Genomic DNA, 44,172 nt, shown 5'->3' with positions numbered 1-44,172 from the left:
CGTCAGGGTTTATTTGATATGCCCGCTTTTATAAAATCTACAAAAGATAATAAAAAACTATATGGAAAGACCGCATTTTGTTTAAAAATATACCTTAAGTTGATGGATGTGTGGTGCTACCCCATGACCATCAACTTAATAATTTTATAAAACCCCCAGGATGAAAATTTTGTGTATTTCTGATAGAGGGCAACTTATTTTTTCGTTTTGGGGAAGAATGTATTTCTTAACCTGATAGCGATGGGGTATAGCCGAGATACGTATAAAAACAGGCCATAGACTTACGTTTATTTCCAATTTCGTTTGAAATCAGCTATTATATTTTCATAAAATTACAGCTTAGATGATATTTAGCTAATTGTCTAAAGAAAATGTATGCATAGCTTTGCTGTGTGTTTTATCAATGTAGTTTTTGAATTTTAGAAACAAGAAAAGGAATCCTTAATAGCTTAAGGATTCTGCAACAGGAAAGAACAAATATATAATAATAAAAAGAATTACTTATATTATAATTTTTAAAAAAGACAAATATGTTGAGAAAACTCGGAATGGATTGAATATTTATATGTGCTTATTTATAATTAATTAAGAGTTGGAGTAGTAATCTGTCATCTGTTCCTTTTTTAAAGAAGATTGATCTCAATCTTCTATTTTTTTGTGTTTTTTCCTCTTCTCTCGAAAAAAGGAAAAAGAATTACTTAAGAATTTTGGAAATTACTTGCTTGTAGACTAGTTGTTGCTTACCATGAACCATTATTAGGACGGTAATTTTATCTGTTGCAAGGATCTGCCCACGTACTGGAACACCATTCCCTAAAAATACAGTTACTTCCCCTTTTTTCTCTTTCAATTGTTCATACATATCTTCTTGTAAGTTATACATGAAATACGCACCCTATTTGTATCTACTTTTCTTTTAATACTTGCTGCCGCTCATTGTTATCTATTTGTATTTCCCATTCACCTTCTATTTTTCTAAACCATTTTCCTATTTTGCTTACATAATATTTTTTCACTTCACCATTTGGAATCCATATTTCTTGTTCCTGTATTTGACTCATCACTTCATGAAGAATCTCATCATGCTCGTTTTTTCTAGGTTTTCGATGATGCGTTCTTACAAACTGTATGTATTCCCTACGTAACCAATTAGAAATATGATCTTTTTGTTTTTGCCGGAGATGTGACCACTTTTTATTAGTCTGAAGGAGTTTTCCGTTTACCATTGTATGGTTTTTCATCAACACTCATCCCCTTTTACCTTCTAAATGCATATATACAATTATCGTATCACATTTAAATTAATATACGGCTCTAGATACATATTTCGAAAGAAATCTATCCTAAATAAAAATAATATCTCCATTTCACATAAAGTAGTATCCAAAATAGACGAGACCGAATCCATTAAGCGAATTAATTAGAGAGTCCCACCAATAAAACGCGAGTTTCGTACGCTAAGGATTTATTTCTTTAAAGAACTTGGTTTTTTCATACGTTAAGAAGGTTCCTTAAATGGTCGTTTTTAGAATTTGATAATCGAGTATATTTTATTGAAAATTTAGGGTTGACCATAAAACCAATATCCGATATATTGGTTTTATGAAAAAAGATATTATTAAACCCATTAAACGTATGTCATTTAGAGATGAAGTATATCTAACTTTGAAAAAAGCAATCGTTACATTAGAGCTGCAACCGGAGCAACGCTTAAATGACAAAGAATTAGCAGAAGAATTTGGAATTAGCCGTACTCCAGTTAGAGAGGCGTTGAAACGTCTTGAGGATGAAGGACTTGTTGAATCTATTCCTGGTTCAGTTACTCGTGTTGCACCATTAAATATTGAGGAGGCGAAACACGCATTTACTGTGGTAGCAGTTTTACATTCGTTAGCTGCTCGTTTAGCAGTACCATTATTAAAAGAATCGGATATTCAAGAATTAGAGTTCAGTAATAAGGCTTTACTATTATCTATTGAGAAAAAAGATATTATAAAATCAATTGAAGCTGACGAGTTATTCCATAATGTTTTTTTAGATGTGGCAGGAAATCCTGAAATCATTCGTGCGTTAGAACGAAGTATATCTAAGATTCAACGTCTCGAAATTTCTCAGTTCACTTCGATAAATGGTCTAAAGTCAGTAGAACAACATCAGCAAATTATAGAGGCGTGTAAAAATAAAGATAAAGAAACAACAGCGCATCTTGTAGAACAAAACTGGTTAAGCCTTGAGAAATTAATGACTTATGAGGTAGATTAAAGTGAGAAATTTGCGTCCTCTTTTTTTAGGTATATGTGCTGCTTTCTTTTTTGCTTTCACATTTATATTAAATCGAGCAATGGAATTATCAGGTGGTAGCTGGATATGGAGTGCTTCATTAAGGTTTATTTTCATGCTGCCATTCCTTTTACTTCTTGTTATGAGTCGAAAAAAATTAAAAATATTATTACAAGTTATGAGAGAGGATTTAAGTGCATGGTTTTTATGGAGTTTTGTAGGTTTTGGTCTATTTTATGCTCCATTATGTTTTGCCGCTGCACATGCACCAGGATGGATTATTGCGGGGACATGGCAAGTTACTATTATATCAGGATCTTTGTTAGCTCCTCTTTTTATCCAAACTTATCATACCCTTCATTGGAATTATTAAGAAAAGAGGAAAAATTCCAATGAAGGGTATGAGTATGTCATTAATTATTCTTCTTGGTATTTTCCTTATGCAAATGGAACAAGCAAAATCGCTTGCTGTAAAAGATATTATGTTAGGTATTATCCCTGTTATTGTAGCTTCTTTTGCTTACCCACTCGGGAATCGTAAGATGATGGAGGTTTGTGGAGATCGTCTAGATGCTTATCAACGTGTCCTTGGAATGACATTAGCTAGCTTACCATTTTGGTTTTTATTATCCTTGTACGGTCTTTTTACAGCAGGAATACCTAGTAAGGAGCAAACTATGCAATCTATTTTAGTTGCTATTTGCTCTGGTGTAATTGCAACTATCTTATTTTTTAAAGCTACTGATATGGTTAAAGGAGATATGCAGAAACTTGCAACTGTTGAAGCAACACAATCTATGGAGGTCCTTTTTGCTGTTATTGGAGAACTAATCTTATTACATTCTTCATTCCCCTCTATTTTATCTTGGTATGGCATGTTTGTAATAATGCTAGGAATGATAGCACACAGTTATGTTTCCCATAAAGGTGAAACAGTGCATAACCAAAATATTAGTGCTTAATTGATATTTTAAAATGTACAGTATCAACCCTTTTCTAGCTAGTAAAAGTAATGTTATTATTATAAGTTTTATGTCAGAAATTAATTAAGTAAAAGAATATGAATAAAAGCCGATACCCTTAATATATAGGGAAATCGGCTTTTTCTTTATAAAATTTTTTCTTAGCTTCCTTTACATTAAAGGATTAGTTTGTATACTTGAGGAGATGTGCGGGACAGGTGTACATTTAGGATGATCTAATATTTTCCATTCGAATATGATAGAATAGAAGTATATCCAAAATGGAGGAATAGCAAATGAACTCAAACACAAAACAGTTTATTTATGATATCCAGCAAAGAAAGAACAATTATATAGAAAATGCTTTAATAGCAATACAGCACCCTAAAAAAGAGCAATCTGAACAGGTCATTCAAAATATAGTAGAAAAGATGGATATGATGATTAGTCTAGTTACTACGTACATGAAGATTGAATCAGGATCTACGGAAGAATTAAAAGAACTTCAGAAAGAAATTATCCATGCTCAAGCATATATCCAAAAAAGAAAATTTGAAGAAATACAGAGATAAACCCCTGTGTTTTTCTTTGGACGTCTATTAAACCAATTTTTTATAAATCAAATTACATGTAATTTGATCATTGTTTTGGCATAATCCATACAATTTGTTGAATTCGTACAATATACGGTACCGTATATTCAATGAGCAAATGATCTGGTTTCACATCCTTTAACTTTCCTCTTACATTACCTCTTACAGTTTCAATAACCACATGTTTACCCATTACTGATTGTAATGTCTGATATACGTAGGGATTAGGCACACTTACCATATTTTATTCACTAACGTCATTTCCCTCCAAATAACTCACTCTATAAGACTCCCTTCTAACTTTCATTCTTTCTCCTAATATATGATATAAATCTTATATATATGCTAGAAGGATAATTCATTATAGGAACGGGAATAACATTTTAATAAGGTACGGTTTCTATTCCTAAATTGCTAAAAAACTATTTATATAAAGTTACTTTTACTAGTTAACAGATGATGATATAGGGATATTTTGAATGTACATCTAGTTTATTCCTTTCAGGATATGTATCATTTTAAATACGCCCTTTATTTGAATATTGCTCATGCTTTTTTGAGGTTCTTTAGTAATACGAGCGTTAAGTAAAATTACTAACAATAAAAACACTACATATTTTCCTCCTGTAGCTCCTATGATAACTACACTACTACAAACAAATAAAATTAATAGGAGAAACGAAATAAATACGGTTATAGTTCTTTGACATCTTCTCGTATTTTCTGCGTTCTTTCCTTGCATCCATTTAAATTCCTCCTTTAAATTATCTATTTCACTTTAAATAATGCCTTAAAATCCTCTTTTTTCACCCTCTATTCCTATCATGTGGTATCAGCCTTCCTTTTTAGTAATACTTTAGTAAACTAGACAACAAAAATGATATAGTCTAACATCTGTAAACGGTTTGCAGGATTCCGATTAGTTTTCATAAAAAATCTGTTGTTTTCGTTGAAATGGATAAGTTGTAATCTCATCTGCATCTAAATTTTCATGAAACAAATTGACAGCTGTAATCTGCCGACACTCATAGGTATGGTAATAATAAGTGCCTGATTCCATGCACATTGCGCTGGTATAGATGGTATTATCTAATACTCCTTCTTCCGTTATCACTCCACCTTTAGGAAGCTCGCAAGTTGATAAGATATGAAAAACTGCCGATACCCCCTCCTCTTCGTTATCTATACCTTGGATATTTTGTTTGCCATATGCTGCCCGAACAAATCTTGATGGTGGGGTAAAATCACCCGGAAGCCCTATTGAACCTGAACCTTGTCCAAAAGCACTTAATGATAAATCCCCCCATTGTGTAGACTCATAGGGCTGCGATCTAAGACCAATATATTGTCTTAAATTTTGAAGATGCCAGTTAAACTCTGGACTATTGGTCATTACCCCTAACGGATTGTCATACACTTTTAGCCCCTCAGTTGTCGGCTCTAGTACAATACATTCTCCCCATTTATCCGCTATAATCCAATGTAGTGGCGGAGTAAGTCCTAAAATAGGTAATGGTACATCCAAAAAAGAAATACTATCAACAGACTTTCTTAACTCTTCAATAGAATTGAACTGCGTGAGACTCCAAGCCACAAAATCAAATGGAGCCAGATTCGTTTTATTGTCATCTATACTTTCATTATAAGTGGCGAAACCTGGGAAATAGAGTGTTGCACAAGTCATACCTGCTTCATTTACTCCATCTGCCAGAATGACCCTTCCTTGATAGTTAATCCCCATCCCGACAACTGCTTGTTTCGTTTCGATGGTTTCACCTGTTATATTGTTCCATCGATAACTTCGAGGAACTATTATTACTTCTTGATTGAAATCTAATGTAAAATCCATCGTTCTTGCAAAAAGATGTTGACCGTTTTTTGTCTGTAATGTCAAACTAGTACACATAAAGAACACCCCTTTGTTTAGTTTATTTAAACAAAAACCCATTTAATTGCTATCCTTAAGTTGATAGGCACGTATCTTTTTTCTTACTCATATTTATTGATACTCCTTTCAAAATTTGAATTTTCTAATACAATAAGTCCATTACTATAAGGAAAATAAAAATGATCAAAGAGATTACTAATCTCCTTTATGATTCCCCCTAACAAGTTAAAAAGCTATTATAAACAAACTTCAATAAAAGATACTTTCTCCCTCCTTTTTTATTACTGGATTTTTAAGTGGTTGGATGTTATCTAAAACAGAATTATTTATTGCATATGCTTCTTTCTAATTAACTAAATCCCCTGGTGAATAAAAATAAATGTTTGATGTGAATGTGTTAGATTTATTAAATGGAATGCAAGCAGTACTTACTTCTATTATTGAGTGCCAAATAAATAATTAATAAAAAATTAGGGGTTATCTGGAATATGTTTAGAATCACTTATTTTGCATTTTTCTTATTCTCCTATTTAAAAGGTATTTACTATGTAATTGTGCATATTAACCAAATACTTAACAAACTCAATATTACATGTGGTAAAATATATGAGAAAGGTACTTTCTATAAAGTAGGTTCTTAGACCAGAAGCCATAACGCATCTTATATTCATGATGTAGCGTTACTGTTATCACCCATACATATGTAAACTATTTTTCAAATGAAGTCTATTGGTGTCTAGGATCCTGTTTTATAGGAAGTGTTTTTATGGGATGGGGAACATATATAGGAACATGGTTCAAGTTAAAGAAAAGGCACTCCTAGGAGTGCCTTTTCTTTAACTATTTAAATGTGCGAACGCTTTCAAAACTATTGGATATAAATTGATGTACGCATTGTATTAAATAGTGCATTTATAGATGTCTTTTGGTACTCAAACGTTCCTTGTGTGAAAAGCATAGTAATAAAACTGAAGTGGTTCTGTAGATTTTTAGTACGGATGGCTCCAACTAAATCTTAGTAAACATTATTCGATTGAGGATATATCAAAAATTCAATTAATGTTAAAAGCTAGTTAACTCAATGTTAGGTGATTTTCTTTAAAAAGATTTCTACATTTCTTTGGTAACGTACCTCTCCTTTCATACAAAAAACTGAACATTATTACATCAAAAAGGTTCTTTATCAAAGCATGTGGAATTAGCACATATGCAGGTTTTTATAAATGAAGAGGTGATTGTGTTGAAGTATTTAACAAAAGCAAAAAACTCATCAACAATTCTGAGAGGGTATTTGGAATCCTATCCGTTAACTTCATTTTTTGTAATGGCATATTTATTTTCATGGGTTGTATTAATTCCATTTATCTTCTCACAATGGGGTATTTTCCCTAAAACAAAAGTATTTGATATTTTCTTTTTTGCCAATGCATTTGCAGGCCCTATGTTAGCAGCGTGTATCATGTTTCGAACTCTTGAAGGCAAAGAGGCATGGAAAAAAGTTAGAAAAAGCATTCTCACTACTAAGGTCGGTTTAAAGTGGTACTTGTTTACTCTCATCGTTATCCCCGCTGCAATGTTTCTAGGTATGGTGATATTAAATGGAGAGGTACCTACTTTCCGTGACCTTAATTTTGAATTTTTTATAACCTATCTTTTCTCTTTTGTAGCAATTTTCTTTCTCGGTGGACCTTTACCGGAGGAAATCGGATGGCGTGGTTTCGCTCTGCCCCGATTACAATCGAAATTTGGACCGTTAAAAGCTACATTACTACTTAGTGTTTTGTGGACTTTTTGGCATCTTCCACATTTCTTAACAGCTGCACAAAGGGGTGGCCCAGGTTCTGACCTTTCTCTCCTATATATTCACTTGCCAATTTTTATTTTACTATGTTTGCCGATCTCAATCATTCTTACTTGGGTCTATAACTGCAATCACGGTAACTTATTTATTGTCATGCTAATTCATGCGAGTGTAAATACGTTTAGTTTGGCACAAACTCATTCCACCAACCCTATTTTAAAGAATACAGATATATTTGTAGTGATAGGATTGGGATTTGTCGCTTTACTTATTCTTATTTTCACACGAGGCAATCTGGGATATAAACAAACTTTTAATGAAGTAGAGTACAGTAAAAATGAAAATATAAGTAAATAGAAAAAAATCATAGAATAATAGGTTAATGACAATAGTGTACCGCACTACTATCAAGTTATAAATCATATTCTTCTTCAAAAAAACGTGCTTCTTTATTCAAGCTAAAATACAATTGTTTGCAAAGAGATTCTCAGATATTTGGTATCATATACCCTGGAGAAATAGGATTTTTTCAACAGGAAAATAATTTATAGTGGAAAGAGTATAATCATATTGATTATACTAATGTGTTTTGAATTGTACCTTTAAGGAGGCGCTGTCGATGAGAAAATATTTATATTTAATTTTGAAAAAAAACAAGAGGATAACGTACCACTAACCCCTAAAATACGTGCTTCCTCTTCAATATTGGAAGGAGAGTATCAGATTGAAGAAACTTTATTTAAAGGCTATTGACAAAAATAATTGGGAAGAAGCAATTAGGCTGTCAGTTAAAGAAGAACAACAAACATTTATTGCATCCAACCTTTATTCTATCGCAGAAGTTCAATTTCTAGATAATTTCTATGCAAAAGGGATTTATTTTGATGAGAAAATGATAGGATTTACTACGTTTGGGATAGATCCTGATGATAATAATTATTGGATTTATAGACTTATGATTGATGAAAAATTTCAAGGGAAAGGTATAGGTAAACAAGCTATATATCTGGTAATTGATGAGATAAGAAGAAATAATAATGCAAACATTTCTATAATAATGATTGGATATGCTCCTGAAAACCTTACAGCTAAATTTGTATATAAAAAAGCAGGATTTATTGAAACGGAATTATCATCTTGGGGTGAACAGTTAGCTAAGTATTCCTTGTAAGCACTTGAATCTTTTAGACTTATTAAAGAAAAGAGTCTGATAGTATAGTAATGCAGATAGGAAATAATTAAACTTTTTTCAAACACGAATTTTTTCTATTCTTAATGGTTCTAATATACAAATAAAAAGTAGGAGGAGCCTATCGTGATAGACTCCTCCTAAAATACAACTCCCGTATACATATCGGAAATGAATTTATTTTACTAATAATGAATATTCACCGTTTTTATCATCGAATTTATATACATTTAAATAATATTTCCCTGGTTTCGCTACGACTTTTCCCTTTATAGTATTTCCTTCATCTTCACCACAAGCTACATAATTTTGCATGTCTGATTCATGATAAAGTACCCATGTCATCCCAATATTTTGTTCATTTACCACAGAAATCTGTTTCAATAAATGATTGATGTAGATGGAAAGGAATACATGAATGAACTATAAAGTAATTTATGTATATTAATTAATAATTACTTATTAATATTTATTTTCAGAAAAGAGGAACTTATTTTGTGGATCTTTACATAAAGTAATACTATAAAAAATAAGTTCCAAATAACACTAGGGATCCATGGTGGAATCCATTTTATACTGTTTTTATATGAAAAATTCTCTTCAAAACGCAAATAAAAAAGGGCAATTTCAGCCCTTTTTTATTTATAAATCCTCTATATCATATTCAGTATATCCCTCATAATAATAACTAATATCAATGCCTTTCATGAATACTTCACGACTATTAATTTTATCTACTAGTGCATTTTTGAGTAAATGCTTAATTTCAATATCTTTAATCGGGCTGCGTTCCATTGCCAGTAAATAATCTTCTTTATCAATCCTATTCCAGTCAACCACCTGTTGAATTTCATTCTTAAAGATTAAATCTAACCATATTCTAGTCGCTCTACCGTTTCCTTCTCTAAAAGGATGAGCAATGTTCATTTCAACATACTTTTCAACGATTTCATCAAAGGTTGTTTGTGGCATAGTATTTATATGTTCTAGTGAATGGCTTAGATACATAACAGGAGCAAATCGAAAGTTCCCCTTCGCTATGTTAACCTTTCGAATCTTCCCAGCAAAGAAATAAATATCTTCAAATAGATAATTATGAATGTCAGAAAGACCCTTAAATGTGCCAACTTCTATGTGGTTTATTTCTCCTGAATCATATAAATCTTTGGCTTTCATTTTTGATAGTCGTTCTTCCACTCGATTCAATTCCAACTGATTTTTGATACCTAATTTATTTTCTAGCACGGTCATTCTCCTCTTTTTCTGCCATTAATTCTTTTAGCATATCCAAATCTTCTTGTGTGGCTAAATTCTTGATGAAACTTCTAGCCATAGTTTTATAATTGAGATATTTCGTTTGTTCTGGATTACGTTTTTTATAGTTTTTTGTGGCTTCATTTTGCGCCTTGCTATATGCCATTCTCTCCCTCACTTTCAAGTATATAAGCATATTATATATGACTTAGTAATATATTCAAGCGAAAGAAAAGCTAGTGCCGAAGCCCTAGTCTAACACTATACCAAATATATAATTTTAAATTTTATCATTTCACAATATTTATCTTTTTAGAATAATCTCTCATATGTAATCAAGATTTTTCACTCTCTGTAAAAAGTGATTTATGTTCTACTGGAGAAGAAAGCACTATTAAGGTTGTAGGCTTTCCATACTCTAAGCACAAATTAATATAGTCTTCAAGTGTATGTACTGATTCTGTCACTACCTTTGTTAGATAACTGTATAAACCGGCAATACGATGGCATTCGACTACATCTGGATGTTCCATTGCAAATTTTTTATATTTGTTGCAATCTCTTGGTTCCATTAAAACAAACGCGGTAATATGTTTTTTTAATTCTTTCGGATTAACAATCGTACGATAACTTATAATGACACCCTGTTCCTCTAGTCTTCTGACTCGCTCTGTAACAGAGGGGGAACTCAAACCTACCAGCTTTCCTATTTCAACCATACTTAAACGTGCATTTTCCTGAAGATGTGAAAGAATTTTTAAATCTGTTTGATCCATTAATGTATCTCCCCTTGATTAATTAAGAATACAATTAATAATTCTTAAATTTTTTAAGAAAATTATAATTAATACATAAATTATAGCATGTTATCTTTTTTTAAAACTTTATATAATTGATATCAATTAACGAAAGAGAGGCTGAGTATCTTGACACAACAATCATTGAAACGTTCAATTACTTGGGTACAAGGGACTGCATTAACCATAGGGGCTGTGTTGGGTTGTGGAATTCTTATATTGCCCTCAATTACTGCAAATAGCGCTGGACCAGCTTCGCTTTTATCTTGGGTTATCATGTCTATATTAGCTTTTCCCATTGTCGCAACTCTGGCGCATCTTGCTAAAATGATTCCTAGTGCAGGAGGAATTACAGCTTATGTTCAAATGGCATTTAATGCAAATACGAGTGCAATCCTAGGATGGATTATGTTAGGATCTATTCCTATTGGATTACCTATTATCGCTTTAACAGGTGCCCATTATATTGGTTATGTTTTTCCAATAAGTAATGCAGGAGTTATAGGCATCGCGGCAGTAATTTTGATTACTTCTTTACTCTTACATATTAAAGGAATTGAGTTATCATCAAAAATAAGTGTGTTTGTCATTTGTATAATTTCACTTCTAATAATTGTGGCTGTTGTCGTTTCTATCCCCTATGTAAAATTAAGTTCTTTTACACCTTTTGTACCAAACGGATGGTCTTCTGTTGGAGCTTCTTCTGTAATTATCTTTTTCTCATTTGTAGGATGGGAGATGATAACCCCATTAGCTGAAGAGTTTAAAAGACCTGCTAAAGATATTTCCATTAGTCTATTTTTAGGGGCAATTTGCATCTCAATTATGTACATTGCAATATCTTTTGTAACAATAGGGACTCACTCATATGGTGATAAGAACCAGATAGCTTCCCTTAGCATTCTAATATCAAAAGGATTAGGATCAATAGGTACATATATAACCACTATTTTAGCAATTTTCATTTCGTTTAGTGCTGTACATGCTAACATTGCAGGTTTTTCAAGAATGATTTACGCCCAAGCTAGAGAAGGACATTTCCCTTCCTTCTTTGCTAAATTACATTCTAAATTCCAAACTCCAACTAGGGTTTTACTAGTTTTAGGCGGAATTTTTAGTTGTATTTTAATTTTTTATGGTATAGCACGACCAAATTTAGAGATGCTTCTAAAAGGCCCTAGTGTAATTTTTATTACCTCGTATATTTTTACAATGCTAGCTGCTCTTAAGTTATTAAAAGTTCAAGATATAGGTTGGTGGATGGCCTTCCTATCTTTAGTTATATGTATTTTTGTATACTCATTTAGTGGTTGGGCGATTTTCTATCCAGTAATCTTATCATTCATAGGTGGGATCTATATACTTATGAATAAAAGGTCCAGCACAGTAATCAATCATCAATTAGATACACCTAATGAAAAATAGTTTCATAATCTCTATAAACTAATTCTACAAATTATATAATGTTATTAACACTATCAGATTGGAATAGATATAAATTCTGCTAACTTATAATTAACTCAAATTAATTTTATGAAATATGAATAATTATGTGTATTCAAGAAAAAACCAGGATAACTTTTTAAAATCATCCTGGTTTTTTCTGTATAAAATGAATTTCGTTATTTTATTTATTTCCCCAATTATATATTTCTTCAAAATGAATAAACAAACATATACATTATTTAATTATGTAAAAAATATATAATTAAATACCCCTATAAACTATATAAAGTTTAAATCAGCATATCAGCGAAAGTAGATCCAACGTTGTTTTTACGCTTCATATGCTTTTCTAAATATATTTTAGTCGTTTGAATATTTTCATGGCCAAGTGTTTGCATTAAATGATATAAATCTGCATTACCTTGTTCTACTGCCATAATTGCGAAAGCATGACGGAATGTATGCGCCGTTACTGGATTTTCACGATACAGTAGAAACTCTAAGTTTGTCTTTTTTATCATATCTGTTACTTGATTCGATAGTGTTTTAGAGTTATAAGTATTTCCTCTTTGATTTATAAATAACGGACTCTCATCCCCTTTTTCCAATACCGTTTGGCATCTCCTTCTCCGCCTCATTTCACAAATACACTGGTATAAGTGTTCCGAAATGAAAAGTTCACGCACTTTATCTCCTTTTCCAGTGACTTTTAACCAGTACTTTCCGTCATAATGTAAATCTTTCACTCTCGCGGTGCACAATTCTTGAATTCTTGCACCAGTACTTGCCAGAGCAAGTAAAATTGTATAGTTTACTAAATGTCCTCTTTCTTTATAAAACCCTAAAATTTTCATAACCTCATCATAGGATAAGTCCCGATTTGGCCGATCCTGCTCATTTACATTTGCCCGCTGCAGTTCTTCATGAAGAGGCTTTTCAATATAAGAAAATACATGAAGATGTTTTAGAAAAGAACGAATGAGTACTGTTTTCTTTGCAAGTGTTGCGACTGCATATGTGTCACCATTCCTACCGTTCTCTACCCGTTTCAGCCAAGAATTGTATTTACGAATATTCCAAGGTTGCAATGTTTTCAATAAAGAGTCATTTTTCTGTACCTCTTCCCCATTCAATTCAAATTCTTCTGCATGCTGCACCATGCACTGACAAAATGACAAGATTTCAGAAACATAACTCTTTTTCGTATCCTCTTTTCTATTCTTCTTCTCATCCATATCTTTTTGTAAATGTACGAAATGATAAATAACTTCCAGGTCACTTAAATACGTATATTTACTCTTTCCCTCTTTTTCTGCAACCTCCATTTTCTCTTCCAATTTATCCACATAACTATCGTTATACAGAAATGGAACTACATCTCTTAAATTCTCTACATATGTATCTATATATTCACTTTGTTTATTTATAATAAATAAATTTTCTTTTTCATTTTTATTATCCATATTTCAAATTCACCTCTCCTATTGAAGATTATAATAATAATTCTCTTTATTACCTATAATTATTATTTTATTTTACTTCTATTAATTATACAAATGATAATTCATTTTCTTTCTGTAAGAACGCTACATTCTTCTCTATTTACTTATAATTATATTTTTTTATAATTTATTATTAAATAGATATCTTTTAACAATTAAATAATTAAAATACATAGTGATTTTATAATAAAAATAACTATAATAATTCATTAACATATAGATTGAATGAAAAATATTTCTAAACGATAACAATGCATACTATATTTAATAAAATCTATTTCTTATTTTAAATATAAATCAGATTCTGATATGATATATACATACCTAAAATATTAACAAACGATAGTTATGGAGGTGTCCTTTTATGACACAAGATTTATTGTTCATTACAAAACCTACTGTAACGACCAAAGAGGCAGCTGACTTATTAGGAGTAACGGTACAAACAATTTTAAAAAAAGAAAAAGATGGATTAATAGAATGTGTATATAAAGATAACTGGAAGCAATTCGGTAGTAAGATTTTCTATTTAGAGGATATTGAACGTTTACAAAATGAAAATAAGGTTAAAGGCCTTAGCACAAAAGAAGTAGCTGAAATTCTTAATGTTGCACCATCTACTATCTTTACATACATCAAATCTGGAAAATTACCCGCCACAATGGTAGAAAAAAGAGGAAAACAAGTATATCTTATCGATGAGGAAGAACTAGAGATTTTTATGCTTGATTATGAAAAAACCAAAACAAAAGAGCGAAAAACATTCATTACGAAAATTCAAAATGAAGATATATACTTATATCAATTATTAACACATCAACATAACGGAAAAACAGCTAGGGTAATAGAGATCAATGGAGCAGACGGTAAGATTCTTACAGAAGACGAGGATATTTTCCCTCTATCCACTTATAAACAACATGATTACACCTTTGAACCATTCATTAAAAAAGCGGTAATTACAAAACGAGGGTATTTATCTTTTTCCTTTAAAAAACCTCAATTATTTAATTCCATTACTTATAATCTAATAAACTTATTTTATAAGGAGCTAGGTATCACAAATATGAGATTGAGTATTTCAGCAGATACTATCAAATTAGAAATTAAACCTTTCGTATTACAAGTAGATCCATTGCAGTTTCAAGAAGAGATTAAGTACTTACATTCTCATATGAAATCTGGCACGATTCTTCCACATGTAGAAGGTATTTACTTTAAAAGTAATGTAGAGCCATTAACTTTTCATGCAGATCATGAATTTAAGCAAAAAGTAGTTCAAATGGCAGCGGAAGCTGGTATGAGACAGGAAGAATTCTTATTGCAAGCTGTAAAATCTTATATAACAAATTTAAAAAAACACTAAATCTACTACTTATTAAAAGAAGCGTAGAAATAAGATCTTTCTACGCTTTTAAAATATTTGTCACTCGCAATGAATACAACAAAGGGAAAATATCATAAAATTAAAATGTACATTTCCTATTTTTGCAAATTAAAGGGATCTATACCCAAAAATGTATAATTTATTTGTATATAATTATATAAAAGCGATTAATTCTTTATAGATTACTCAAAATAGTCACTTAACTTAAACTAGCTATGAATTATAAACCTAAAAATCAAATAAGCTACCGCTATAATAGGAATAGAATTTCAGTATCCAAGAGTTCGTTATATCAGAATTTAACGAACTCTTGGATGATGGTCAGTTCATCTCCCCTTCTATTATTGTACTGTACAAAGATATGAAACTCTAAACTATTTAGACAAGAAAGTCTAAACTTTTGTTTTTGGAACTTGATTGGGACAAGAAAATCTAAACTAAAGCTTTTTTAGATTTACATGCTAAACCAAAAAAAATTTCATTTTGCGGATTAAATGTACTATACGTATAAACGTTTCAAAACTTGTTTCATTTCTGAATTAATATTAATAATTGAACTAATCTCTTTTGCTGATTGTTCGAGATATTTTAATTTATACTTAAAAAACTACACCCTATATAGAATGTAGTTTTTTATCGAGGTTATTACTTCTTATTTAATTTCTTTAATATATTTTCTGGAATCTCTTCTTTTTTAATAACTGAAATATCATGCATTCTTGTATCACTTCCCCTTTTCGCAGCTTTAATATATGTGCCAATAGGGAATTTGTTATCTGACCCAAAACCTAAGTCTATTTTATTTAAACTCTCATCATATCCAATTAAATCATATGAATAATGAATTACATCTTTAGGGGCCTTAGTGTCTCTTTTAGCTTCTTCTTTCACTACACCATATACATCTATCGCACTTACAAACGGACTATAACGATTCCATTGCTCGCAGCCAGCCAATCCAATACTAAATAGCATAGATAACATTATTATAAAAAATCTATTTCTCATTCTTATTCAATCCCACTGTAATTTATAGTTCTATAAAAATAGCGTACAGACGTACATATATGGATTGTTCTCCTAAGATTGCTTCTTAGTTTGTATATCCCTTACAGGCATTAATCCACTTTAAATATTTTGAGTATCGTTCTAGTTCTTCTATTGTTAATTCAATAGCACTATTTCCACTTCCACAAGCAGGAAAAACAGTTATAAATCTTTGTAGTGATACATCCAAATACACTTCTACATCTTTATTTACAGCAAACGGGCAAACACCACCTATTGCATGTCCAATTAACTCTTCCACTTTGTTTGCATCGACCATCTTAGCTTTAACACCAAACTGTTCCTTGTATTTACGATTATCAATTTTAGCATCACCTGCAGTTACTATTACTAAAACACGATCTTCTATTTGAAAAGATAAAGTCATTGCGATTCTTTGAGGTTCACATTGTAACGCTTTTGCTGCTAATTCAACTGTTGCACTAGATTCTGTTACCTCTATAATTCTATCTTCCATACCATATTGTTTAAAATAGGAAATAACTTTTTCTAATGACATTTTACGGACCTTCCTTTCCCTTTTGGGGTATCATGTTAATGTGAGCTTTATAAATATATTAAGATTTATTTATATATCCTCTAAATAAATGTTTTACATATCTGTTTGGATATAAATCATTAATCATTGCATACGGACTATTTTCATATTTATGTTTCAATACGCCACGTAAACGATACTTTGCAATTAATGCGTTATTCCAATTCTGTTTGATTTCTTCTTCGTTCCAATTTAAAATGTTTGTTACTAAATATCTTGTTACTCTTTAGCCATTTCATTATTTTCATCTAATTTCCAAGTGTTTGGCGGGAATCTATTTCTTTTTCCATCTAATATCTCCTGATAAATTTCCTCTATAGTAATTGCTTTAATCTGCATTTCACAAGTTGCATTCCTTTCCTGGAGTTTGAATTAAGAAAATTCCGACTTTATGATGTGAGTTAATACTATTACTTTGCTCTTCTAGTGAAAAATTTCAATAAAGCTTTACATGAAAATACAGGTTGGTATCTATAAAATGATTCATATTGCCACTGATCATTATTGGAAAGTTTAAGAGCTTTACATTTGGTTTGATTATCATTGAAATCGTTCTTTTTATTCATATATTCTTCTCCATGTAATGCAAGTATTATAATTGAAAGTTAAATTTTAATACTTGCTGAATATGTCTAACACTAGCATGTGATTTTAGTATTAATTATTATTTTTAAGGGGAAATTTCATTTATAATTAGCTTATTGGCCCTGAATTTCGAAGATAGAATCAATTTCCACTGTGATATTCATGGGTAGCTGATTCACTCCAATTGCCGCTCGGGCATGTTGACCTTCCACTCCAAAGATATCATGTAATAATTTTGAAGCAGCATTAATAACAATATGTTGTTGATTGAATTCAATTTCACAATTCACAAAGGCTTGTAGTTTCACTACATTTACAATACGGTCTAAATCACCAATATACTCTTTGACTGCTGCCAGTGTATTAATAATACAAATTCTTGCTGCTTCTTGTGCTTCTTCTAAGGTTCTTTCTCCACCGACTTTTCCTGTATAAGCGGGTGTACCATCTATAAATGGAGCTTGTCCTGAAACAAAAAGGGAATTCCCTAATTGTTTGACAGGTACGTATAATGCTTTAGCAGGCGAAGTATTAGTTAATATAATACCTAGTTCTTCCATTCTTTGTTCTATTTTCATGTTCTAGCCTCCTTTTTATTAAATTTGAATCTCACCAATGGCATATACAACTGCTGTTCCCGCAATCTTTACTCTGTCTCCCTCATGTTTACAATATAATGTTCCGCCTCGGTCAGACAGCTGCCTTGCTACCATTTCATCTTTACCAAGACGTTGTGCCCAAAATGGGATGAAACTACAATGCGCTGAACCGCAAACTGGATCTTCATTTACATTTAGTTTTGGAAAAAAAACTCTGGAAACAAAATCATATTTAGCACTTCTGGCAGTAACTGATACGGCTAATCCTTCTGTTAGCTCCTTCATTTTCGCAAAATCAGGAGTTAGATTTTGAACATCCTCTTCATTTTCTAATATGAAGATCAAATCTCTACCTAAGTAGCTTTCAATAGGGTTTATTCCAATGGCTTTAACCATCTCATCTGTTAATGTAATCTTTTCAGGCATTCTGCTTGGGAAATCCATCTCATAAAGATTACCGTTCTTGGATACAACAAGTTTTCCGCTCTTTGTTAGAAATATAATTTCCTCAATACCTTTTTCATAATAATTTGCAATAACGTATGCTGCTGCTAAAGTTGCATGGCCACATAGATCAATTTCTCCTCCAGGAGTAAACCATCTTAGTTGATAGCACTCCACTTCTTTTACAGTATAAGCTGTTTCAGACAGATTATTTTCTATCGCAATTTTTTGCATCATCTCATCTGAAATCCAATCTTCCATGATACAAATTGCTGCAGGGTTTCCTTCAAATATGTTTTCTGCAAATGCGTCTACTACATAATATTTCATTACATATACCTCCATAGTGTCCCATTGTGTATTAAGATCAAATGATTATGATGTTTTTATCTCAACATCGGAACACCTTTAGGTGCCTCAGTATGTTCCGAAAGTACGTTCCTTATTTCTTGAGATAAAGGAATTGATTTTTGTGATTGAAAATTAAAATGAACTAAAATAACTTTTCCTCTTGCAATCCAATTTTGATTTTCATCTTGTATAACATGTTCAACTTGAAAACTTGCATTACCAATTTTGCTAATCCATGTAGAAACAACTAATTTTTGACCATAAACCACCTCACGAATAAAGTCACATTGAGTTGAAGCAACAATTAAATTCCAAGATTCTATTTTTAGACTCGGGTTAAAAATTTTAAAGAGGTCATTTCTTGCTTCTTCAAAATACGTAAAATAATTTGAGTTGTTTACATGTCCTAAAGAATCACATTCACTAAAACGTACAATAGTATCGTGTTTAAACATAATATCTCCCCTTTTAAGCGTGATAATATTGCAATCTCTGACTACCTAAAAAATTATTTGATCAAAATTAAATATTTGCATGAATCTTAAAAATCACGTATATTGCCTCTATACTATAAGTCTCGTTTAATTCACATTACTTAATGGGTTATAAATATAAATCGCTTTTGTGCGAGATAATTAAATTATCATCACATATGGGTATCATTTTAAGTAAAGACGTTTAACCTAATACTTATTAATAGAGCTATTACCTCCTTTCGCATTTTAAATTTTATTTTAAAAATCCCTTGAACTACTTGTATGTTATATCGAAACCCTATATAACACGCAACCGCCTTCTATAACACTGAAAGGAGATTTAATATGCATTTTGAAATTCAACGCAATAGTGAAATTTCACTTTCCAGCCAAATATATCTATCTATTGTGGATCATATACGTTCTGGTTTTCTACAAGAAGGAACACAATTACCTTCTATACGCACACTTACAAAACAATTGAAGGTGAGTCTAGTAACAGTAGCAAAAGCATATAAGAAACTCGAGGAAGATGGCTTCGTTACTTCTATTCAAGGGAAAGGGTCTTTTGTTAATCCCGAAAGAAAAGAAGTTGTTAATCGACAACCAAAAGTTTCACCTTATAATTGGCAGCACTCAATTCAGGATTACTTACCTAGATCTCAATTTTCTCGTTTTCATCAAGTTCCAGAAATGATTCAATTATCATCTTCAATGATTGATCCCAGGTTATTTCCTAACCGCTTTTTAGAACAAGAAGTTCAAAAAATATTTGTTCATAATCCAAGGATCTTATCCCAGTATGCAGAAGTTCAAGGAGATCTTGAACTAAGACATGCAATGGCTGCATATTTAAAAAGAACTGATATTACTACGGATCCAGATAATATATTAGTTACAAATGGCTCTCAGCAAGGAATCGGTCTAATTGCTCGAACATTTATCGGGCCTGATGATGTGGTTATTATGGAGGCTCCTACTTATCCAGGAGCAATCGATGTTTTTCGTGGGAGAGGTGCTACAGTCCTTACCGTTCCAATTGATAAAGATGGCATGAGGATAGATATTCTTCAGAGTTTATGCGATAAATATAAACCAAAGGTTATATATACAGTCCCTACTTTTCATAATCCAACAGGTGTTATCACAACTGCCAAAAGGCGTAGACAGATTCTTGATATAGCCCAAAGTAGCAATAGCATAATTATAGAAGATGATCCATGGAATGAAATTTACTATAGTAAAAAACCACCGATTCCTATAAAAAGCTTAGATGATTCCGGGCATGTTATTTATTTAAAAGGTTTAAGTAAAACATTTGCACCTGGTTGCAGAATTGGGGTTTTAGTTGCTTCTGGTTCCATATTTAATCGATTGTTAGCAGCAAAAGCTAACGCAGATTTGGGTAGTCCTTTACTCACTCAGAAGATGATTTTACCGTTTATTAAATCAGAGAAATCAATGGAGCATATAAAAAAGTTACGAACTGCTTTGAAATTACGAAGAGATCTAGTTTTAGATTTATTATCAAAGTATGCTCCTTCTGAAGTTTCATGGTACACTCCTGAAGGAGGATTAAATCTTTGGATTAGTCTTCCTGAGTGGGTAGATACAAATTCTATTCTTTTAGAAGCACAAAAGAAAAAAGTGACATTTTTGCCTGGTTCAGCTTGTTATCCTGTAGAATTAGAAACTCATCATATGAGATTAAGTTTTTCTTATATGAGTGAACAAGAATTAAAAGAGGGTGTTAAAGTTTTATGTCATATATTCCATTCGGTTATTTCATCGAAGACAACTCATGACAATTCACCATTCTTTTAATTACAGTATGGTGCCAAATGATTAGTAGTTCAAAAAATCTATTCAATCTTATAAATATAACAATAGGACTGCCTCATTTAAAAACATATAACCTTATCAAAAAACAACTTGTAGCTAGACTACAAGTTATTTTTTGATAGTAATAAGATTAAGGGTTAGATGTTAAATAATTTAAACTGAAAAATCAAGATTTTATACATATGTTGGTTGGTATAACTAATAGAAAAGTTTAGCGATAATTAAATAGACAGTGTTGTATTAAGACAAAATCCATTTAGATACTTGTATGTTACATTGGAACCATATATAACACTCCCCCCCATTTATAACACTGAAAGGAAATTCAAAATGTATATAATGATGCTACTCATAAGACCCATACATTACGGATAATTACATCTATAAATTCAGATTTTCAAATTCCGAACTCTCTCTTTTTATTTACTTTTCCTCCGTATATTACAGAATTTTTATGATATTAAAAGCCAGGTGTTATAATCAAATATTGACTGTTATATATACATACCTATTATCATATTCCTTGTAACTGGAGGATTGTTCATTAATCTGTATATAGCACTTTCATCAGACCGAACTGTTCGGTCTGAAATAATTATAGGATGTGTATAAAATATGAAATTTCAAGTTGTTTTATTTGATGGGTTTGATTTAATGGATGCACTTGCTCCTTAAGATGTCTTTCACGTTGCAGCAGCTCTTTCTCCAGAAGAAGTAATAGTGGAGTTAGTAACTGTCGAAGGGAAAAGATTAGTTAAAAGTGGAGTAAATGGCGTAAGAATCGAAGCCACAGGCATACTCGATCCAACCGCTGAAGGTGTAATTTTAATTCCAGGTAGTGCTTGCGAATCCTACGATGATGGACCAAATTCAGTTGTAAATAGGTTAAAAAAGCTTCTGAGACAGAGTTGAAAACTATACTACACCAAGCAGCACACAACCCTAATATTACTTTATATACAGTATGCGTAGGTGCTAACCTTTTAGGCATGATTGGACTACTAAATGGTCGATATGCTAGTACACATTTTATGGGGATGGGTGCTTTACCTAAAATGGGAGCTACACCAGTGCATGCTCGTATCGTAGATGATGGAGATTTAGTATCTAATAGTAGTTAGCCACACGGAACAATCTGAATTTATTCTGAAATCTCGATACAATGTAGCAGCTGCAGCTTGTAGCATCACTTTGCCCACCGTCAGCAGTAAAGAACATTTCGTATCAATCACCCAAAACAACATGTTGGATGTTTTTATCCATATCAAACATGCTGTAGATAACACCTTGAGGCATTACTCGTTTACCATACCAATCTCGTTCCAATAGATACGGATTCTTAGGGAAAACCTCATGTATTTCCTGCTTACGTTGTTCTGATAATATCGGATTATCATTAGGAGTCCAATGAGTCCAACGTGTGTTTTGAACGTCGAATACTTCCGATATAACAGGATGGTTAGGAGCAGGAGGGTTTAGTCTGCTAAATGATAACGGTCCTGAGCAGCGAATGTACGACGGAAGCACTCTTGGATCATACCCATGTTTAATAAGTTGATTTCACAAAAGACTACACTACCCAGTGACATACCCGTTATAGCGCCGACACTGTTACTTTTGCCGCTGTCTTTATAAAAAAGTCTCTTTATGCCTCGCGGCGTGTGTATCTCTAAATGAGATCCGAGCTCGTTATGTTTTATAACCGCTAAATCTCCGAATATATGAGCTAATCCAGTTCCGTCTCCATCAATAAAAAGTCGTTGCGCCTGTTCTTGATTGTACGCAACGACTAAATGGTTTTCATCTCTTGAATTAGTTAAATAACGAGCATATCTGAAGTGCCCGGCAGTTGTCTTACCGGAACGTGGCGTTATGTGCCTTCATTAACTTCTAGCGTGTAATTGAAAGGGGCTCTAATTACTTGTAATTGTTTATCACTGAAGTTGATTTTAGGCATAGCACCACCTCCTTTTATACTAATTCGTCTTTATAACCTTTTATCGAATTGTAATATCTCTTGCTAACTTGTTCAAATCTCCATTATGAAGTGCAAGACTCATTTCTTCTCCTCCTTATCTTTCCTTAACAACAAACAATGACGCCACCCAGATCACGGCAGCGCCTACGATAATTGCTATACACATGTTAGTTCTATCTACATGGTAAAATAAAACACCCATAATTGACACATCATAAGATTAGTAACCATATTTTCTGTTCGTTAATTATTATGTTTATAGGCCTAGATTGTGCACATCTATATTCAGTGAGCGCATACCCTATTACATGAATACTACTTTAGGAGTGATTATATTATGAATCCTTTAACGATGAGGATTGTTGTAGCCCCAGCTTCATCTTGGCAACATTTACCTCAATACCCTTCATATGGTCAATATGGTATGCAACCTGGGCACATTCCCTTTACTCCTACAATTCCGCCTTCTCCCGTAATATACCAGTATCATTATCATTTCCCGACATTGTATTTCCAAGAGTTTCACGGTACATTTAACATCTAATCTAAATAGAAAAATATCCGTTATCTAATTTGTTGAATTCATGTTATACCTAAAACAGTATTTAAATACGTTTAATGTGTAATTTCTATATAACAAAGAAAAAAGCACCCGTTATGGATGCTTTTTTAGATAGCTTTGTATAAGTCGATAATGGACTTTGAATATTTTGATACCCAATGCTTATTAGAATCTTTTGTACTGCTTAAGAAGAACTCTTTCCCATTATCAAACTTTACTTTTAATTGATGTTCATTATATTCATACAGTTTCTTAGTTAGAGACTTAGACAATACTTTTCGGTAGATAACATCGTCATTGACGACATACATATTTCTTATGTATTAATAATCTAGACCCGTATATTCGCAAGTTTGCCAGTCCGTTATTTTGGACATTCTCACCATAGATATTTTGTAGCATCCCGACCTATCCATTACCATATGATTTCTCACTTAGGTTTTGTTCAGCCGACTTCACCTAGCTTCATACAATTTGCGACTACTATCACGCTTTGCATGTAGGAGTATCAGATAAGTAGTTTCAGCTCAACTTGACGGCTTTCATTCCTACTTTCAGTCAATCAGTTATTGTTATCAAATTGATAACCCTCCTATTTCGTGTTTACACACTTATAAGGAAACGTGTCGCGCAAAGGATTATTTTGTTCAAATTTTTGATAGATGTTAATATTTTCTATAAAGGGGGTCTACTAATGAAAAATTCCTGGAAGAAAGTTTCTTTAATTGCTTTCATAGTAATCGTCCTTTTAATAATTTTATATTTTGGCGGTATATCACTTTTTTGGAACCAGCCCTGAATAAAACTCAATATTCCGTCAATACTGTAGACACATGGTTATCTTTCTCCTTGTTCCCCCTTGGAGTACCGAGCAGTTGGCCATTGCTAGCTGCTCTTTGTTTTTCTTCCTGTCTCTTTAAAAACACTTTCGCTTTCGTAATTGCCTCTGCCCTTGTTTGACCTTCAGCTATACCTTTTAATCCAGTGTCGTCCTTAATGCACAACATCTTCTTCTTGCCATTATCCATAACAACTTCAACATGCGAATAATAAGCACTGTGTAATGTATCGTCTTCAAGAAGAAAACTCATAAATTCCGCACCGACTTTACCTGTAAACTCTTTAACCTTCCTCATATCCATTCCTCCTTGAATAAATCCCTAAACCTTGTCCATACTATAAATGCACTTGAGTTCTGAACTTCCTTCTTAATGCTTTTCTGGAGAGCAGTTAGCTTTTGCTAGCTGCTCTTTATTTGTACAAGGTACTCAATTAACTGACGCACATATAATATCCTGAGTTCCTTTCTTTATAAAATAGTCGTTATAAAATGAGGCTCGTCACGAGAGCGCTTTACTAAGTGCTCTTTTTATATTCCAACTTAATACAAAATGAAATTTTTGTTTAGTTTTCTTTCATGCATATTATTTTGATATTTGTTTATAATATAGTTGTAACTTTTTGTTACAACATATATCTGTATCTAGTTGTACTTCTAAAATTGTACGACAAAGCAGTTAGCTACTTCAGCTAGCTGCTTTGTTGTGCCAAATAGCGTTTTTGTTTAAAATAATGCCCTATCCATTTGGATATATTTCCCTGTTTTTTTACCAAAAAATTTCATGCTATTGTTAATTAGTTGAGTACGTCATTCCTTGACAATTACCCTTAGAAGCCCCGTGAATAAACGTGTCACTTTACTCATAAGTTTACCGTAATTGGAAGCATAAACTTGCCGGAAATCATTTATTTTAGTAGAGATTTATCTAATTGTCCAAAGAAAATGTAAGCATAAATTTGCCGGAAGTTAATTATTAACCCATAAACTTGCCTTAAATTTTAATAAGAAGCATAAAGTTAACAAGAATTAAGGTATTTTGATGCTAAAAAACCTTTCAATAAAGACTTAACTGGAAGATGAAGCTAACAATACCCGAATTCCGTACGTTCAAGCTAATTTTATAAATAAAAAGTCGATTTCCTATACGTTAAGAAATCGACTTTTTAATGCGTAATTTAATGTCTTTATTAGAAACGAGCTTGATTAAATTAAATCCAAAATATCTTTTGGGGTATTTAATACATAATCAGCTTTTTCAAAACCTTCTTTTGTCTTTGAGCCCCATAAAGCGAGTGCGAATTTAACACCAGCACTTTTCGCACATTGCATATCGTATATAGAGTCTCCAATATATATTGCCTCATTATTAGGAACATCTAATTGCTTCAAACAAGCTAATAATGGTTCAGGGTGTGGTTTGTGTTTATCCGTATCACACGCACAAATCGTATGTTCAAAATGACCACTTAGACCGAATGGCTCGAACTCATCTATTAATTCTTGCTTAGTTTTTGATGTAACAATACCAAGCTTTAATTTACTAAGAGATAACTCTTTAATAATATCTTCTAATTCTTCAAAAACAGAAACTTCATGAGAAAAATCTAGTACAGATTCGGACCATTTGGGATGCACAACATCTATATTTGATACATTTAATTTTTTTAAGGTTTCTTTTCCAGGAATCCCTAATGCAAATCTTAAATCCTGTAACGCATAATCTTCCTTTAGTTCTTCTTTTAAAACTTTTTGTAAGGATTTTAGTATTGCCTTTTCTGTGTCTAAAATTGTGCCGTCTACGTCAAAAACAAGAGATGTAATCAAAATAAAACCTCCCAATTTTTTAATCTTCACTTGTAATTACTACTTCAACACCGTTTTCTTTTAAAGTGTTATATAAATCATTAGACATAATTTGATTTGTAATGAATGTGTCTATAGATTCAAGCGTTAAGCCCTTATAATTTCGTCGTTGATTCCATTTAGTGTGATCTGCCACTAAAATAACTTGATCAGCATGTTTTATTAATTCGCGCTTGAAATAAATATCTTCTTCAAAACCATAGTATATCCCGTCTTCTGTAATACCTGCAGTCCCAATAAACACCTTATCAAAGTGATAATCTCTAAGTTTTTCAGTGGTAGAAGTCCCCGTAGTATGTCGAGAAACCTTATTTAAAGTTCCTCCTAAAAAATGAATAGTCGTATTTTCAGATTTAGCTAACATATAAGCGGTATCAATTGAATTCGTCACAATCGTTACGTTTTTTGATTGTAAATATTGAGCTACAAAGTTGACTGTTGTTGAAACGTCTAAATAAATCATGTCATTGTTTGCTATCATATTTGCAGCTTTCATTCCAATCGATTTTTTCGTTTCTAATTCAGTCTGTGAACGCTCTTGATAAGTATCTATTTTCTTATGAAAAGTAGCTAAAGCCACTCCACCATAGGTTCTAACTATTGCTTTATTTTGTGAAATTTTTACTATATCTCTTCTTGCAGTATCTCGTGAGATATGAAACATTTCACACATTTGCTTTATATTCATGGTTTTATGTGTCTCTAAATAATTAAGGACTCGTATCAATCGTTCTTCTTGATTCATAAGCAACCTCCTTAAGGTTATTTTAAGTTAAAATAAGTCTTTTAACAAGTAAGTTTAAGTAATAATGCGTATTAACACTCGTAAATTTAAGTTATTTTAAGTTATTTTGGTAAAGCCTTATTTTTAATACCTTTATAATTTTAAGCAATGTTTTGAGGGATTTAAAATTTTATCGTTGGAAGCATAAATTTGCCACGAAGAAAAAGAACCATAACTTTGCCAAAGTGGCAATCTTATGGTTCATATCACAAAACGGGGTTTCTTTTTTTAACATTCGAGTTTCAATATATATCTGTAAAAATAATCAGTTAAATGTTAAAATTCCATAGATACTCTTTAGGGAGTTTTCATGTAATTAAACAAGAGTTTAAAAATTCTCGAATCTTAGCCCCCTGGAGCGCTCTCAATTTGCGCTCTTTAATTTTAAAATCTTTTCACATTTAAACTGGACAAGCATATATTATTGTATCTCCTCTTTTCTTTCATAGAATGTTACATTTGTTGAGAGAACATTCCCCTTCGGGTGTTGTCTTTTTTTATGCATCCAAATAAGAAGTTTGTTTAACAATTTATTGAACTACCCCCACTTTCACTTCGCTTAGAAGTGAGGGATTCCTAAGTAAAGAGTTCTATCGAACTCTAATTGATTAGGCTAACCCCGCAGTCCTTGCGGTTAGAAGCCTTATCGCTTCATTCTTTAGATTGATACTTGCGTTAATATCCCTATCATGGTTTGTACGACAAGAAGGACAGTCCCATTCACGTAGGTTTAGATTTTTAACGTCTTTATTTTGATATCCACAACAAGAACATAATTGGCTGGAAGCAAATGTTTTCGATACGACAATGACTTGTTTGCCATACCATTGTGCTTTGTATTCTAACATTGATCGAAATTGCGACCAAGATACCTCACTAATTGCTTTTGCTAACTTATAATTCTTTAACATATTCGATACTTGCAAATCCTCTATACCGATAACATCGTGGTTTTTGATGATTTCAGTTGAAATTTTGTCCAAGTAATCTTTTCTAGCATTTGATATGTATTCATGAATTCTAGCTACCTTTACTCGTTGTTTATTCCAGCGAGAAGATCCTTTCATTCTTCTAGAAAGAACACGCTGTGCTTTCGCCAATTTATCTTCTAATAATCGGAAAAACTTCGGATTTTCATAGTGTGTTCCATCTGACAAAATAGCGAAATCTTTTAGTCCTACATCTATTCCAATGTAAGAATGTGTTTTCGGAAGTTCTTGTATTTCTGTTTCAACTAATAGTGAAACAAAATATCTACCAGAAGTGTTCCGTCTAACTGTAGCATTTACAATACGCCCCTCTACTTCGCGACTTTTGGCAAATCGAACAAGGCCTAGTTTCGGCAACTTTATTTTGTTCCCTACAACGGCAATGTTTTCATTTGTTTGTTTTGTGGTATAAGATTGTACGTTGTTCTTCTTAGATTTAAAGCGCGGTGCGCTGTTTTGTTTTTTGAAAAAGCGCGTATAAGCATCCGCAAGGTTGCGAACAGACGACTGAATCGCAATACTATCCACTTCTTTGAGCCAAACAAGCTCTTTCTTCATGGCAGGTAGTTTGGCAGAGCATGTACTATAGGTCAAGCCTTTTCCTATCTCTTTGTATGCGTGATCCCATAAGGATAGGAAATGATTGAATACAAAACGAGAACACCCAATCGTTTTGTTGATTAGAATTGCTTGTGCTTGATTTGGATAGATACGAAACTTATAGGCTTTATTAATCATTATTTAATTCACCTCCATTTTGGTATATGACTATTATACACCAAACGTACATTCGATAGATAATGGAGTAACACTTTCTGTATGTTGAACAATTAAGATGGCTGCCATCCATCCCTTGTTCAAAGCCAATTCATCTCCCACCTACTCACTGGGCTGTGGCCCTTCACGCTCCTTGAGGAAGGAGTCTTCTTGGCTAAAATGATAAAATTCAATATTCCGCCAATAGTAATCACAATAAAATCTGTTTCTTACCCAGGTTGTAATTCACAACAGAGAGCAGTTTTTCTATGGCTAAATTTACAGCTGATGAAAAAATACAAATCGTTCTACGTTATTTGAATGGAAATGAAAGTTATCGAGAAATGGGTAGATCGCTCGGTATAAGTGACACAATCATTTTGAATTGGGTAAACCAATATAAACAGAATGGTCTGGAAGCTTTTCTAAAACGATGTACAAATTATACACAACAATTTAAACTAGACGTACTAAACTTTATGATTGAAAACGGTATGTCCTTATTTGAGACGGCAGCTATCTTTAATATTCCTGCCCCTTCAACGATTTCTGTTTGGAAAAAACAGCTCGAAACACAAGGAATTGATGCCCTTCAATCTAAGAAAAAGGGGCGTCCATCCATGAAAAAAGATTCAAATAAACAATTAAAACAACCTTTAGCTGAAGGGTCAGTCGAAGCACTTGAAGCACGCATTAAACAGCTTGAGATGGAAAATGAGTACTTAAAAAAGTTAAATGCCTTAGTTCAAAACAAGGAAAAATCACAAAACAAGACAAAGCGCAGGTAGTCTATGAGTTAAGGCATAAATATTCGGTGAAGGCACTTGTGGAGCTAGCTACTATTCCTCGAAGCACGTATTATGATTTAGTAAAGAAAATGAATCGTCCAGATGTAGATGCCGATTTGAAAGGTGAGATTAAAGCGATTTATGAGGAAAATGAAGGTCGTTATGGTTACCGTCGCATTCGTGATGAATTAACGAATCGTGGCCAGAAAGTGAACCACAAGAAGGTTCAGCGCATTATGAAAGAGCTTGGGTTAAAGTGTGTCGTGCGTATGAAGAAATATAAATCCTATAAAGGAAAAGTCGGTAGAATCGCACCTAATATTTTAGAGCGTAATTTTCAAACAGATGCACCGAATCAAAAGTGGGTAACAGACATCACAGAGTTTAAATTGTTTGGAGAAAAACTGTATGTATCACCTGTATTAGATTTGTATAATGGTGAAATTATTACCTATACAATTGGTTCTAGACCGACGTATTCGCTTGTTTCAGACATGTTAGAGAAAGCATTGGAACGTTTACCTGAAACCCACCAGCTACTGATGCATTCGGATCAAGGATGGCATTATCAAATGAGACAGTACGTCCGGACACTTGAATCAAGAGCTATCGTCCAGAGTATGTCTCGAAAAGGCAACTGTTACGACAACGCAGTAATAGAAAATTTCTTTGGAATTATGAAGTCGGAGTTCCTCTACATAAAAGAATTTGAAAATGTAGAGCACTTTAAAATAGAATTAGAAAAATATATAGATTATTATAATACGAAACGGATTAAGACAAAATTAAAAATGAGCCCGGTACAATACCGGACTCACTTTTATCAAGCTGCCTAATGAAATAACCGTGTCTAACTTTTAGGGGTCACTTCAGTTAGACACATAATTAACAATTGGGGTACAATTTCATATTGGTAGTCTTTTTTGGGTAGTTTTAGAGATTTTAATTATAACATCTAAATATATTATTTCCAACATACTATATTTTTTATAATTCTTGATTTCTCACTCTTCATTGCATGATAACTTTCCCTATAACGAGTAACAAGTAACATTAAAAAGACAATCTACATCTGCAGTTTTTACATGATAGCTGTGTAGAATGGGCATCCATTTCTAGAAAATCACGGATTGCAGTAAATCGATAACTTTTCCCTCTAAAGCATCTCTCCAATAAAAAAGGAAATCTCGTATACATCCATTGAAATAGACATGATACAAATAGATTCCCCCTTTTTTATTTGTATACCTAAATCTAAAGACCTTTTTACAAATGATTCCTAACTTGAAGACAATACAAAAAGGGCTTCTTCAAGTCGATTAAAAATGTGCATAGCAAAATAAGCTATATATACACTAATCGACTCAAAAAGCCCTTTCATAAATGAAACAAGACGCAACTTGCTTCTACAACTCAACCACAAAACAATAAGGTGTGGGAATAAACGGAATCAATTAAACAATAAATATAATTCCATATTAATGAATTCATACAAAAATTTCAATAATTTTATGTTTTCTTAAGATACCCTGCTCATTTTTTTTAAATTCATATGCTTTATCACTACCTTGTTTTCTTCATCAAATGATATAACTCCCTCCACGATAATATTTAATTTAATATTGAAATTCTCTAAAACTCGATGTATTATATTTTTGTGTTTTTCTCAGTTCCCAAGCCGAGAATACATCATCACTTCTGAAAGGGCCCGAACTCCAGCTTGTTCTTTTTATTTACTTGAACTCATTTTCGAATTATTATATTATATTTTCGGGTCTTGCTCCATAAATCATTATCAGGAGAATCTGCAGGTTTGCAGGTTTTTTTATAAAATAAAAAAGCAGCTGTTAGGCTACTTAAAGTTTGTCTTATCACCAAATAAAATGATATATATATTCTCCCGTTATACTTTCATCAACTCCTGCAACTCTAGCAAATCTCACTATGTCCGCCCCATGAATGAAATACATTGTTAGCATGACTGGCACCCGCGACCACATAACACGATAAAGCTCATTCACTCTTTGCCTAGTCGTAACAATTAAATCATTTGCAGGTCCATTAATCCATGCAGTTGTTCTAACTGAAGTAAACGGAAGATCTATCCCATTAACAACTATTCTTGCAATACTTTGCGTTATATCCACATCGATCCCCTCATTCCAAGAATTAAATATGTTTCCCATATTTACATAAGTATTCTTAGTTATAAGAAATGTTTAAAGTGAATTCTTTATAAAATAAAAAAAAGTGCTATTAAGATATGCACTCCTTCAAAAGACTTTACCAATCTCGATGTTCACCATGATCATGATCACGATTGCGGTCATGATCACGTCTACGACGACACTCATCACAATCGCAATCGCGTCTACAATGACAGTCGTTAAAATCGTTTCTTCTACGTCTACGACCGCATCCACAAAATACTAAATCATCCCAAAATCTATTACAATCTCGAGAATGTCCAAAATTATTATTCCATCCCATAGATATGATTCCCTCCTCTAAAAATAGAATTCATCATATTCTATGATTAAAAGGTGAAAACAGCTTGTTTATTAGTCTATATTTTATGTTTTAGACTAATAATATTTCAATTTGCAAGTCTATTTCATCCTTTATCTTTCCTTAACAACAAACAAGACGCTACCCAGATCACGGCAGCGCCTACGATAATTGCTATTGGTTTAATCATTAACAAGTATATCTGGTCCCTTCTTCAACATGTACGAGAAACCCGAAATAAATACAACACTAAATATAATAATAGAAGACCACATATTAAATTGATATTCTTTACCTGCAACTAAATTATATATGTTATGTACCAAGAAATTAGCACCTATAATAATCCCACCTAAAAATGCACTAATTAATATGCTCATTAAATAAAATTTAAGTTTCTGAAACATTTTTCCTCTACCCCTTTTCTAAAATAAACTTTATTTGAGTTTCTTTAGAAAATTATACCATTTAGTTTTCAGGTATTATTAAATCCATGGTTAAATTAAGGTTATTTTAAGGATATGTTTTCTATTCAAATGTCCATTTTGTTCAATAAAAAAAGAACACTATAAAGTGCCCTAAGCTTCTGAGTATAAAATATACGACAATGCCTTGCCCGTTCTAATGGCGCAACCTAAAAGAGCTTTATAGCGGAATATATATAGCTCTCGGAAAAGGAATAAGTTGGTTGGCATTGACTCAATATTGTATGATGAAAGCCTCCTTATGTGCAAGCGAAAGAGAGCACTCCCCCAATAAGTGCTCTCGCTTAAAAAAATATAGGGGAACATGTTGGACACCGTTCAGTATCATTATATGATCTCATTCCCAACTATGCCTAAGTCATGTATTAAAGGGGCTAATGTGTAATTTCTATATAACAAAGAAAAAAGCACCCGCATGGATGCTTAAATTAAACTTATTCATTATCAATATCTCTACTTTCATCATTAACTGATTTCGGGTCTAACATGATTCCTATATCCGGCGGCAAAATTAACTCTATACCAGCTACTGGTTGATTGTCCTTATTAAAATAATACTTCTTTATCTTATTCAATTCTTCCTTTTTCTTATTTTCACTCATATTATCCCGCCTTTTATGTATGATATTAAAAACTTTTCTTAATATGTACATTGAGAAAGATAATATACTATTTATCAACTCTCACACAACTTTTGAACTACCCCCACTTTCACTTCGTTTAGAAGTGAGGGATTCCTAAGTAAAGAGTTCTACTGAACTCTAATTGATTAGGCTAACCCCGCAGTCCTTGCGGTTAGAAGCCTTATCGCTTCATTCTTTATATTGATACTTGCGTTAATATCCCTATCATGGTGTGTACGACAAGAAGGACAGTCCCATTCACGTAGGCTTAGATTTTTAACGTCTTTATTTTGATATCCACAACAAGAACATAATTGGCTGGAAGCAAATGTTTTCGATACGACAATGACTTGTTTGCCATACCATTTTGCTTTATATTCCAACATTGTTCGAAACTGTGACCAAGATACCTCACTAATTGCCTTTGCTAACTTATAATTCTTTAACATATTCGATACTTGCAAATCCTCTATACCGATAACATCGTGGTTTTTGATGATTTCAGTTGAGATTTTGTCCAAGTAATCTTTTCTAGCATTTGAGATGTATTCATGAATTCTAGCTACCTTGACTCGTTGTTTATTCCAGCGAGAAGATCCTTTCATTCTTCTAGAAAGAACATGCTGTGCTTTCGCTAACTTATCTTCTAATGCTCGGAAAAACTTCAGATTTTTATAAGGTGTTCCATCTGACAAAATGGCGAAATCTTTTAGTCCTACATCTATTCCAATGTAAGAATGTGTTTTCGGAAGTTCTTGTACTTCTGTTTCAACTAATAGTGACACAAAATATCTGCCAGAAGGGTTCCGTCTAACTGTAGCATTTACAATACGTCCCTCTACTTCACGACTTTTGGCAAATCGAACAAGGCCTAATTTCGGCAACTTTATTTTGTTCCCTACAACGACAATGTTTTCATTTGTTTGTTTTGTGGTATAAGATTGTACGTTGTTCTTCTTAGATTTAAAGCGCGGTGCGCTGTTTTGTTTTTTTTAAAAGCGCGTATAAGCATCGGCAAGGTTGCGAACAGACGACTGAATCGCAATACTATCCACTTCTTTTAGCCAAACAAACTCTTTCTTCATGGCAGGGAGTTTGGCAGAGCATGTACCATAGGTCAAGCCTTTTCCTGTCTCTTTGTATGCGTGATCCCATAAGGATAGGAAATGATTGAATACAAAGCGAGAACAACCAATCGTTTTGTTAATTAGAATTGCTTGTGCTTGATTTGGATAGACACGAAACTTATAGGCTTTATTAATCATCATTTGATTCACCTCCATTTCGGTATATGACTATTATACACAAAACGTACGTTCTATAGATAGTGGAGTAACACTTTCTGTATGCCGAACAATTAAGATGGTTTCCTGCCATCCCATGTTCGAAGCCAATCCATCTCCCACCTACTCGCTAAGCTTTGGTCCTTCACGCTCCTTGAGGAAGAAGTCTTCTTGGCTAAAATGTTAAAATGTTTACATAATAAAAGAACACCCATAATTGATAGGTGCTCTGATATATAAATTGGTTTCCATCCACACATTCCAATATATGCTCGTCCATCTCGAAAGATGCAAACAAAAAGCACCTAAATAGGTGCCTTTTCGAAACGTATTAAAGCGAGTAGCGAACACAATGAATTCTTCTCGGTGTCATTACCATCTTATGTTCGAGATTCTTAAATATGCCTAATCGTTAAAACCTTTATTATGAATTCACTACCTATCTACCCTTTATTTTTTTACTAGTTTTAACAATAGGAACTTTTTTTGCTGGTATGAAAGGATTTTCTAAAATAAATAATTGGGTTGCGATGCTTAGAAACATAGCAACCGTTCTACTAATACTTTTATTATCAGTGTTTTTAACACTAACTTTGACCGTTGGCTATGCATTAAGTTAAACGTAATTCTTCACGAATAAAAACCAATATTCCGTCAATACTGTAGACAACCCATTTCGAACCATATTCCATTACCTGAGCAGTTAGCTTTTGCTAGCTGCTCTTTATTTGTACAAGTTACTCAATTGACTGCGCACATATAATATTCTGAGTTCATTTCTTTATAAAATAGTCGTTATAAAATGAGGCTCGTCACGAGAGCACATTACTAAGTACTCTTTTTATATTCCAACTTAATACAAATTGAAATTTTTGTGATGTTTCTCTACAATCCAATACACTTTTTCCTATCTACTATCCTTAGTGAAAAACTTAAACCTTACTAACTATATTTGAAAGTGTTATAATTTAAACATTTCCAACATTTCGATTACGGAGGATTAGAGAATGAAAATTTCAATAGTCTGTTTCGATAACTTTACTGATATAGATGTTTTTTTACCATGGGATTTATTAAATCGTGTACGTCTAGTTGGTGGTATTTCTGATTGGGAGGTCCAACTATTAGGAACAGAAAAGACTCATGTATCCATGTCTGGTTTACGTATACCCATGACAGGAAGCATATCCGATATCCCTTCTGCTGACGCTGTAATATTTGCAAGTGGTAAGGGTGTACAAGATTTATATAAAAATCAACAATATCTTAATAAAATCCATGTAGATCCTCAAAGACAATTAATAGGCTCTATGTGTTCTGGTTCACTACTACTAGGAGCTAAAAAATTGTTAACTGGCAAAAAAGCAACTACATATCCATCCGTAGTTGAACAACTTAAAGAGTTTGATGTAGACGTTATTGAAAAAAGTTTCGTAAACGAAGGCAATATTTCGACTGCTGCAGGTTGCTTTGCTGCACAAGACCTCTCAGCTTGGATTATAAGAACATTAATTAATGACGAAATGGTTGATACTGTGCTAGAAACTGTTCAGCCAGTAGGCAAAGGTTTATATTTTTAATTTCAAATCAAATCAGATATTTATTTCTGACTTGATTTTTTTATACAATAGCGTTTTTGTTGCATTTTTATTGAGTTCACGTTGACCTTTTGTTGATTTTTTCTTCACATTTAAAGGAAACAAACATACGCTTTTGTATGTAGTCTCTCCGCTCATAGAGATCTACCTTTCTTATCGAAGAGCATACTTACATGTATGCTCTTTTTGCTTACTACGAGATAACGGTTTTGTCTAAACCTACACATATCTAAAAGACATACATACAATGGAATCCTGAGCATCTTTATCAATATAGTTATTGGCCATAAAGCGCCTTAAAATCGCTCTTTTTGTTGAAAAACTACACAAAGAGAAAAAACACATACAATGTAAAATGTACCCTATAGAATAGACTTTTTTCTAGTGTCAATTCTATAGGGTACATTTTATTATTTTCTATCTTTTTTATTTACCTTAAAGTAATCCATTCATAGCTTGCCCACTCTTTTGGTTTCTTATCGTACTTAATACGACCAGTCGTACAAAATGAAGCAATCATCCATTGTATAAGGTTCATCTTGGCGTATGGATCAACACACTCCTCAATTTTTTTCAATTGATAACCGGTACTATTTTTCTGCCAAATTGTATATAAACGAAAATGAGTTGTCGTAACAAGTCTAGCTTTTGTTGTAACTTGCCATTTAGAAATTTTCGTTAAATCCCCTTTGACTTTTCTCTCATACTCTTGTTTTATCACTTTATAAGTCTTATCTTTTTTAATTAATCCATTAGAGATTGTAAAAGGCATTTGATGCACCTCATAAACTGTTCCTTCTTCATCTCCTAAAATATTTGATTCTACTAGAAACATATTTTTTAGTTTTAACTGTTCTGTTAATTCTTTTCCGCTCCGATAAAATGGCTTCTTTATCTTCTGCAACAAGATAACCTGCACAATTAATCCTATTAGTAAAGGATATGCTAATACAAACAATATATTAATAAACATGTTTAAAATAATAACGCCTATTAGAGCAAAAATTGTAAAGTAAATATAGGTTTCTCTTTGATGAATGATTCTACTGTTCAAGCCAAGATACCTCCATTTTGATAAATAGTGAAAGCAATATACACAATTGCTCCTAATAAAATAGAACAAGCCCCTGGAAAGCTCTGTATCAGCTGTATTTCTTTCTTTGGTAGTTTTACCCCAAATATAGAAGCAGCATGCTCCAATTGGTCTTTAATCGCTCCTACAAACCCTAAAATTTTAATTAAACGATACACGCTAGCAATCCAAAAGAATAGTAAATGGAAAGCTGTTAATGTAATAGCGGTAAGCATAGCCGATTCCTCTGCTACATCGCTAACATATAGAGCTGCCACCACAAGCATTTTCGTATCACCGGGTGAAGAAAATTTAAATGTCTCTAACAATAAGCCACATACTAAGGCCATAGTTAGTACAATTACAATCTCTTTTCCCGTTCGTATTCCAGCAAAATACGTGATACCTAAACCTACTACTAAAAAAATGAAATGCCATATATTTTTTGTTTTTCTATACTTTAAGTCGGTAAATACATTAAGTACCATATAACTTAGAAATAATCCCATGATATACAGGCTCATTTTCTTTACTCCCCTCTTAATTTCATATAAAAATACTGTGTAAAAAAGGGAACCACTTTTAGAGTAGCCCCCTCGTTTATTTTTATATTTATTTTTTGTTCCAAGAATCAACATCTGCATTGCTTGATGCTTTTGTGAATCGAGCTAGAATTGTATCATAACCACCTTGGATTGCTTTCCATACGAACGGGCCAATTACTAATACAATAATCACCGCTAACGCGATTAACATACCGTTTTCTGATGATAATTGTGAGTCTTCGTTTTTTAACCAACTTTTCATTTTTGCTAACATTTCATTTCGTCTCCTTTATATATCAATTTTAAGTATCTACTAAAATTAGAACTTATCTATTTAAATCTTTAATTACTTATTCCAAGAATTTACGTCTGCATTACTTGATGCTTTTGTGAATCTTGCCAGGATCGTATCATAACCACCTTGGATTGCTTTCCATACAAACGGGCCAATGACTAATACGATAATCACCGCCAAGGCAATTAACATACCGTTTTCTGATGATAACTGTGAATCCTCATTTTTTAACCAGTTCTTCATTTTGGATAACATATTTAAATTCCCCTTATCTATTTATTTGAGCTATACGTTACAAACATCATTAATCTAAAACCTTCATTACTTATTCCAAGAATTTACATCAGTATTATTTGATGCTTTTGTGAATCTTGCCAGGATCGTAGCATAACCACCTTGGATTGCTTTCCATACAAATGGTCCAATGACTAATACGATAATTACCGCCAAAGCGATTAGCATACCGTTTTCTGATGATAACTGTGAATTCTCATTTTTTAACCAACTCTTTATTTTTGTTAACATGTATATTACTCCTTTTCCTATTCCATTTTTGATAAAGTCTTCTATAAACTTGCAAATCCTTGCATTAAAGATTGAATAACAATCACCATCGGATAAATCACAATACAACCAATAACAGCAACGTTAAATTTATTCATTTCCATCGGCTTATTTTGAATGAGACGGTTATAGTTCTCATGTTTTAACTCGCGCATCATTTTAATTTGTGCGTCCATAATGCGAAGACTCTGTACCTTGTCTGTTTTTTGTGCTTGTTGCAATGCAATCGTAAAGGTATTTACTTCTGGACTATTTAAAGCAGCAGCAAAGTTTCGAAATGGTTGATCCGAGCCAGCATACATTTCTAATTCCGCAGTAAGTGTAGATACATACGGACGAAGATGTCTTCCAGCATATATCTCTGCCTTTTTTACTGCTTCTAATGTTGTATGTGTTTTTAACAGCTGCAGCATAGGAATTAGATACTCTGGTAATTCGAACTTCCTAGCTTCTATCGCCTGCTTGATTCTTCTCTTTAATAGATAATCAGGATAGAAGTAAAGCAGTGGTGAAATCAAAACTCCCACTTTAAATAAGTAGTAATCATGGAACACCGTACATATCAAGAAAACAGAGGTGAAAATGATGGGATATGCTACCTTCATCTTTAAATATTCTTCTGGTTTCGTATCCAGGCCAGCTTCTTCTAATTTTTTCTGAATCTGCTCTTTCTTTTCTTCTGTCAGGTACTTATGTGATAACGACTGGAAGGGCGCGAGCATCATCTGATTTAAATTCTTCTTTTCAATTCGTTTTGCATTTTCTACATAGTTCGTAAGTAAGCTACCGCTATCTTTTTTACTTTGTAGAAAGGTAGAGAATACCCAGTACATGACAACGAATACCACTACAGCTAAAATCGTAGCCACCTTATTCCCCTCTTTCTGTTGGGTTATAATTTGCAATCTTTTCTACACGGGTTGCTAAGAAAAAGACAATGAACATATTTACCGCTAACGCGATTTTTCCCATCATAGAACCTGCTAAAAATCCATATGCTTCTTTTGACATCAACATAATAACAATCGGCATAGCAATGACAATTAAGCAGTTCTGTACAAAGGCACGTTGCGCTTGCGACAAACTAGAACGCAATCTTGCCAGGTATAGCTTTTGTTTTTCGAAATCTTCTGCAATATCTAGTAAGACTTGAACTGAATTTGTTCCACCTTCTCGGCTGCACACTTCCAACATTTCATGGAAGAAAACCAATTCTCTAAAGTTAAACGTTTCATTGAATCCTCTAAATGCACGATGCATTGTGGTTCCACCTTCTAATAAAAGAGAAACTTTCTCTATTTCTTCTTGAATGCTTTCATGCATCATTGGCTTCACCTGAACTAATACCCGTTTTGCATTGTTACTAATTTGAAGTGCATTTGCTACAGCTTTCATATAGATAGAAAGACGGTCAATGACAACCAAGTAGTAACGTTTTTTTCTTCGATAAAGAAGAAACCTTGGAACTAAAAATCCAGATAAAACGGTAATCAGTGTAAAAGGATCTCTACCAAAAGAAAAATAGAATACTGCTGCAATACTCATTCCGGAAAGAATCGTATATACCCAGTACATACTTTTTGTTAATTTCCACTCGTACTTTTGGGCTTCTTGGATAACGGATTGTGGCAAATACATTCGTATCCCTTTGATATTTCTTAATTCCAAGCGCCTTTCTTCTTTCTCATTTTCTTGAACAAATTGAGAAAGAGCAGAACCTTTAGATTTCGCAAAAAGTAAAACGAGCAATCCTACACTAATAAAGATTAAAAATATACATCCATAGGCTAACAAACTATGCATACTGCACCTCCTGTTGTGAAAGGAATGGCGCATAAAGAGCTGGATTTACAGTAGAAGAACGGAATTTCTTCTCCATTTCAGCTGACATTTTTGCTGTAATAATATGTTGGCCATGAATTTTCCCTATTCTTTCATTCATTTCATCTTGTTTCTCATATGTTGGCATAAACTGAGACAATGGATTAAACTGTATATCTTCCTGATAATCCAATAGTTCAATCATCTCTGTAATATAACGATTTCCATCATCTTTCTTTTCCAAAAAGACAATTACATCAAATGTCTGTGAAATCAATTCATATAAATACTGGGCATCAATATTCGCACCACTTTGCAGACACATAAGCATTAAACGCCTAACTGCTTCTTTTGCACTTCTTGCATGGACAGAAGTGAAACCAGGATGTCCTGTTTGGAAAAAGTTAATCATTTTTAACGCTTCTTTCCCCCTCGATTCCCCTACAATTAATCGCTTGGGCCCTTGACGTAAAGCATTTGTTAACAATCTATCAAAGTCGATTGCATTTTCTTCTACTTCCGATGCCCTACACTGCATCGGAACAAAATGATGTTCTGGAAAAATGCGATGCAAATATAATTCAGGGTTATCTTCTACTACAAGAGTACGTTCTTTTTTCTTTCCTTTCGGAATGTGAGAAGCAAGATATTTCATAAACTCTGATTTCCCTGTACCCGTAGCTCCAGCAACTAAAATATTCATTTTGGCTTTCACAGCTGCAGCCAAAAAGTTCAACATTTCTTTCGATGCTTGATTGGTAGATAACATCCGCTCTTCAGAAGCACGAAGGTGATCCGCATTCTTACGAATCGTTATCGTTGTTCCGAGTCCCCCAAGTTCATCTAACGCAATATTGATACGTATATACGGAAATACGCAGTCAACATATGGCTTTGCTGTATTTAATGACTCTGATGTACTGTTTACCATCTTATAAGCTAGGGCTTTCACTTCTTCTTCTGTCTCAAATCGGTAAGGAAATGTACATTCTCCCTCTCCGATTTTTTCGTAAATGATTTCTTTTGTACCATTGATATAAATATCAGTTACATCCTTATCTTCTTTTAAAGGTTCTATAATCCCAAATCCAACAATTTCATCACACACCATATTTAGTAACTGTTCTGAAGGTACATCTAAAACGACGACTTGATTGCTTAGTAAAAAGCCTTTAATAATTTGCTCCACAGCTGTTCTCTTCTCTTTATTCATAAAGGATTCGCTTAAGATATCACGATGTTCTTTTACTAAAAATGCACGAATTTCATCTGTAATATCTTTAATTTGTTGAGCTGTAGTTGTTCCTAACTTTCGCACCGATTTAGAACGAATCCTATAACCAAAGTGATATAAATCCACTCGATTTCGCTTTAAGAATACTTGTTTTTCCTGTAAATAGCCCCACATACTACTTGCCACCTTTTTAATTTCGTAAACCAAAGAGACCCTTTTTCATAGAGGAGTGCTGGGATGGAATATCAAGACCAGCTGCTTCCATAATATGATGGACCTTTGCATTAATTTGCGGGGAACCAAATTGCATCCGCCATTCATAACTCGTACGATCTCTGTCATACGGAATTGTCACTGCAATGTTTTGGGAAGAAAGCTTTTCAATATCTTCTACATAGTCCTCGTCTCCCATATTCAAAACATGAATCATACGAGGTAATGTTAGCTTTGCTTCTTCTATTAGTTGTAATTCTCTTTTAATTGCTAACGCACCACGAGGGTTGCCATTTAGCACATGAACAACAAGGTCTGATTGGTATAGGATTGGGTAACTCAGCACCTCGGATAATTCAGTTGGTACCGATAGGATGATGTAGTCATATTCTGTATCTACAAGTGATTCGATAAATGTCGTTACAAACAATTCTTTGTTTTGAATCTCTGGAAATTGAGTTAAACTATAACCTGATGGAAACACCAGAAAATCCATCTTATCGTGTAATTTTTGCGTCAACCTTGGATTCACTTTTTTTTCTAGTAAATCTTGCTTGGTACAAATATACTGCAAGAGATTGTATTCATTTTCTTTTCTTACAAGCCCTAGCATATTTTTACTCTCATGGCTAAGACCTGTTCCAACCGCGAAGTTTGGTCTTACTTGGTCCGCTTCTACATAAAGCACCTTTTTCCCTAAATGAGCTAACTCATTTGCCATCGCAATACTTAACGTACTTTTTCCTACGTTTTCGTTTGTCGCATAAAAGGCAACCATTCTTACTTGCCGGTCCATCTTAAAAGCCCCTTCCTTATTTGGATTCGTTCAGATACTGTGCAACATATTCTTTTACACTTTTAGATATGGGGTTGGTTGAATGCTTCTCTACATAGTCTAAAATATTTTTCTGATCAGATATTTGCGAGAATCCTTCTGCTGGTTCTAATTCTTTCCCTGTTTGTTCTACCTTTTGTCCAACTGCAACAGGAATTACATCTCCAAGTGTTTTCGCACGATTTAGATATTGAAGTTGTTCTGGTGAAACAGCCAATGTATATAATCGCGTTACTTTTGGCTTTTGTTTTCCTTCTTGTTCCTCTTTTGATTCTTTCTTTTCTAGTACAAATGCATCTTCTGTATTGCTATCCTTTGCAGCCGTAACACGTACACGTTGGAAAAGACCACCGAATACTACCTTCTCATTGTCCCCGTCCTTCACAACCTGCTTAAAATATAAGTCCACATAAGTGTTAGGAATGATACTATTACCTGAACTTGTTTCCAAATCAACGAGTAACGGGAATGCAACTTCTCCATCTTTCAAATTTAAAATGGCAGAGTCAGGTAACTCCTCTTTCTTTACTACTTTATTTTTAAAAAGATAGCTATTTTCGGTGATTGGCTGCCCATCATTTGTCCACTTACCTATAACCTCTTTTTTACTTACACGTAATGCATTTGGAGGAATCCCATCACCAGGTAATGTTCGTTCCACTAGCATTTCTTCTTTAATCTCTGTATGCGCAGGTATATCCTTTGCAGCTACAACAACTTTTGTTGGTTTTACTGCATTTTCTACTGCAAAATGATTGTATCCATAGATACCCGCTACTGTTATAGCAGCTAAACCTACCGCTGTAATCTGCTTCTTTTGAAACTTAGACGGCTTCAATGTTTATATTCCTCCTTATGTAGCCTTTAAACGCAAAAAAGGACACACCTATGGCGTAAAACGCCTTAGGTGTGTCCTTTTAGCTAATCTAAAGTCTATATGAAAATGTTGGATTTATTTTCTTTAATATTACAATCTCAATATTATGATATATATAGTTTTATGTCAATCATTTCTAAAAAATATCTGTTTTTTCTATTTAAAAACCACGTAATCGATAATTAACCTCGCTCCAAAAACCCTGTTATAACAAGGTTTCTAACCTATTAAGCATCCCAAAAATATGTTGTAATTAATCTAACACAACTGAATATTCCAAGGTGTCGGTTGCTATCCTTTCTCTTTCATTTTATGGAGAAAAGAAGAGATCCTTTGGAAATACTTTTCACAATAGTTGATGCAAGAGGCAAAATTATTATTAAAACGAAATCAATTTTGTTCCTGTTTCAAAATACTTTGCAGGAGCATAACTTTTCCCATTCCGATCCTGAAATTCACTTCCAATATATAACGATGCAATCATTACGATAATTCCAATGAAAATTACACGTTTCATACGTTGTTTTTTCTTTTTATCCATTCAATATTCCCCTCGTATATTAATATTTAAGCCCTATCTCAGGCTTAGTTTTACTCTCTAATAAGAGTCCAGTAATAAAGAAAATACTTGGACGTCTCAAGATATTTCTAGATAA

The 44,172-nt window shown here is 33.0% G+C and carries 43 protein-coding genes and 10 pseudogenes; 13 read left to right on the top strand and 40 right to left on the bottom strand.

All coding sequences use genetic code 11. The features are described 5' to 3' along the window. Positions 1 to 694: 694 nt before the first annotated feature. A complete protein-coding gene (gene hfq / locus MR168_RS14835; protein WP_086412715.1) occupies positions 695 to 883 on the bottom strand; it encodes an RNA chaperone Hfq in 189 nt (62 codons plus the stop codon). A gap of 22 nt (positions 884 to 905) precedes the next feature. Continuing rightward, positions 906 to 1,241: a hypothetical protein gene (locus tag MR168_RS14830; protein ID WP_000788719.1), complete on the bottom strand. Its 336-nt coding sequence runs from the start codon at positions 1,239 to 1,241 to the stop codon at positions 906 to 908. Positions 1,242 to 1,602: 361 nt separating this feature from the next. Between MR168_RS14830 and MR168_RS14825 the strand changes: the two genes are divergently transcribed. From MR168_RS14825 to MR168_RS14815, 3 genes and pseudogenes are all read left to right on the top strand, one after another. Next, positions 1,603 to 2,262, top strand: coding sequence for a GntR family transcriptional regulator (locus MR168_RS14825; protein ID WP_000710778.1), 660 nt, complete (start codon positions 1,603 to 1,605; stop codon positions 2,260 to 2,262). A 10-nt stretch (positions 2,263 to 2,272) separates the two neighbouring features. Continuing rightward, positions 2,273 to 3,242: pseudogene (locus tag MR168_RS14820) on the top strand (DMT family transporter). Between the two features lie 296 nt (positions 3,243 to 3,538). Further along, positions 3,539 to 3,814, top strand: coding sequence for a hypothetical protein (locus MR168_RS14815; protein ID WP_086412716.1), 276 nt, complete (start codon positions 3,539 to 3,541; stop codon positions 3,812 to 3,814). A gap of 67 nt (positions 3,815 to 3,881) precedes the next feature. Here the strand turns inward: MR168_RS14815 and MR168_RS14810 are convergent, their stop codons facing one another. From MR168_RS14810 to MR168_RS14795, 4 genes and pseudogenes are all read right to left on the bottom strand, one after another. Next, positions 3,882 to 4,076: a YuzF family protein gene (locus MR168_RS14810; RefSeq protein ID WP_000255396.1), complete on the bottom strand. Its 195-nt coding sequence runs from the start codon at positions 4,074 to 4,076 to the stop codon at positions 3,882 to 3,884. Positions 4,077 to 4,353: 277 nt separating this feature from the next. After that, a pseudogene (locus tag MR168_RS14805) lies at positions 4,354 to 4,581 on the bottom strand (hypothetical protein). 173 nt (positions 4,582 to 4,754) lie between these two features. Next, positions 4,755 to 5,741: a choloylglycine hydrolase gene (bsh, locus tag MR168_RS14800; protein ID WP_000337607.1), complete on the bottom strand. Its 987-nt coding sequence runs from the start codon at positions 5,739 to 5,741 to the stop codon at positions 4,755 to 4,757. 850 nt (positions 5,742 to 6,591) lie between these two features. Continuing rightward, positions 6,592 to 6,669 (bottom strand): annotated as a pseudogene (locus MR168_RS14795) (DUF4879 domain-containing protein); the annotation flags it as partial. 261 nt (positions 6,670 to 6,930) lie between these two features. Here MR168_RS14795 and MR168_RS14790 point away from each other — a divergent pair. Both MR168_RS14790 and MR168_RS14785 read left to right on the top strand, forming a co-directional pair. Next, on the top strand, positions 6,931 to 7,881 hold the full coding sequence (locus tag MR168_RS14790; protein WP_065845740.1) for a CPBP family intramembrane glutamic endopeptidase: 951 nt from the start codon (positions 6,931 to 6,933) through the stop codon (positions 7,879 to 7,881). A gap of 367 nt (positions 7,882 to 8,248) precedes the next feature. Continuing rightward, a complete protein-coding gene (locus tag MR168_RS14785) occupies positions 8,249 to 8,695 on the top strand; it encodes a GNAT family N-acetyltransferase (RefSeq protein ID WP_000737862.1) in 447 nt (148 codons plus the stop codon). A 195-nt stretch (positions 8,696 to 8,890) separates the two neighbouring features. Here the strand turns inward: MR168_RS14785 and MR168_RS14780 are convergent. The 4 genes and pseudogenes from MR168_RS14780 to MR168_RS14765 all read right to left on the bottom strand — a co-directional run. Beyond that, a pseudogene (locus MR168_RS14780) lies at positions 8,891 to 9,088 on the bottom strand (pre-peptidase C-terminal domain-containing protein); the annotation flags it as partial. Between the two features lie 267 nt (positions 9,089 to 9,355). Continuing rightward, a complete protein-coding gene (gene fic / locus MR168_RS14775; RefSeq protein WP_033667260.1) occupies positions 9,356 to 9,964 on the bottom strand; it encodes a protein adenylyltransferase Fic in 609 nt (202 codons plus the stop codon). Beyond that, positions 9,945 to 10,133: a hypothetical protein gene (locus tag MR168_RS14770; RefSeq protein WP_000331757.1), complete on the bottom strand. Its 189-nt coding sequence runs from the start codon at positions 10,131 to 10,133 to the stop codon at positions 9,945 to 9,947. Before MR168_RS14770 ends, fic begins: the two co-directional genes overlap by 20 nt. Positions 10,134 to 10,302: 169 nt before the next feature. Beyond that, on the bottom strand, positions 10,303 to 10,743 hold the full coding sequence (locus MR168_RS14765; protein WP_000372880.1) for an Lrp/AsnC family transcriptional regulator: 441 nt from the start codon (positions 10,741 to 10,743) through the stop codon (positions 10,303 to 10,305). Positions 10,744 to 10,893: 150 nt separating this feature from the next. On the opposite strand from MR168_RS14765, the gene MR168_RS14760 reads away from it, so the two are divergent. Beyond that, on the top strand, positions 10,894 to 12,189 hold the full coding sequence (locus MR168_RS14760; RefSeq protein ID WP_000193984.1) for an APC family permease: 1,296 nt from the start codon (positions 10,894 to 10,896) through the stop codon (positions 12,187 to 12,189). A 311-nt stretch (positions 12,190 to 12,500) separates the two neighbouring features. Here the strand turns inward: MR168_RS14760 and MR168_RS14755 are convergent, their stop codons facing one another. Continuing rightward, complete coding sequence (locus MR168_RS14755) at positions 12,501 to 13,673, bottom strand: tyrosine-type recombinase/integrase (RefSeq protein ID WP_086412717.1); 1,173 nt, start codon at positions 13,671 to 13,673, stop codon at positions 12,501 to 12,503. 403 nt (positions 13,674 to 14,076) lie between these two features. Here MR168_RS14755 and MR168_RS14750 point away from each other — a divergent pair, with 403 nt between their 5' ends. Then, positions 14,077 to 15,078: a helix-turn-helix domain-containing protein gene (locus tag MR168_RS14750; protein ID WP_000189827.1), complete on the top strand. Its 1,002-nt coding sequence runs from the start codon at positions 14,077 to 14,079 to the stop codon at positions 15,076 to 15,078. Between the two features lie 666 nt (positions 15,079 to 15,744). On the opposite strand, the gene MR168_RS14745 is transcribed toward MR168_RS14750, so the two are convergent. The 6 genes and pseudogenes from MR168_RS14745 to MR168_RS14720 form a co-directional block, all read right to left on the bottom strand. Continuing rightward, entirely contained in the window at positions 15,745 to 16,074 is a 330-nt protein-coding gene (locus MR168_RS14745) for a YxeA family protein (protein ID WP_240522932.1), read from the bottom strand. 118 nt (positions 16,075 to 16,192) lie between these two features. After that, positions 16,193 to 16,666: a YbaK/EbsC family protein gene (locus MR168_RS14740; RefSeq protein WP_086412718.1), complete on the bottom strand. Its 474-nt coding sequence runs from the start codon at positions 16,664 to 16,666 to the stop codon at positions 16,193 to 16,195. 79 nt (positions 16,667 to 16,745) lie between these two features. Then, positions 16,746 to 17,044, bottom strand: a pseudogene (locus MR168_RS14735) (DUF4046 domain-containing protein); the annotation flags it as partial. 359 nt (positions 17,045 to 17,403) lie between these two features. Further along, positions 17,404 to 17,868: a RidA family protein gene (locus MR168_RS14730; RefSeq protein ID WP_086412719.1), complete on the bottom strand. Its 465-nt coding sequence runs from the start codon at positions 17,866 to 17,868 to the stop codon at positions 17,404 to 17,406. A gap of 18 nt (positions 17,869 to 17,886) precedes the next feature. Then, positions 17,887 to 18,663, bottom strand: coding sequence for a PhzF family phenazine biosynthesis protein (locus MR168_RS14725; protein WP_086412720.1), 777 nt, complete (start codon positions 18,661 to 18,663; stop codon positions 17,887 to 17,889). A 56-nt stretch (positions 18,664 to 18,719) separates the two neighbouring features. Continuing rightward, a complete protein-coding gene (locus tag MR168_RS14720) occupies positions 18,720 to 19,139 on the bottom strand; it encodes an acyl-CoA thioesterase (RefSeq protein ID WP_000472449.1) in 420 nt (139 codons plus the stop codon). 366 nt (positions 19,140 to 19,505) lie between these two features. Between MR168_RS14720 and pdxR the strand changes: the two genes are divergently transcribed. Both pdxR and MR168_RS14710 read left to right on the top strand, forming a co-directional pair. Then, positions 19,506 to 20,984 (top strand): MocR-like pyridoxine biosynthesis transcription factor PdxR, encoded by a 1,479-nt coding sequence (gene pdxR, locus MR168_RS14715; protein ID WP_086412721.1) that lies wholly within the window; start codon positions 19,506 to 19,508, stop codon positions 20,982 to 20,984. A 926-nt stretch (positions 20,985 to 21,910) separates the two neighbouring features. Continuing rightward, the gene (locus tag MR168_RS14710) at positions 21,911 to 22,123 is read left to right on the top strand and encodes a type 1 glutamine amidotransferase family protein (protein WP_227414894.1); all 213 of its coding nucleotides are present in this window, start codon (positions 21,911 to 21,913) and stop codon (positions 22,121 to 22,123) included. Here MR168_RS14710 and MR168_RS33915 read toward each other — a convergent pair. Continuing rightward, positions 22,113 to 22,959: pseudogene (locus tag MR168_RS33915) on the bottom strand (PBSX family phage terminase large subunit); the annotation flags it as partial. The gene MR168_RS14710 and the pseudogene MR168_RS33915 sit on opposite strands and share 11 nt — an antisense overlap. 358 nt (positions 22,960 to 23,317) lie before the next feature. Between MR168_RS33915 and MR168_RS14700 the strand changes: the two are divergent. Continuing rightward, positions 23,318 to 23,524, top strand: coding sequence for a hypothetical protein (locus MR168_RS14700; protein WP_001068972.1), 207 nt, complete (start codon positions 23,318 to 23,320; stop codon positions 23,522 to 23,524). Positions 23,525 to 23,649: 125 nt separating this feature from the next. Here the strand turns inward: MR168_RS14700 and MR168_RS14695 are convergent, their stop codons facing one another. The 5 genes and pseudogenes from MR168_RS14695 to tnpB (MR168_RS14675) all read right to left on the bottom strand — a co-directional run bounded on the left by MR168_RS14695 (position 23,650) and on the right by tnpB (MR168_RS14675) (position 28,757). Further along, positions 23,650 to 23,814, bottom strand: coding sequence for a hypothetical protein (locus MR168_RS14695; RefSeq protein WP_001988373.1), 165 nt, complete (start codon positions 23,812 to 23,814; stop codon positions 23,650 to 23,652). A gap of 612 nt (positions 23,815 to 24,426) precedes the next feature. Further along, positions 24,427 to 24,684, bottom strand: a pseudogene (locus MR168_RS14690) (hypothetical protein); the annotation flags it as partial. A 902-nt stretch (positions 24,685 to 25,586) separates the two neighbouring features. Next, the gene (locus tag MR168_RS14685) at positions 25,587 to 26,207 is read right to left on the bottom strand and encodes an HAD family hydrolase (protein ID WP_086412722.1); all 621 of its coding nucleotides are present in this window, start codon (positions 26,205 to 26,207) and stop codon (positions 25,587 to 25,589) included. Positions 26,208 to 26,226: 19 nt separating this feature from the next. Then, positions 26,227 to 26,991, bottom strand: a complete 765-nt coding sequence (locus tag MR168_RS14680; protein ID WP_086412723.1) for a DeoR/GlpR family DNA-binding transcription regulator — start codon at positions 26,989 to 26,991, stop codon at positions 26,227 to 26,229. 647 nt (positions 26,992 to 27,638) lie between these two features. Next, a complete protein-coding gene (gene tnpB / locus MR168_RS14675; protein ID WP_242291407.1) occupies positions 27,639 to 28,757 on the bottom strand; it encodes an IS200/IS605 family element RNA-guided endonuclease TnpB in 1,119 nt (372 codons plus the stop codon). A 287-nt stretch (positions 28,758 to 29,044) separates the two neighbouring features. On the opposite strand from tnpB (MR168_RS14675), the gene MR168_RS14670 reads away from it, so the two are divergent. Then, positions 29,045 to 30,399 (top strand): IS3 family transposase gene (locus MR168_RS14670; protein ID WP_098298005.1). Its coding sequence is split into 2 segments (ribosomal slippage): positions 29,045 to 29,498 and positions 29,498 to 30,399, totalling 1,356 coding nucleotides; the frame shifts between segments, so codons are not numbered across the junction. A gap of 219 nt (positions 30,400 to 30,618) precedes the next feature. Here MR168_RS14670 and MR168_RS33665 read toward each other — a convergent pair. From MR168_RS33665 to tnpB (MR168_RS14645), 6 genes and pseudogenes are all read right to left on the bottom strand, one after another. Further along, a pseudogene (locus MR168_RS33665) lies at positions 30,619 to 30,813 on the bottom strand (hypothetical protein); the annotation flags it as partial. Positions 30,814 to 31,434: 621 nt separating this feature from the next. Further along, positions 31,435 to 31,749, bottom strand: a complete 315-nt coding sequence (locus MR168_RS14665) for a hypothetical protein (RefSeq protein ID WP_001999512.1) — start codon at positions 31,747 to 31,749, stop codon at positions 31,435 to 31,437. 97 nt (positions 31,750 to 31,846) lie between these two features. After that, positions 31,847 to 32,053, bottom strand: coding sequence for a hypothetical protein (locus MR168_RS14660; RefSeq protein ID WP_016090324.1), 207 nt, complete (start codon positions 32,051 to 32,053; stop codon positions 31,847 to 31,849). 200 nt (positions 32,054 to 32,253) lie between these two features. Continuing rightward, positions 32,254 to 32,478 carry a hypothetical protein gene (locus tag MR168_RS14655; RefSeq protein ID WP_000486797.1) on the bottom strand — a complete coding sequence of 75 codons (225 nt, stop codon included), beginning with the start codon at positions 32,476 to 32,478 and terminating at the stop codon, positions 32,254 to 32,256. A 512-nt stretch (positions 32,479 to 32,990) separates the two neighbouring features. Then, positions 32,991 to 33,131, bottom strand: a complete 141-nt coding sequence (locus MR168_RS14650) for a hypothetical protein (RefSeq protein ID WP_179887906.1) — start codon at positions 33,129 to 33,131, stop codon at positions 32,991 to 32,993. Between the two features lie 194 nt (positions 33,132 to 33,325). Further along, positions 33,326 to 34,447, bottom strand: a pseudogene (tnpB, locus tag MR168_RS14645) (IS200/IS605 family element RNA-guided endonuclease TnpB). Positions 34,448 to 34,882: 435 nt separating this feature from the next. On the opposite strand from tnpB (MR168_RS14645), the pseudogene MR168_RS33910 reads away from it, so the two are divergent. Then, positions 34,883 to 35,082, top strand: a pseudogene (locus MR168_RS33910) (hypothetical protein); the annotation flags it as partial. A 387-nt stretch (positions 35,083 to 35,469) separates the two neighbouring features. After that, a complete protein-coding gene (locus MR168_RS14640) occupies positions 35,470 to 36,042 on the top strand; it encodes a DJ-1/PfpI family protein (RefSeq protein ID WP_000703254.1) in 573 nt (190 codons plus the stop codon). 448 nt (positions 36,043 to 36,490) lie between these two features. On the opposite strand, the gene MR168_RS14635 is transcribed toward MR168_RS14640, so the two are convergent. The 11 genes from MR168_RS14635 to MR168_RS14585 all read right to left on the bottom strand — a co-directional run bounded on the left by MR168_RS14635 (position 36,491) and on the right by MR168_RS14585 (position 44,057). Then, positions 36,491 to 37,114 carry a hypothetical protein gene (locus MR168_RS14635; protein WP_086411677.1) on the bottom strand — a complete coding sequence of 208 codons (624 nt, stop codon included), beginning with the start codon at positions 37,112 to 37,114 and terminating at the stop codon, positions 36,491 to 36,493. Next, positions 37,111 to 37,656: a hypothetical protein gene (locus MR168_RS14630; RefSeq protein WP_086411676.1), complete on the bottom strand. Its 546-nt coding sequence runs from the start codon at positions 37,654 to 37,656 to the stop codon at positions 37,111 to 37,113. The genes MR168_RS14635 and MR168_RS14630 overlap by 4 nt, the downstream gene beginning before the upstream one ends. Before the next feature lie 88 nt (positions 37,657 to 37,744). Beyond that, a complete protein-coding gene (locus MR168_RS14625; protein WP_000879960.1) occupies positions 37,745 to 37,951 on the bottom strand; it encodes a hypothetical protein in 207 nt (68 codons plus the stop codon). Between the two features lie 72 nt (positions 37,952 to 38,023). Then, a complete protein-coding gene (locus tag MR168_RS14620; RefSeq protein WP_000949459.1) occupies positions 38,024 to 38,227 on the bottom strand; it encodes a hypothetical protein in 204 nt (67 codons plus the stop codon). Between the two features lie 66 nt (positions 38,228 to 38,293). Next, a complete protein-coding gene (locus MR168_RS14615; RefSeq protein ID WP_086411675.1) occupies positions 38,294 to 38,497 on the bottom strand; it encodes a hypothetical protein in 204 nt (67 codons plus the stop codon). Between the two features lie 41 nt (positions 38,498 to 38,538). Continuing rightward, the gene (locus tag MR168_RS14610) at positions 38,539 to 39,405 is read right to left on the bottom strand and encodes a hypothetical protein (protein ID WP_000201168.1); all 867 of its coding nucleotides are present in this window, start codon (positions 39,403 to 39,405) and stop codon (positions 38,539 to 38,541) included. A gap of 1 nt (position 39,406) precedes the next feature. Beyond that, positions 39,407 to 40,339, bottom strand: a complete 933-nt coding sequence (locus MR168_RS14605; protein ID WP_000555819.1) for a type II secretion system F family protein — start codon at positions 40,337 to 40,339, stop codon at positions 39,407 to 39,409. Then, on the bottom strand, positions 40,332 to 41,765 hold the full coding sequence (locus MR168_RS14600) for a TadA family conjugal transfer-associated ATPase (RefSeq protein WP_242291406.1): 1,434 nt from the start codon (positions 41,763 to 41,765) through the stop codon (positions 40,332 to 40,334). Before MR168_RS14600 ends, MR168_RS14605 begins: the two co-directional genes overlap by 8 nt. Before the next feature lie 16 nt (positions 41,766 to 41,781). Further along, the gene (locus MR168_RS14595; RefSeq protein WP_086411673.1) at positions 41,782 to 42,600 is read right to left on the bottom strand and encodes an AAA family ATPase; all 819 of its coding nucleotides are present in this window, start codon (positions 42,598 to 42,600) and stop codon (positions 41,782 to 41,784) included. 16 nt (positions 42,601 to 42,616) lie between these two features. After that, entirely contained in the window at positions 42,617 to 43,477 is an 861-nt protein-coding gene (gene cpaB, locus MR168_RS14590) for a Flp pilus assembly protein CpaB (protein ID WP_000804789.1), read from the bottom strand. A 418-nt stretch (positions 43,478 to 43,895) separates the two neighbouring features. Further along, a complete protein-coding gene (locus tag MR168_RS14585) occupies positions 43,896 to 44,057 on the bottom strand; it encodes a hypothetical protein (protein ID WP_000358416.1) in 162 nt (53 codons plus the stop codon). Positions 44,058 to 44,172: the final 115 nt, after the last annotated feature.

The organism is Bacillus cereus group sp. BfR-BA-01356, assembly GCF_022663635.1.
In the GTDB taxonomy this organism is placed as follows: Bacteria; Bacillota; Bacilli; order Bacillales; family Bacillaceae_G; genus Bacillus_A; species Bacillus_A cereus.
Note: the sequence above shows the minus strand (reverse complement) of the source record. Positions and strands in the feature narration are given on the sequence as shown.

Coding starts and splice junctions, on each gene's coding strand:
- MR168_RS14790 (WP_065845740.1), top strand. CDS start 6,931: ATGCAGGTTTTTATAAATGAAGAGGTGATTGTGTTGAAGTATTTAACA.
- MR168_RS14615 (WP_086411675.1), bottom strand. CDS start 38,497: ATGTTAACAAAAATAAAGAGTTGGTTAAAAAATGAGAATTCACAGTTA.
- MR168_RS14625 (WP_000879960.1), bottom strand. CDS start 37,951: ATGTTAGCAAAAATGAAAAGTTGGTTAAAAAACGAAGACTCACAATTA.
- MR168_RS14655 (WP_000486797.1), bottom strand. CDS start 32,478: ATGTTTCAGAAACTTAAATTTTATTTAATGAGCATATTAATTAGTGCA.
- MR168_RS14755 (WP_086412717.1), bottom strand. CDS start 13,673: ATGGATAATAAAAATGAAAAAGAAAATTTATTTATTATAAATAAACAA.
- MR168_RS14730 (WP_086412719.1), bottom strand. CDS start 17,868: ATGAAAATAGAACAAAGAATGGAAGAACTAGGTATTATATTAACTAAT.
- MR168_RS14630 (WP_086411676.1), bottom strand. CDS start 37,656: ATGAGCCTGTATATCATGGGATTATTTCTAAGTTATATGGTACTTAAT.
- MR168_RS14700 (WP_001068972.1), top strand. CDS start 23,318: ATGAATCCTTTAACGATGAGGATTGTTGTAGCCCCAGCTTCATCTTGG.
- MR168_RS14605 (WP_000555819.1), bottom strand. CDS start 40,339: ATGCATAGTTTGTTAGCCTATGGATGTATATTTTTAATCTTTATTAGT.
- MR168_RS14740 (WP_086412718.1), bottom strand. CDS start 16,666: ATGTCATTAGAAAAAGTTATTTCCTATTTTAAACAATATGGTATGGAA.
- MR168_RS14825 (WP_000710778.1), top strand. CDS start 1,603: ATGAAAAAAGATATTATTAAACCCATTAAACGTATGTCATTTAGAGAT.
- MR168_RS14720 (WP_000472449.1), bottom strand. CDS start 19,139: ATGTTTAAACACGATACTATTGTACGTTTTAGTGAATGTGATTCTTTA.
- MR168_RS14620 (WP_000949459.1), bottom strand. CDS start 38,227: ATGTTATCCAAAATGAAGAACTGGTTAAAAAATGAGGATTCACAGTTA.
- MR168_RS14750 (WP_000189827.1), top strand. CDS start 14,077: ATGACACAAGATTTATTGTTCATTACAAAACCTACTGTAACGACCAAA.
- MR168_RS14660 (WP_016090324.1), bottom strand. CDS start 32,053: ATGGGATGGAATAATAATTTTGGACATTCTCGAGATTGTAATAGATTT.
- MR168_RS14745 (WP_240522932.1), bottom strand. CDS start 16,074: ATGCTATTTAGTATTGGATTGGCTGGCTGCGAGCAATGGAATCGTTAT.
- MR168_RS14765 (WP_000372880.1), bottom strand. CDS start 10,743: ATGGATCAAACAGATTTAAAAATTCTTTCACATCTTCAGGAAAATGCA.
- tnpB (WP_242291407.1), bottom strand. CDS start 28,757: ATGATTAATAAAGCCTATAAGTTTCGTATCTATCCAAATCAAGCACAA.
- MR168_RS14810 (WP_000255396.1), bottom strand. CDS start 4,076: ATGGTAAGTGTGCCTAATCCCTACGTATATCAGACATTACAATCAGTA.
- MR168_RS14815 (WP_086412716.1), top strand. CDS start 3,539: ATGAACTCAAACACAAAACAGTTTATTTATGATATCCAGCAAAGAAAG.
- hfq (WP_086412715.1), bottom strand. CDS start 883: ATGTATAACTTACAAGAAGATATGTATGAACAATTGAAAGAGAAAAAA.
- pdxR (WP_086412721.1), top strand. CDS start 19,506: ATGCATTTTGAAATTCAACGCAATAGTGAAATTTCACTTTCCAGCCAA.
- fic (WP_033667260.1), bottom strand. CDS start 9,964: ATGACCGTGCTAGAAAATAAATTAGGTATCAAAAATCAGTTGGAATTG.
- MR168_RS14680 (WP_086412723.1), bottom strand. CDS start 26,991: ATGAATCAAGAAGAACGATTGATACGAGTCCTTAATTATTTAGAGACA.
- MR168_RS14600 (WP_242291406.1), bottom strand. CDS start 41,765: ATGTGGGGCTATTTACAGGAAAAACAAGTATTCTTAAAGCGAAATCGA.
- MR168_RS14830 (WP_000788719.1), bottom strand. CDS start 1,241: ATGAAAAACCATACAATGGTAAACGGAAAACTCCTTCAGACTAATAAA.
- MR168_RS14640 (WP_000703254.1), top strand. CDS start 35,470: ATGAAAATTTCAATAGTCTGTTTCGATAACTTTACTGATATAGATGTT.
- bsh (WP_000337607.1), bottom strand. CDS start 5,741: ATGTGTACTAGTTTGACATTACAGACAAAAAACGGTCAACATCTTTTT.
- MR168_RS14725 (WP_086412720.1), bottom strand. CDS start 18,663: ATGAAATATTATGTAGTAGACGCATTTGCAGAAAACATATTTGAAGGA.
- MR168_RS14595 (WP_086411673.1), bottom strand. CDS start 42,600: ATGGACCGGCAAGTAAGAATGGTTGCCTTTTATGCGACAAACGAAAAC.
- MR168_RS14585 (WP_000358416.1), bottom strand. CDS start 44,057: ATGGATAAAAAGAAAAAACAACGTATGAAACGTGTAATTTTCATTGGA.
- MR168_RS14665 (WP_001999512.1), bottom strand. CDS start 31,749: ATGGGAAACATATTTAATTCTTGGAATGAGGGGATCGATGTGGATATA.
- MR168_RS14770 (WP_000331757.1), bottom strand. CDS start 10,133: ATGGCATATAGCAAGGCGCAAAATGAAGCCACAAAAAACTATAAAAAA.